This is a genomic window from Micromonospora sp. DT15, assembly GCF_049841475.1.
GTDB lineage: Bacteria > Actinomycetota > Actinomycetes > Mycobacteriales > Micromonosporaceae > Micromonospora.
The window spans coordinates 304,890-348,823 of the sequence record NZ_JBNCKJ010000009.1; the positions used below are offsets into that span (position 1 = coordinate 304,890).

42 protein-coding genes, 2 tRNA genes and 1 pseudogene are annotated in these 43,934 nt (G+C 70.9%); 32 read left to right on the forward strand and 13 right to left on the reverse strand.

Annotated elements, in window-relative coordinates; translation table 11 throughout:
* Positions 1–328 precede the first annotated feature (328 nt).
* Positions 329–865: an HNH endonuclease gene (locus ACLQ3F_RS21565; protein ID WP_030333470.1), complete on the forward strand. Its 537-nt coding sequence runs from the start codon at positions 329–331 to the stop codon at positions 863–865.
* 15 nt (positions 866–880) lie between these two features.
* Here the strand turns inward: ACLQ3F_RS21565 and ACLQ3F_RS21570 are convergent, their stop codons facing one another.
* On the reverse strand, positions 881–2,461 hold the full coding sequence (locus tag ACLQ3F_RS21570) for a DUF6194 family protein (protein WP_425851013.1): 1,581 nt from the start codon (positions 2,459–2,461) through the stop codon (positions 881–883).
* A 54-nt stretch (positions 2,462–2,515) separates the two neighbouring features.
* On the opposite strand from ACLQ3F_RS21570, the gene ACLQ3F_RS21575 reads away from it, so the two are divergent.
* Positions 2,516–3,289: a MerR family transcriptional regulator gene (locus tag ACLQ3F_RS21575; protein ID WP_425851014.1), complete on the forward strand. Its 774-nt coding sequence runs from the start codon at positions 2,516–2,518 to the stop codon at positions 3,287–3,289.
* On the opposite strand, the gene ACLQ3F_RS21580 is transcribed toward ACLQ3F_RS21575, so the two are convergent.
* The 3 genes from ACLQ3F_RS21580 to ACLQ3F_RS21590 all read right to left on the reverse strand — a co-directional run bounded on the left by ACLQ3F_RS21580 (position 3,232) and on the right by ACLQ3F_RS21590 (position 5,298).
* On the reverse strand, positions 3,232–4,008 hold the full coding sequence (locus tag ACLQ3F_RS21580; RefSeq protein ID WP_425851065.1) for a class F sortase: 777 nt from the start codon (positions 4,006–4,008) through the stop codon (positions 3,232–3,234). The two genes, ACLQ3F_RS21575 and ACLQ3F_RS21580, sit on opposite strands and share 58 nt — an antisense overlap.
* A 75-nt stretch (positions 4,009–4,083) precedes the next feature.
* Complete coding sequence (locus ACLQ3F_RS21585) at positions 4,084–4,608, reverse strand: hypothetical protein (RefSeq protein WP_355008907.1); 525 nt, start codon at positions 4,606–4,608, stop codon at positions 4,084–4,086.
* Between the two features lie 234 nt (positions 4,609–4,842).
* On the reverse strand, positions 4,843–5,298 hold the full coding sequence (locus ACLQ3F_RS21590; protein WP_357205412.1) for an Lrp/AsnC family transcriptional regulator: 456 nt from the start codon (positions 5,296–5,298) through the stop codon (positions 4,843–4,845).
* 148 nt (positions 5,299–5,446) lie between these two features.
* On the opposite strand from ACLQ3F_RS21590, the gene ACLQ3F_RS21595 reads away from it, so the two are divergent.
* The 14 genes and pseudogenes from ACLQ3F_RS21595 (at position 5,447) to ACLQ3F_RS21660 (ending at position 18,446) form a co-directional block, all read left to right on the forward strand.
* Positions 5,447–6,349, forward strand: a complete 903-nt coding sequence (locus ACLQ3F_RS21595) for a tryptophan 2,3-dioxygenase (protein ID WP_357205438.1) — start codon at positions 5,447–5,449, stop codon at positions 6,347–6,349.
* Positions 6,350–6,366: 17 nt separating this feature from the next.
* Positions 6,367–7,659: pseudogene (gene kynU / locus ACLQ3F_RS21600) on the forward strand (kynureninase); the annotation flags it as partial.
* A 74-nt stretch (positions 7,660–7,733) separates the two neighbouring features.
* The gene (locus ACLQ3F_RS21605) at positions 7,734–9,071 is read left to right on the forward strand and encodes an FAD-dependent oxidoreductase (protein WP_425851016.1); all 1,338 of its coding nucleotides are present in this window, start codon (positions 7,734–7,736) and stop codon (positions 9,069–9,071) included.
* 23 nt (positions 9,072–9,094) lie between these two features.
* A complete protein-coding gene (locus ACLQ3F_RS21610; protein ID WP_425851067.1) occupies positions 9,095–10,576 on the forward strand; it encodes a 2-hydroxymuconic semialdehyde dehydrogenase in 1,482 nt (493 codons plus the stop codon).
* Positions 10,577–10,596: 20 nt separating this feature from the next.
* Positions 10,597–11,394 carry a 2-keto-4-pentenoate hydratase gene (locus ACLQ3F_RS21615; protein ID WP_357205418.1) on the forward strand — a complete coding sequence of 266 codons (798 nt, stop codon included), beginning with the start codon at positions 10,597–10,599 and terminating at the stop codon, positions 11,392–11,394.
* Positions 11,391–12,326 (forward strand): acetaldehyde dehydrogenase (acetylating), encoded by a 936-nt coding sequence (locus ACLQ3F_RS21620; RefSeq protein WP_355008903.1) that lies wholly within the window; start codon positions 11,391–11,393, stop codon positions 12,324–12,326. Before ACLQ3F_RS21615 ends, ACLQ3F_RS21620 begins: the two co-directional genes overlap by 4 nt.
* The gene (gene dmpG, locus ACLQ3F_RS21625; protein ID WP_425851019.1) at positions 12,323–13,387 is read left to right on the forward strand and encodes a 4-hydroxy-2-oxovalerate aldolase; all 1,065 of its coding nucleotides are present in this window, start codon (positions 12,323–12,325) and stop codon (positions 13,385–13,387) included. Before ACLQ3F_RS21620 ends, dmpG begins: the two co-directional genes overlap by 4 nt.
* Positions 13,384–14,157 (forward strand): 2-keto-4-pentenoate hydratase, encoded by a 774-nt coding sequence (locus ACLQ3F_RS21630; protein WP_350858818.1) that lies wholly within the window; start codon positions 13,384–13,386, stop codon positions 14,155–14,157. The genes dmpG and ACLQ3F_RS21630 overlap by 4 nt, the downstream gene beginning before the upstream one ends.
* A complete protein-coding gene (locus tag ACLQ3F_RS21635; RefSeq protein WP_238669047.1) occupies positions 14,154–14,576 on the forward strand; it encodes a RidA family protein in 423 nt (140 codons plus the stop codon). The genes ACLQ3F_RS21630 and ACLQ3F_RS21635 overlap by 4 nt, the downstream gene beginning before the upstream one ends.
* Entirely contained in the window at positions 14,573–15,097 is a 525-nt protein-coding gene (locus tag ACLQ3F_RS21640; protein WP_357205430.1) for a 3-hydroxyanthranilate 3,4-dioxygenase, read from the forward strand. Before ACLQ3F_RS21635 ends, ACLQ3F_RS21640 begins: the two co-directional genes overlap by 4 nt.
* Positions 15,097–16,098: an amidohydrolase family protein gene (locus ACLQ3F_RS21645; protein WP_396789791.1), complete on the forward strand. Its 1,002-nt coding sequence runs from the start codon at positions 15,097–15,099 to the stop codon at positions 16,096–16,098. Before ACLQ3F_RS21640 ends, ACLQ3F_RS21645 begins: the two co-directional genes overlap by 1 nt.
* A gap of 118 nt (positions 16,099–16,216) precedes the next feature.
* Entirely contained in the window at positions 16,217–17,680 is a 1,464-nt protein-coding gene (locus ACLQ3F_RS21650) for an amidase (protein ID WP_425851022.1), read from the forward strand.
* A 75-nt stretch (positions 17,681–17,755) separates the two neighbouring features.
* Positions 17,756–18,052 (forward strand): aa3-type cytochrome oxidase subunit CtaJ, encoded by a 297-nt coding sequence (locus tag ACLQ3F_RS21655; RefSeq protein ID WP_196930456.1) that lies wholly within the window; start codon positions 17,756–17,758, stop codon positions 18,050–18,052.
* Complete coding sequence (locus tag ACLQ3F_RS21660) at positions 18,039–18,446, forward strand: DUF5130 family protein (RefSeq protein ID WP_355010142.1); 408 nt, start codon at positions 18,039–18,041, stop codon at positions 18,444–18,446. The genes ACLQ3F_RS21655 and ACLQ3F_RS21660 overlap by 14 nt, the downstream gene beginning before the upstream one ends.
* Positions 18,447–18,501: 55 nt before the next feature.
* Here the strand turns inward: ACLQ3F_RS21660 and ACLQ3F_RS21665 are convergent, their stop codons facing one another.
* Entirely contained in the window at positions 18,502–19,065 is a 564-nt protein-coding gene (locus ACLQ3F_RS21665) for a Uma2 family endonuclease (RefSeq protein WP_425851023.1), read from the reverse strand.
* Between the two features lie 83 nt (positions 19,066–19,148).
* The gene (gene pepN, locus ACLQ3F_RS21670) at positions 19,149–21,698 is read right to left on the reverse strand and encodes an aminopeptidase N (protein ID WP_425851025.1); all 2,550 of its coding nucleotides are present in this window, start codon (positions 21,696–21,698) and stop codon (positions 19,149–19,151) included.
* Between the two features lie 221 nt (positions 21,699–21,919).
* On the opposite strand from pepN, the gene ACLQ3F_RS21675 reads away from it, so the two are divergent.
* From ACLQ3F_RS21675 to ACLQ3F_RS21690, 4 genes are all read left to right on the forward strand, one after another.
* Positions 21,920–22,546 carry a DsbA family protein gene (locus ACLQ3F_RS21675; RefSeq protein ID WP_091405414.1) on the forward strand — a complete coding sequence of 209 codons (627 nt, stop codon included), beginning with the start codon at positions 21,920–21,922 and terminating at the stop codon, positions 22,544–22,546.
* Positions 22,547–22,727: 181 nt separating this feature from the next.
* Complete coding sequence (locus ACLQ3F_RS21680) at positions 22,728–23,243, forward strand: hypothetical protein (RefSeq protein WP_425851026.1); 516 nt, start codon at positions 22,728–22,730, stop codon at positions 23,241–23,243.
* 89 nt (positions 23,244–23,332) lie between these two features.
* Entirely contained in the window at positions 23,333–24,532 is a 1,200-nt protein-coding gene (locus ACLQ3F_RS21685; protein ID WP_425851028.1) for a DUF1015 family protein, read from the forward strand.
* Between the two features lie 87 nt (positions 24,533–24,619).
* Positions 24,620–25,087 (forward strand): ribose-5-phosphate isomerase, encoded by a 468-nt coding sequence (locus ACLQ3F_RS21690; RefSeq protein WP_357207204.1) that lies wholly within the window; start codon positions 24,620–24,622, stop codon positions 25,085–25,087.
* A gap of 11 nt (positions 25,088–25,098) precedes the next feature.
* On the opposite strand, the gene ACLQ3F_RS21695 is transcribed toward ACLQ3F_RS21690, so the two are convergent.
* On the reverse strand, positions 25,099–25,440 hold the full coding sequence (locus ACLQ3F_RS21695) for a hypothetical protein (protein ID WP_091405403.1): 342 nt from the start codon (positions 25,438–25,440) through the stop codon (positions 25,099–25,101).
* A 139-nt stretch (positions 25,441–25,579) separates the two neighbouring features.
* Here ACLQ3F_RS21695 and ACLQ3F_RS21700 point away from each other — a divergent pair, with 139 nt between their 5' ends.
* Positions 25,580–26,125, forward strand: coding sequence for a hypothetical protein (locus ACLQ3F_RS21700; RefSeq protein WP_357207208.1), 546 nt, complete (start codon positions 25,580–25,582; stop codon positions 26,123–26,125).
* A gap of 171 nt (positions 26,126–26,296) precedes the next feature.
* Here ACLQ3F_RS21700 and ACLQ3F_RS21705 read toward each other — a convergent pair whose 3' ends face one another.
* On the reverse strand, positions 26,297–27,061 hold the full coding sequence (locus ACLQ3F_RS21705; protein WP_425851029.1) for a class I SAM-dependent methyltransferase: 765 nt from the start codon (positions 27,059–27,061) through the stop codon (positions 26,297–26,299).
* A 70-nt stretch (positions 27,062–27,131) separates the two neighbouring features.
* Here ACLQ3F_RS21705 and ACLQ3F_RS21710 point away from each other — a divergent pair, with 70 nt between their 5' ends.
* The 3 genes from ACLQ3F_RS21710 (at position 27,132) to fxsT (ending at position 31,798) form a co-directional block, all read left to right on the forward strand.
* Positions 27,132–27,563 (forward strand): CU044_2847 family protein, encoded by a 432-nt coding sequence (locus tag ACLQ3F_RS21710; RefSeq protein ID WP_355010132.1) that lies wholly within the window; start codon positions 27,132–27,134, stop codon positions 27,561–27,563.
* A 63-nt stretch (positions 27,564–27,626) separates the two neighbouring features.
* A complete protein-coding gene (locus tag ACLQ3F_RS21715) occupies positions 27,627–28,601 on the forward strand; it encodes a trypsin-like peptidase domain-containing protein (protein WP_425851030.1) in 975 nt (324 codons plus the stop codon).
* Positions 28,598–31,798 (forward strand): FxSxx-COOH system tetratricopeptide repeat protein, encoded by a 3,201-nt coding sequence (gene fxsT, locus ACLQ3F_RS21720; RefSeq protein ID WP_425851031.1) that lies wholly within the window; start codon positions 28,598–28,600, stop codon positions 31,796–31,798. Before ACLQ3F_RS21715 ends, fxsT begins: the two co-directional genes overlap by 4 nt.
* 25 nt (positions 31,799–31,823) lie before the next feature.
* On the opposite strand, the gene ACLQ3F_RS21725 is transcribed toward fxsT, so the two are convergent.
* The 3 genes from ACLQ3F_RS21725 to ACLQ3F_RS21735 form a co-directional block, all read right to left on the reverse strand.
* Positions 31,824–32,924, reverse strand: coding sequence for an aKG-HExxH-type peptide beta-hydroxylase (locus ACLQ3F_RS21725; protein ID WP_425851033.1), 1,101 nt, complete (start codon positions 32,922–32,924; stop codon positions 31,824–31,826).
* Between the two features lie 86 nt (positions 32,925–33,010).
* Complete coding sequence (locus ACLQ3F_RS21730; RefSeq protein ID WP_357206533.1) at positions 33,011–33,205, reverse strand: hypothetical protein; 195 nt, start codon at positions 33,203–33,205, stop codon at positions 33,011–33,013.
* Positions 33,206–33,349: 144 nt separating this feature from the next.
* Positions 33,350–35,500, reverse strand: a complete 2,151-nt coding sequence (locus ACLQ3F_RS21735; RefSeq protein WP_425851034.1) for a M14 family zinc carboxypeptidase — start codon at positions 35,498–35,500, stop codon at positions 33,350–33,352.
* A 286-nt stretch (positions 35,501–35,786) separates the two neighbouring features.
* On the opposite strand from ACLQ3F_RS21735, the gene ACLQ3F_RS21740 reads away from it, so the two are divergent.
* Positions 35,787–36,296, forward strand: coding sequence for a SigE family RNA polymerase sigma factor (locus ACLQ3F_RS21740; RefSeq protein ID WP_425851035.1), 510 nt, complete (start codon positions 35,787–35,789; stop codon positions 36,294–36,296).
* Positions 36,293–37,123, forward strand: coding sequence for a hypothetical protein (locus ACLQ3F_RS21745; RefSeq protein WP_425851036.1), 831 nt, complete (start codon positions 36,293–36,295; stop codon positions 37,121–37,123). The genes ACLQ3F_RS21740 and ACLQ3F_RS21745 overlap by 4 nt, the downstream gene beginning before the upstream one ends.
* A gap of 69 nt (positions 37,124–37,192) precedes the next feature.
* Here the strand turns inward: ACLQ3F_RS21745 and ACLQ3F_RS21750 are convergent.
* Positions 37,193–37,266, reverse strand: a tRNA-Gly gene (locus ACLQ3F_RS21750).
* A 317-nt stretch (positions 37,267–37,583) separates the two neighbouring features.
* Between ACLQ3F_RS21750 and ACLQ3F_RS21755 the strand changes: the two genes are divergently transcribed.
* The 6 genes from ACLQ3F_RS21755 to ACLQ3F_RS21780 all read left to right on the forward strand — a co-directional run bounded on the left by ACLQ3F_RS21755 (position 37,584) and on the right by ACLQ3F_RS21780 (position 43,149).
* Positions 37,584–37,657, forward strand: a tRNA-Pro gene (locus tag ACLQ3F_RS21755).
* Positions 37,658–37,795: 138 nt separating this feature from the next.
* Positions 37,796–39,142, forward strand: coding sequence for a trigger factor (gene tig, locus ACLQ3F_RS21760; protein WP_357206525.1), 1,347 nt, complete (start codon positions 37,796–37,798; stop codon positions 39,140–39,142).
* 249 nt (positions 39,143–39,391) lie between these two features.
* Positions 39,392–40,033 (forward strand): ATP-dependent Clp protease proteolytic subunit, encoded by a 642-nt coding sequence (locus tag ACLQ3F_RS21765; protein ID WP_007464111.1) that lies wholly within the window; start codon positions 39,392–39,394, stop codon positions 40,031–40,033.
* Positions 40,034–40,043: 10 nt separating this feature from the next.
* Positions 40,044–40,706, forward strand: coding sequence for an ATP-dependent Clp protease proteolytic subunit (locus tag ACLQ3F_RS21770; RefSeq protein ID WP_030333536.1), 663 nt, complete (start codon positions 40,044–40,046; stop codon positions 40,704–40,706).
* Between the two features lie 210 nt (positions 40,707–40,916).
* On the forward strand, positions 40,917–42,212 hold the full coding sequence (clpX, locus tag ACLQ3F_RS21775; protein ID WP_355010117.1) for an ATP-dependent Clp protease ATP-binding subunit ClpX: 1,296 nt from the start codon (positions 40,917–40,919) through the stop codon (positions 42,210–42,212).
* A gap of 139 nt (positions 42,213–42,351) precedes the next feature.
* Positions 42,352–43,149, forward strand: a complete 798-nt coding sequence (locus ACLQ3F_RS21780) for a carbon-nitrogen hydrolase family protein (RefSeq protein ID WP_425851037.1) — start codon at positions 42,352–42,354, stop codon at positions 43,147–43,149.
* Between the two features lie 60 nt (positions 43,150–43,209).
* Here the strand turns inward: ACLQ3F_RS21780 and ACLQ3F_RS21785 are convergent, their stop codons facing one another.
* Complete coding sequence (locus ACLQ3F_RS21785) at positions 43,210–43,434, reverse strand: hypothetical protein (protein ID WP_355010144.1); 225 nt, start codon at positions 43,432–43,434, stop codon at positions 43,210–43,212.
* Between the last annotated feature and the right edge of the window lie 500 nt (positions 43,435–43,934).

A 43,934-nucleotide genomic window follows, 5' to 3' on the forward strand; every position in this document is an offset into this window, starting at 1 on the left:
GTTGGTGCGGTGACACCCCGCCGCGGCGCACCGACGAAACCGGTTTGAGGTGCCAGTCGTGTGGAGCGGTTCTGGACGGTGCGGCCGAGTTCGACGACGCGTACGCGGTCGCAACCCGGCCGAAGCGGTGGGTTCGGCATCTATCGCGTCCCGGCGTGGGTGATCCGCTTACCAGAACGGAGATTAGTACGTGCAATCCGGGGTCCGATCAGGGACTATTGGCGCAACGGACGTCGGTGATCGGCCCGGCGTCGACCGTGTGGGCCCTTGTGCCCGGCCCCGGTCGACGGCGGTCCCCAGCAGCCGCTGAACCGGGAGGGTGAGCGCGATGCCTGACATACGACCCACGGTGGGCTCCGGCGCGTTGGTCCTCAACGCCACCTACGAGCCGCTGTGTGTCGTGTCGGTGCGTCGCGCCGCGATCCTCGTCCTCTCCGCCAAGGCGGTCTGCGTCGCCGACGGTGACGGCATCCTGCACAGCGCCCGGGACGCGCTCCCGGTGCCGTCAGTGGTCCGGCTGACGCGCTTCGTCCGGGTGCCGTACCGAACGCATGTCGGGCTGTCCCGTCGGGCGATCTTCGCCCGGGACGGGTGGCGGTGCGCCTACTGCCGGGGCCCGGCGGAGACCATCGACCACGTCTTTCCGCGCAGCCGGGGTGGCCGGCACGCCTGGGAGAACGTGGTCGCCGCGTGTGCCCGGTGCAACCACACGAAGGGCGACAAGACCCCGGCCGAGATGGGCTGGCGGTTACACGCGTTGCCGGCCGCCCCGAAGGGCACCGCCTGGCGGGTGCTGGGCCATCGCGCCCCCGACCCGCGCTGGGCCGACTGGCTGGACCTGCGGGAGCCCGAGGCAGCCGCCTGACTCCGGTCGGTCGCGCTACCCGGCGGTCCGCCGGGCCGCCCGCTCGTGGCGACGCACGGCACGGTCGTGCGCGATCTTCAGCAGCCGATCCACCTCGGGCAGCAGGTGCGGACCGGGCATGACGATGCTGGCGAAGCCGTACTGGGCGTAGCCCGGGTGCGGTACGAGAGTGTCCAGTCGGGCGAAGTCGAACTCGTGCCGGTGCTCCTCGAACGCCTTTGGCGGGAAGCCGAACAGGCGCTCGAACTCGGCCCGGCCCAGGTCCAGGTTGAGGCGGAAGACGCCGGGGCGGTCAAGCTGTGCGGCCTCGTCGAAGCCGGGCACGTCATGTTCGACGATGGTGGCGAACGGCTGGCGGCGGTCCGGGCCGACGAAGAAGAACCGGTCGCCCCAGGCCGCCTCGGGGGACCCGTTCTCGTCACTCGCCACGAGCTGCTCGACGTCGGGCAGTGCGGCGATCCGATCGGCGAGCACGGCCGTGTCGACACCGGTCGGGACGTGCAGGACCGCGTCGGCGTGGTCGATGGCGGCCCGGTCCAGCGGGAAGTAGCGGTAGTCGTGCGTGCGCTGCTCGGCCGCTTCGATGTCGGACGTCGGCAGGTACCGGGGAAGGCTGCTCTCCTGCTGGAGTCGGCCCTCGTAGGTGTCGGCGGCTGGCGGCCCGATGCCGAGTGCCGGGCTCGCGCCGAGGCTGCCGGCGATCACGGCGTACCGGTCGCCCAGCAACGACGCGATGATCGCGCCAGCGCCGGCCCATGACATCTGCTTGCCGGCCAGCGTCATGGTGCTCGGGTGGCGCTGGAGGTGCGTGTTGTGCGCGAAGACCAGTGTGGGCCCACGGTGCGCCTCGACCGATCGGATCGCGAGCAGGTTCTCGGCCATCAGCGCATCCCGAACTCCGGCCAGGCGGGCGAAGCGTTCCTCCTGGGCCAGTGGTGCGGCGGCCGCGGCGTGGTAACGCAGCAACGCGACAGCGGCCGTGGCGTGCGCGAACGCCGTCTGCCAGCCCGCCGACCTCGACGGCGCCCGCAGGTACAGCTCGGTCAGCAGGTCGTCGGAGAGCACCCGCAGTCGCTGGGCGTCGGTCGAGCGCCCGACCGATCGGCCCGGTTCCCAGATCGCGGCCGTGTCACTCCACCGTCCCTCGTCCCCGATCAGGTCGTCGATCTCGGTGGCCCGGTCCAGGTCGAGGAACTGGCAGACCTGGGTGAGGTGGCGGCGCGGGCTCGGGGCGCTCTCCAACTCGACCGGAGCGTCGAAGCCGTGGAATGTCAGGCGTTCGGCGACGGGCCGCCCGGCGTTCCACTCCCGCATCCGCAGCAGGAGGTCACGGTTGGCCGGGGCCGCCCCGAACCCGTGGCTGAACCCGTCGGCGAGCGCCCGGTCGAGTGTCACAGCCGCGACGCCCTGCACGAACTCGCCGGCGATCAGCCCGGCCGTCCGGTCACTCTCCACGGCGATCGAGCGGTAGCCGTGCTCGGCCAGCGACAGAAAGGCCTCATTGCGGAGCTGGAGGAAGGCGGACTCACCGTGCGTCGGCTCGCCGAGCGCGAGCAGGTCCGGGGTAACCGCCAGCAGGTCGAGAAAAGGTGGCATTCCATGAACCGTATCGTTGAATCAGCGGTTGAGACTTACGAGCGGCGGAGCGCGGTGACAGCCACAAAACCTTCAAACCCGGGGGTACGCCGACCGGTCGACCTCGCGCGTGCACACGGTCTGTCCGCGCAGGCCGTGCGCAACTACGAACGAGACGGCGTCCTGCCCCCGGCCCAGCGCACGCCGAACGGCTACCGTCGCTTCACCGAACTGCACGTCACGGCGCTGCGTGCCTACCTTGCGTTGATCCCGGGCCACGGCTACGCGGCCAGCGGCGACATCATGCGGGCCGTCAACCGGGGCGAGATCGACACGGCGCTGCGAACCATCGACCAGGGGCATGCGCTGCTCCAGCGCGATCGGGAAACCCTGGACGCGGTCGAGGCGGCGGTGTTGACGCTCACCGGAACGAGACCCCTACCGCAGAGCCAGAAAGCCGTGCCGATCAGCGTGGTGGCTCACCGGCTCGGTCTGCGGGCGGCCACGCTGCGCAAATGGGAGCGGGCCGGGGTGCTGCGACCGGTACGTGATCCGGTGACCCACTACCGGCTCTACCTCCCCGACGACGTCCGGGACGCCGAACTGGCCCACCTGTTGCGCCGCGGTGGCTACCGGCTCGACCACATCGCGGGCGTGCTGCGTCGAGTACGCGATGCCGGCGGCGCGGAACCGCTCGCCGCCTCGCTGCGTCAGTGGCGGCAACGGCTCACCGAGCGAGGCCGGGCCATGCTCACCGGGGCCGCCCGGCTCGCCGAATACGTCGACGCCGGTCAACCGCCTGAACGCTCCTTGACCAGCGAGGCGAAGACCACCACGTTGTCCGCGTAGCCGGTCTCGCCGCCGACCCACTGGCCGCCGCAGGTGATCAGTCGGAGGCTCGGGCGGCTGAAGTCGCCGTAGACCTCGTCCACCGGCAGTCGGCCCTTGTCGAACTTCTCCACCGAGTTGACCTCGAAGACCGCCACGCGCTGGTCGGTGCGGGTGACCTCGATCTCGTCACCGGAGCGCAGCTCGCGGAGTTTGTGGAAGACCGCCGGCCCGCTGGTGGTGTCGACGTGCCCGACGATCACGGCTGGACCGTACTGGCCCGGGGTGGGCCCCTGGTCGTACCAGCCGGCCTCCTGGGCGCGGGCCGCGTCCGGCACGGCGATCGTGCCGTCCGGGGCGATACCCACGTCGTGTACGGGCGCCCGTACGTCGATCTTGTCGATGACGAGGCTGGTCGGGTCGGCGGCCGGCAGCACCGGGAACTTCTTCGGCGGCGGTCGCAGCCCGGCGCTGAGCCGATCCGGCAGCAGGCTCATCCCGGTCACCTGCTCGACGCCGAGCATCGCCACGATCAGCACCATCAGCGTGGCGATGGCCAGCACCGGCAACCCGGGGCTCGTGACGAACCGGTGGCGGGCCGACGACGGCCCGGCCGGACGTCGCGGCGGCAGCGGACGGGCGGCCGGATCGGTGGTGGTGACGCTCGCCGAAACGGCCTGCCCGGCGACCCGTCGCAGCCGTCCGGAGACGCGGGCCACCAGCCGGCCGGACGCGCGCAGCGCCGGCCCGGCCCGGAGGCGGGCGCGGCGGTCCGGCCGCGCACGCGCGGATCTGCGGGTCATGGGTGATCCGGCTCAGGAGCCGGCTCCCGGGCGACGTCGGCCGCCGGCCATCCCGAGCACGATCGCGGTGGCCACCAACGCCACGCCACCGAACACCAGCAGCGAGCCGGTGCCGCGCCCGCCGGCCATCCCACCGCCACCGGTCGCCGGGCCCTTGCTGGGTGAGGCCATGTTCAGCACGGTCAGCGTGGTCGACGACGTCTGTCCGTTCTCACATCGCAGGTCGACCGGGTACTGATCGGCCGGTTTGTCGCGCGGAACAGTGGCCTGCGCGGTGAGGAAGCCCTTGTCGGGTCTCAGCGTCACAGACCCGAACGCGTCGGAGTGCACGCTGGACTGCCTGTTGTTGTTGTCGTTGTCGCAGCTCGCCTTGATGCTGACCCGGCTGCCGGCCTGGACGCTGTTGGGTGTCACCTCGACGAAGACGTTCTCGCCGGCTCGCGCCGGTGCGACCGACAACAGGACGAACGCCCCGACCAGTCCCACCAGTGTCAGTGCGGACGAGAGCGCGCGGTTGATCGTGCGGACTGCCTGCATGATTTCCCCCCAACCGGCGACTACCGCCGGAACCCTCCCCTGGGCACGCGCGCTGCTTTCCCCGCACCCCGAAGCCAAACCCGCCCGGCCCTCGCGCTCACCCGACCGCCCCAACCCGCGATCTTGCACTTTCTGTACCGACGAATGCCCGCACAAAGGACATAAGGGCAGCAGAAACTGCAAGATCGCCGCAGTGGAGGGGGCGGGGAGGGGCGCGGGGAGGGAGGGGTTGCGTCAGCGGGGCGGGGGCGGGAGGGGGAGGGGTGTGACGGGGTGCCAGTTCAGGGGGGAGGAGAGGACCATCGTGCTCGACGGTTGGCCGTACGGGGCGAGGCGGTCGATGACCCCCTCGAACGCGCCGATCGAACCGGCCGCCACCTTCAGCACGCTGCACGCGTCCCCGGTGATCCGGTGGATCTCCAGGATCTCCGGCCAGTCGGCCACCGCCGGGTCGTGCAGGATGCACCGCGCGCCGTAGCAGGACATCCGTATCAGCGCGACCACGGTGCGGCCGGCGCGACTCAGGTCGACGTGGGCGTGGTAGCCGGTGATGATCCCGGCCTCCTCCAGCCGACGAACCCGCTCCGCGACTGACGGTGGCGACAGGTGCACCCGCCGGGACAACTCGCTGAAGGAGAGCCGCGCGTCGGCCTGCAACTCGCGCAGCAGCGCCCAGTCCATGTCGTCCACGCTCAGACCTTACTTTCGTGAACCGACTTCGCCTAGTTGCCTTTGGTTTGCCAGGAGAAGCCGGCAGAAGCCGTTGATTCGGCATTCCGCAGGCCGATCCGACCGCGAGATCATGACGTCGGCTAGTCCGGGGGAGGGAGAAGAGATGGTGGATCAGACGGAGCGGCGGGCGCCGAACCGCCGTGCCACGGTGCGACCGGTGACCCCTGGGCAGCGTGTCGCGCAGGCGGAGCGCACCGGTGGCGAACCGACGCTGGAGTTCGCCGACATGGTGCCGTACGACGCGTACGTGCAGGCCAGCGCTCTGCACAAGATGCAGCACCCGCTCAGCAGCGACCCGGGCGAGATGTCCTTCCTGATGGTCAGCCAGATCATGGAGCTGTACTTCGGGCTGACCTGCCACGAGCTGCGCGAGACCCAGCGGCTGATCCACGCCGACCAGATCTGGGAGGCGTTGGCCCCGCTGGGCCGAGCCAAACTGCACCTGGAAGGGCTCAACGCCGCCTGGCAGGGCCTGCGCTGGATGAGCCCGGCCGACTTCAACCGGTTCCGCAACCTGCTCGGTGAGGCCTCCGGCTTCCAGTCGGCGATGTACCGGCAGTTGGAGTTCCTGCTCGGGCTCCGCGACCCGACGCTGATCCGCCCGTTCCGCCGGCAGGCCGAGGTGCATGCCGAGCTGAGCGCCGCGCTGACCACCCCGAGCCTCTGGGACGACGTGCTCGCGTTGCTGGCCCGGCGCGGCTTCGACCTCCCCGCCGACCTGCTCGACCGGGACGTGGCCGTCGAACACGACCCGCACCCGTTGGTGGAGGCGGCCTGGGTGCGAATCTACGACGACGCCAGCCCCGACAATCACCTGCGGCTGCTCGGCGAGGCGCTGAGCGCTGTCGCCGAGGAATTCGGCGACTGGCGCTGGAACCACGTCAAGGCGGTGCAGCGGACGATGGGCGCCAAGGTCGGCAGCGGCGGCTCCGCCGGCCTGGCGTGGTTGCAGCGCAGCATGGCCCGGGTGGTCTTCCCGGAGCTATGGTCGGCCCGCACCGCGATGTGACCGGAGAGCGAGAAGCAATGACGACCCCAGAAGCTGAGCGGCTGGGCTTCGCCGCTGGCGAAGCGCAAGCGCATCGCCGTGACGAGGCCGACCCCGGTCACCGGCATTTGTTCCACGTGCCACCGGCCGACGGCGGCGACCACCCCGAGTCGGCGTACCTGGCCGGCAACTCGCTCGGTCTGCAACCTCGGGCCACCCGCGACGAACTCCTGGCCGACCTGGACGCGTGGGGGCGGCTCGGCGTGGAGGGGCACCTGGAGGCGGAGCGCCCCTGGCTGCCGTACCACGAGCTGTTGACCGGGCCGGCCGCGCGACTGGTCGGCGCCCGGCCCGCGGAGGCCGTAGTGATGAACTCGCTCACCGTCAACCTGCACCTGCTGATGGTGAGTTTCTACCGACCGGCCGGCGCGCGCACCCGCATCGTCATCGAGGACGCCGCTTTCCCCTCGGACAGCTACGCGGTGCGCAGCCAGGCCCGGTTCCACGGCCTGGACCCGGACGACACAGTGGTCCGGTTGCGTCCGCGCGAGGGTGAGGACGCCCTGCGCACCGAGGACGTGACCGACTACCTGGCCGCCGAGGGCGACCGGGTGGCGCTGCTGCTGCTCGGCGGGGTCAACTACCTCACCGGTGAGCTGCTGGACATCCCGGCGATCACGGCTGCCGGCCGGGCCGCCGGTGCGGTTGTCGGTTGGGACCTGGCCCACGCGGTCGGCAACGTGCCGCTGGACCTGCACGACTGGGACGTCGACTTCGCCGCGTGGTGCTCCTACAAGTACCTGAACTCCGGCCCGGGTGCCCTCGCTGGCGTCTTCGTGCACGAGCGCCACCTCGGCGACGAGAACCTCCAGCGGTTCGAGGGGTGGTGGAGCACAGCGGCGGCCACCCGGTTCGAGATGACGCCGGTGTCCCGACCACCGGCCACTGTGGAGGCCTGGCAGATCTCCAACCCGCCGATCTTCGCGATGGGCCCGGTGCGTACCTCGCTGGAGCTGTTCGACGCGGTGGGAATGACCGCGCTGCGCGCGCGCAGCCAGCGCCTCACCGGCTGGCTGGAGTCACTGCTCGACGAGGTGACCGTCGGCCGGCCGCTGCGGGTGGTCACCCCGCGTGACCCGGCCCGCCGAGGCTGCCAGCTCTCCGTGCGCATCGGGTCGGGCAGCGCCGCCGAGCTGACCAAACGCCTACGGTACGAACACGGGGTCATCGCCGACGCCCGCGAACCCGACGTCGTGCGGTTCGCCCCGGTGCCGCTGTACTCCACGTACCTCGACTGCTGGCGGGCCGCCGCGGCGCTCGCCGCGACGGTGGGGGCGACCTCTGTGAGCGCGAGGAGTGAGCCGGGGTTGCGAGCCCCGCAGTCGCGAACGAAAGGCGGCTCAGCATGACCGCGCGGCGTGACGAGATCGCGATCATCGGTGCCGGGCTGGCCGGCTGTCTGGCTGCCTGCTTCCTGGCCCGGCGTGGCTACCCGGTGGCCCTCTACGAGCGCCGATCCGACCCGCGCGCCGGCACCGCCGAACGCGGTCGCTCGATCAACCTGGCGCTCTCCGAGCGCGGCCTGGACGCGTTGCGCCGGATCGGGCTGGCCGAGCAGGTGATGACCGACGCGCTGCCGATGCGCGGCCGGATGATCCACCCGGTCGAGGGCGAGCAGCAGTTCCAGTCGTACAGCGCCGCCGGCGACCGGGCGATCAACTCGATCAGCCGGGGCGCGTTGAACAACGCCCTGCTCGACGAGGCCGCCGCGCTGCCGGGCGTGCGGGTCGTCTTCGACCACCGGCTGGTCGGGCTCGACCCGACCGACGGCGCCCTGAGCTTCGAGACCCCGCAGGGCCCGGTCGCGGCGAAGGCATCGGTCGTGCTGGGCGCCGACGGCGCCGGATCCGCGGTGCGTGGGCAACTGCTGGCGTACGGGCTGCTGGACGAGAGTGTGGACTTCCTCGACTACGGCTACAAGGAGCTGACGATCCCGCCGTTGGGCGGGGACTTCGCCCTGGAGGAGGACGCGCTGCACATCTGGCCGCGCGGCACCTCGATGATGATCGCGCTGCCGAACCCGGACCGCTCCTTCACCTGCACGCTGTTCTGGCCCAACGACGGTGCCGGCAGCTTCGCCTCGCTGACCAGCCCGGCGGAGATCGAACGGCACTTCACCGAGCACTACCCGGACGTGGTCCCGCTTGCCCCGAACCTGGTCGACGACTACCAGCACAACCCGGTGGGCGTGCTCGGCACCGTGCGCTGCACCCCGTGGCAGGTCAGCGGAAAGGTCGGCCTGCTCGGCGACGCGGCGCACGCCATAGTGCCGTTCTACGGCCAGGGCGCCAACTGCGCCTTCGAGGACGTGGTGGAGCTGGACCGCTGCCTGGACGAGTGCGCCGACGACTGGTTGGCGGCGCTGCCGCTGTTCCAGCGGCGCCGGCAGGAGAACGCCGAGGCCATCGCGACGATGGCGCTGACCAACTTCGTGGAGATGCGGGACAAGGTCGCCTCCCCGGTCTTCCAGACCAGACGGCGGGTCGAGCACGCACTGGAACGGGTCCTGCCCGGCCGGTACGTTTCCCAGTACGAGCTGGTGTCGTTCTCCACCACCCCGTATGCGGAGGTGCGCCGCCGGGTGCGCCAACAGCACCTGGTGCTCGGGGCGGTCGTCGGCGGGGCCGCGCTGCTGCTTGTCGGCGCGATCGGCGCGGCACTGGGCCGAGGGAGGCGCGCATGACCGGCAACTGGGATCCGCGGCTGATGGCCGGCCACGCGCCGAGTGGTCCGCAGCGGTTGCGCAACTTCGTCGCCGGTGAGTTCGTCGACGGCGGGAACCCGTTCGCCAAGGCCAGCCCGGTCACCGGGGAGCAGGTCTTCGAGGTGGACGAGGCATCGCGGTCGACGGTGGACGATGCGGTGGCCGCCGCTCGGGCGGCGCTGCGGGGGCCGTGGGGCCGCATGGGGGAGCGCGAGCGCGCCGAGGTGCTGCGCCGTGTCGCCGACGAGTTGGAGCGCCGCTTCGACGACCTGGTCACCGCCGAGGTCGCCGACACCGGCAAATCCATCGCCCAGGCCCGCACCCTGGACATCCCGCGCGGCGCGGCGAACTTCCGCGCGTTCGCGGAGATCGTGGCGACCGCCCCCACCGAGTCATTCACCACCGTCACCCCGACCGGCGGTCGGGCACTCAACTACGCGCTGCGTAAGCCGGTCGGTGTGGTCGCGGTCATCGTGCCGTGGAACCTGCCGTTGCTGCTGCTCACCTGGAAGGTTGCTCCGGCGCTGGCCTGCGGCAACGCCGTCGTGGTCAAGCCCAGCGAGGAGACTCCCGCCTCGGCGACGGTGCTTGCCGAGGTGATGGCCGCCGCTGGCGTACCGGCCGGTGTGTTCAACCTGGTGCACGGCTTCGGGCCGGACTCGGCGGGCGAGTTCCTCACCCGCCACCCGGGCGTCGACGCGATCACCTTCACTGGCGAGTCGGCCACCGGCGGCGCGATCATGCGGGCCGCCGCCGATGGGGTGAAGGCGGTGAGCTTCGAACTCGGCGGCAAGAACGCCGGCCTGGTCTTCGCCGACGCCGACCTGGATGCCGCGGTGGCCGGCTCGGTGCGGTCCAGCTTCACCAACGGCGGTCAGGTGTGTCTCTGCACCGAGCGCATCTACGTGCAGCGGCCAGTCTTCGAGGAGTTCACCGCCCGGCTGGCGAAGCGGGCGGGCGAGCTGGCGTACGGCTGGCCGACCGATGAGGCGACCGCCACCATGCCGCTGATCTCCCGCCAGCACCGGGCGAAGGTGCTCGGGGCGTACGAGCTGGCCCGGTCCGAGGGCGCCGAGGTGCTCACCGGCGGCGGTACGCCCACCTTCGGCGACACCCGCGACGGCGGGTCGTACGTGCAGCCGACGGTGCTCACCGGGCTCGGCCCGGACGCCCGCACCAACCGCGAGGAGATCTTCGGCCCGGTGGTGCACGTCGCGCCGTTCGACACCGAGGACGAGGCGTACGCCCTCGCCAACGGCACCGAGTACGGCCTGGCGGCGACCGTGTGGACCCGGGACGTGGGCGTCGCGCACCGGGCCGGCGCCCGGCTCGACGCCGGCATCGTCTGGGTCAACACCTGGTTCCTGCGGGACCTGCGTACCCCGTTCGGCGGGGTGAAGGCGTCCGGGATCGGTCGCGAGGGCGGCGTGCACTCGCTGAACTTCTACTCCGAACTCACGAACGTCTGCGTGGACCTGTCGTGAGCCGTAGCGAGGGAGCGGGCATGGAAGCTGACATCGAGGCCGCCAACCGGGAGCTGGCCGACGCCCGCAGCACCGGCAAGCCGTGCGCGCCGCTTCGGGGCCGGCTGCTGCCCGAGGGCGACGTCGAGGCCGCGTACCGGGTGCAGCAACTCCAGGCGCGGGCCTGGCAGGGCCGCGGCGAACGCCGGGTCGGCGCGAAGATCGGGCTGACCTCCCGGGCGGTGCAGGAGACCTTCGGGGTCTTCCAACCGGACTTCGGCATGCTGACCGACGCCATGGCGGTCGGCGACGGGGTCGAGGTGCCCATCGACCGACTGCTCCAGCCTCGGGTCGAGGCGGAGATCGCGTTCGTGCTCGACAAGGATCTCCCGAACCCGCAGCTCACCACCGTCGACCTGATCCGCGCTGTCGACCACGTGCTGCCGGCGATCGAGATCGTCGACTCCCGGATCGCCGCCTGGGACATCTCCATCGTGGACACCGTCGCCGACAACGCCTCCAGCGGGCTCTTCGTGCTCGGCACCACGCCGCGCCGGCTCGCCGACGTGGACCTGCGACTGTGCGGGATGGTGCTGGAGCACGCCGGCGAGCCGGTGTCGGTGGGTGCGGGCGCCGCCTGCCTGGGCAACCCACTGCACGCCCTGCTGTGGCTGGCTGGCACCCTCGCCCGCGCCGGTGACCCGCTGCGTGCCGGTGACGTGGTGCTCTCCGGGGCGCTCGGCCCGATGGTGCCGGTCACTCCGGGCGCCGCGTACGAGGCCCGGATCTCCGGGCTGGGTTCGGTGCGCACCTGCTTCAGCAAGGAGACCTCCGCGTGACCACCGGTATAGCTGTGCTTGGTTCCGGGAACATCGGCACCGACCTGATGATCAAGGTGTTGCGGCTGAGCGACAGCCTGCGCATGGTGGCGATGGCCGGTATCGACCCTGCCTCCGACGGCCTGGCGCGTGCTCGCCGGCTCGGCGTCGCCACCACCGCCGACGGCGTGGACGGGCTCGTCGCGCTGCCCGAGTTCGCCGACGTCGAGTTGGTGTTCGACGCCACCTCGGCCGGCGCGCACCGACGCCACGACGAGGTGCTGCGCGCCCTCGGCCGGACTGTGGTCGACCTGACCCCGGCCGCGATCGGCCCGTACGTGGTGCCGCCCGTCAACCTCGACGAGCACCTGCACCAGCCCAACGTCAACATGGTGACCTGTGGCGGACAGGCGACAGTGCCGATCGTCGCCGCGGTACGCCGGGTCACCCCGGTGGCGTACGGGGAGATCGTCGCCTCGATCGCGTCGAAGTCCGCCGGGCCGGGAACCCGCGCCAACATCGACGAGTTCACCGAGACCACGGCCCGCGCCATCGAGGTGGTGGGCGGTGCCGAGCGGGGCAAGGCGATCATCGTGCTGAACCCGGCGGACCCGCCGCTGCTGATGCGGGACACCGTCTACTGCCTCTGCCCGGACGCCGACGCGGACACCGACGCGATCGCCGCCTCGGTGGCGGACATGGTGGCGACCGTGCAGGAGTACGTCCCCGGTTACCGGCTCAAGCAGGACGTGCAGTTCGACCGGGTCGAGGCGTACCTGCCGACGCTCGGGCGGCGGCTCACCGCTCTTCAGGTGTCGGTCTTCCTGGAGGTCTCCGGCGCCGGGCACTACCTGCCCGCGTACGCCGGGAACCTGGACATCATGACCTCCGCCGCGCTGCGCACCGCGGAGCGGCTGGTCGCCCTGCGTTCCTCGGAGGTGGCCGCGCCATGACCGACCTTTACATCCAGGACGTGACGCTGCGCGACGGCATGCACGCCATCGCCCACCAGTACACAGTCGACCAGGTACGCACCATCGCCGCCGCGCTGGACGCCGCCGGGGTGGCCGCCATCGAGGTGGCGCACGGTGACGGGCTCGCCGGTTCCAGCGTCAACTACGGCCACGGCGCGGCCAGCGACGCCGAGTGGATCTCCGCCGCCGCTGAGGTGCTGACCACGGCGAAGCTGACCACGCTGCTGCTGCCCGGGATCGGCACCATCGCCGACCTGAAGGCGGCGAAGGCGCTCGGGGTGACCAGCGTGCGCATCGCCACCCACTGCACGGAGGCGGACATCTCCGCCCAGCACATCTCGTGGGCCCGGGAGAACGGGATGGACGTCGCCGGGTTCCTGATGATGTCGCACATGAACGATCCGGCCGGGTTGGCCGGGCAGGCCAAGCTGATGGAGTCGTACGGGGCGCACTGCGTCTACGTCACCGACTCCGGCGGTCGGCTGCTGATGTCCGACGTGGCGCAGCGGGTCGACGCGTACCGGCAGGTCCTCGCCCCGGAGACGCAGATCGGCATCCACGCGCACCACAACCTGTCACTCGGGGTCGCCAACAGCGTGCTCGCCGTCGAGCACGGTCGGATCACCGGGTCCGCGCCGGTCGGCCCCGACGCGGTGCACGGTCGGACCGTCCGCGTCGACGCCTCCCTCGCCGGCATGGGCGCGGGCGCCGGCAACGCGCCGCTGGAGGTCTTCGTCGCGGTCGCCGAGCTGCACGGCTGGAAGCACGGCTGTGACGTGTTCGCGCTGATGGACGCCGCCGACGACATCGTCCGCCCGTTGCAGGACCGGCCGGTCCAGGTGGACCGGGAGACGCTCTCCCTGGGGTACGCGGGTGTCTACTCCAGCTTCCTGCGGCACGCCGAGCGCGCCTCCGCGAAGTACGGCGTGGACGTCCGGTCGATCCTGGTCGAGCTGGGCCGCCGCCGGATGGTCGGCGGCCAGGAGGACATGATCGTGGACGTGGCCCTCGACCTGGCCGACAAGGAGGAGCATTCATGATCGGCGTGGACATCGTCGGGATCGCCGAGAAGCTGGGCGCGGCGGCCGACACGGCCACCGCCATCCCGCAACTCGCCGCCGAGACCGGCCTCGACGTGGACACCGCGTACGCCGTGCAGGCCGCGCTGCTGCAACGCCGGCTGAACGCCGGTGAGCGGTTGGTCGGGTTGAAGATGGGGCTGACCAGCAGGGCGAAGATGGCCCAGGTCGGCGTGGACGAGGTGATCTGGGGGCGGCTCACCAACGCGATGCGGGTGCCCGACGGCGGCGCCGTGGACCCGGCCGCGTACATCCATCCCCGGGTCGAGCCGGAGGTGGCGTTCCTGCTGGACCGGCTGCCCGAGCCGGGCGAGCCGGTCGGCGACTTCGCCACGGCGGTCCGCGCGGTCGCCCCGGCCATCGAATTGATCGACTCCCGGTACGCGGACTTCCGTTTCTCGTTGCCCGACGTGGTCGCGGACAACACCTCGGCCGCCGCCTTCGTGATCGGGCCGTGGTCGCCGGTGCCGGCGGGGCTGGACAACCTGGGCGTGCTGCTGGAGGTCGACGGGCGGGTGGCGCAGGTCGGTTCGACGGCGGCGATCCTCGGTGATCCGCGCCGGGCGCTCGACGAGGGCATCCGGTTGGCGGGCCGGCACGGGGTGCGGCTGGAGTCCGGCTGGGTGTTCCTGGCCGGTGCCGCCACCGCCGCTGTTCCGTTGCGTCCCGGCGCCCACGTCCGCGCCGTCGTCGAGAAGCTCGGCACTGCCTCGCTGCGGGCGTCGTCGTGACCGCCCGGGTGGTGGCCGGGAAGGCCGTCCCGCGGGGGGCTTTTCCGCACGTCAAGGTCGCCGGTGGCTTTGTCTTCGTCTCCGGTACGTCGTCGCGGCGCGCGGACAACACCTTCGCCGGCGTCGAGGTGGACGGGTTCGGCACCACCAACCTCGACATCCGGGTGCAGACGCGCGCCGTCATCGAGAACGTGCGGGATCTGCTGCGTTCGGTCGGCGCGGACCTCACCGACCTGGTGCAGGTGACGGCGTACCTGGTCAACATGAACGACTTCGGTGGTTACAACGAGGTGTGGGCCGAGTTCTTCGACGCCTCCGGACCGACCCGTACGACGGTGGCGGTACACCAGTTGCCGCACCCGCACCTGCTGATCGAAATCCAGGCCGTGGCCCTTCTTCCCTCGGGAGGTCAGTCGTGAGTGAGATCGCCGAGCCGTTCAGCTTTCCGGGCTGGATCGCCGACAACCAGCACCTGTTGAAGCCCCCGGTGGGCAACAAGGAGATGTTCCCCGGTGGGGACGACTTCATCGTGATGGTGGTGGGTGGGCCCAACCAGCGCACCGATTTCCACGTGGACCCGTACGAGGAGTTCTTCTACCAGGTCAAGGGCAACATGCACATCAACCTGGTCACCCCGGAAGGGCCGCGCACCGTGCACGTGCGCGAGGGGCAGATGTGGATGTTGCCGCGAAACACCCCGCACTCGCCGCAGCGGCCGGAGGCCGGCTCGATCGGCATGGTCGTCGAGCGGGTCCGTGAGGAGGGCACCCTGGAGACGTTCCAGTGGTACTGCCCGGAGTGCGGCGACAAGGTGCACGAGGTCGAGTTGCAGGTCCGCGACATCGCCGCCGATCTTCCGCCGGTGTTCCAGGCGTTCTACGCCGACGAGTCGGCGCGCACCTGTGCCAACTGCGGCACCCTGCACCCGGGCAAGGGCTGATGCCCGCAGGCGTGGTCGACGTGCACACGCACGTCGTACCGAAGGGTTGGCCGGACCTGGGCGCGGCGTGCGGCGGGTCCGACTGGCCGTGGTTGCGGGTCGACTCCGAGCGCGCCGCCATGATCATGGTGGGGGAGACGGAGTTCCGCCCGGTCGGCGCGGAGTGCTGGGACGCGTCGCGCCGACTGGCCGACATGGACGCCGACGGCGTGGCCGTGCAGGTGGTCTCGCCCACCCCGGTCTTCTTCAGCTACGACCGTCCGGCCGACCAGGCGGTGAAGGTCGCCCGGATCTTCAACGACCTGACCCTGGAGGTCACCGCGGCCGGGGGTGACCGACTGGTGCCGTTCTGCCAGGTGCCGCTCCAGGACCCGGACGCCGCCTGTGCCGAGCTGGACCGCAGCCTCGCCGCCGGGCACGTGGGCGTGGAGATCGGCAACCACGTCGGCGACCGGGACCTGGACGACGCCGGTGTGGTCACCTTCCTCCAGCACTGCGCCGAGGTGGGAGCACCCGTCTTCGTCCACCCGTGGGACATGCCGGGCGGGCCACGACTGGACCGCTGGATGGCCCGCTGGCTCACCGGGATGCCCGCCGAGACGCACCTGTCGGTGCTGGCGATGATCCTCGGCGGTGTCTTCGACCGGGTGCCCGAGACGCTACGGATCTGTTTCGCGCACGGCGGCGGCAGTTTCCCGTTCTGGCTCGGCCGCGCCGACAACGCCTGGCACCGCCGTGGCGACCTGGTCCGGGGCGCGTCCGCCGGCCCGCCCAGCAGCTACCTCGACCGGTTCAGCGTCGACTCGGTGGTCTTCGCGCCGCCCGCCCTGCGGCTGCTGGTCGACACCCTGGGAGAGGATCGGGTGCTGGTCGGCAGCGACTACCCGTACCCGCTGGGTGAGCGGCCGGCCGGCGCGGTGGTTCACGCGGCCGACTTCCTCAGCGAGGACCAACGCGACAAGCTCCTGTCCACCAACGCCCTGCGCTTCCTGCACGGCTGAGCGCGGCTCACGTCGCCGGCTCGACTCGTCGAGCGTGCGGTGGGCATCCGGTTGGTCCGTTTCCGGTCTCCGGCGCGTGTCGGCTGCGCGAAGGGCCGACTGCCGGCAGGATGGCGTAATGGCCGAGCCGCACGACCTGACCGCGTTGGAACAGGCCGCCGCGATCACCCGCGGCGAGCTGTCCAGCGTCGACCTGGTCGAGCATTCCCTGCGCCGGGTCGCGGCGCTCGGCGACACCGTGGGCGCGTTCGTCACCGTCACACCGGACCTCGCCCGGCAGGCCGCGCGCGCCGCCGACGCGGTGCCCCACGAGGAGCGCGGCCCACTGCACGGCGTGCCGACCGCGATCAAGGACCTGACGCTCACCGCCGGGGTTCGCACCACCTTCGGTTCGGCCGCCTTCGTCGACTTCGTCCCGCCGGTCGACGCCGACGTGGTCCGCTTCATCAAGGCCGCCGGTCTGGTCAGCCTGGGCAAGACGACCACCTCAGAGCTGGGCTGTTCGCTCTACTCCGAGGGCCGGGTCGCGCCGCCGGCCCGCAACCCGTGGCAGTTGGCGTACACGGCGGGCGGTTCCAGCGGCGGCTCGGCGGCGGCGCTCGCGGCCGGGCTGGTCCCGGTCGCCCAGGGATCCGACGGCGGTGGGTCGCTGCGCATCCCGGCGTCGCTCTGCGGCCTGGTCGGCTACAAGCCCAGTCGGGGCCTCGTCTCCGGGGGGCCGATCGGCTCCGGCGCGTTCGGCCTGCCCACCGCCGGCCCGCTCGGGCGGACGGTCACCGACGTCGCCGCACTGCTCGACGTCATGGCCGTTCCCGTCCCCGGCGAGCCGTACCTGCCGCCGGCCGCGCCGCCCGGCGGCTACCTGGCCGTCGCGCGCCGGGCCGAGCCCGGCCCGCTGCGGATCGGCCGGTTCACCACGCCGATGCTCGCCGAAGAACCTGTGCATCCCGACTGCGTGGCCGCCGTGGACCGGGCCGCCGCGCTGCTCACGGCGGCCGGCCACGAGGTGGTCGAGGTGCCGCCGCCGCTCGGGCCGGCGGTGTGGCCGCTGTTCGAGACCCTCTGGTACGTGTTGGCGCTCGCCCCGGTGCCACCGCAGCGGGAGGCGGAGCTGCTGCCGTTGACCCGGCTGCTCCGGGCCCGGGGCGCGGAAATCTCCGCCGGCACCCTGACCGCCACCCTCGGGGAGTTGCAGGCGCAGGTGCGCCTCGGTGCCCGCCGCACCGCCGGTTGTGACCTGCTCCTGTGTCCCACCCTGGCCACCCCGCAGGCACCCGTCGGCTGGTTCACCGCCGACGCGGACCCGGCCGCCGACTTCGACCGGCAACGCCGGTTCTCGCCCTACTGCGCCATCTTCAACGTCACCGGCGATCCCTCCGTATCCCTGCCACTGGGTACCACGACCGACGGACTGCCCGTCGGGGTGCTGCTCACCGGCCGGTACGGCGACGACGCGCGGCTCATTGCTACCGCTGCGCAACTGGAGAACTGTAGTGACGGATGGGATCGGCACCCCGCAATCTGGCGGGCCGTCGACTCCGCTAACGTGAATGGTGACGGAGTCGGGCGGTCGGCAGAGTGATCGTCCATCCGACCCGGTTTTTCACTGTCGTCCTTCTTCCGCCTGGGGGCGTTGGGATTGTCTGTTACCGAGACGTTGCTGGTCTTCGTCGGCATCCCGTTGGCTGCGGTGCTGGTCATCGCCGGCCTGTCGTACGCCGGTAGCCACGGTGGTGCCACCGGCGGTGGCGGTGGTGCCAAGCGCTACCGCCCGGGCCGGCCCTTCGACTTCACTCCGGTCTGGTTCCTGGGCCGTCCGGAGCAGCTGGCCGACTCGGCCGGCACCGCGCTGACGGCGGGGGCGCAGGCGCCCGCGCTGACCAGCCACAAGCTTGAGCAGGCCAGCGTCGAGGCGCCGGCCGGTGGAACCGGAGGCGCAAGTGACCGTTGGTGAAAAGCAGGCCGGGTCGGAAAATCCGCCCGAGGTGCTCGACGGGCCGTTCTCGACCCGCCAGCTGCTGCGCATCGACGAGGCGTTGCGCCTGGCCGACAGGGGCACCGGTTTGGTCTTCTCGGTCTTCGTCGGTGGTCTCGACGAGCCGATCCGTGAGCACGCCCAGCGGCTGCACCGTCAGCTCGCCGAGCCCGACAAGTCGGTGCTGATCGCCGTGTCGCCCAACCAGCGCCAGCTGGAGATCATCACCGGGCGGTACGCCCGCAAGCGCATCCCCGACACGTACGCCAAGCTGGCCGCGCTCTCCATGGTCGGCGCGTTCAGCGGCGGTGACCTGGCCGGGGGCATCATCAACGGCCTCGACCAGCTCGCCAGCCACGCCGGCAAGGGCTGACCGACACGAACGACGAAGCCCCGGTCTGCTGGCAGCGGGCCGGGGCTTCGTCGTGTCAGCGAGGCCAGGCGGACGGGTCCAGCTTCATCGACCACGGCTCGTCCACGTTTACCGGGTTGTCCGGGCCGAGGGTGCCTAACAGTTCGTAGTGTTCGCCCTCGCCAAGCCGGTACCGGTAGATCACCGGGCCGAAGTTGCCCCGTTCGACCCGCCAGTAGTGCGGGATGCCCGCCTCGGCGTAGAGAGCGGGCTTGGTGAAGCGATCGTGGCGACGGCTTCCCGTCGACTCGACCTCGAGGACGAGCGCGATGTCCACCGGATCGGCCCACATCCGCCCGCGCGGCGCGCCTGGGCGCAACGCGGTCAGATCGGGGATGAGGTTGCCGCCGGGGACATGTACCCCGATCTCCCGGATTACCCGCCACCCGGCGGGAGCTGACTGGCGCAGCGCCATCCGGATTTCGTCCGCCAGCTCGTGGTGCTCGGGACCGGCCGGTGGTGTCACGTGCAGGCTCCCGTCGATGATCTCGTAGCGGTTTCCGTCCTCAGGCAGGTCGGACAGGTCCTGCTCGCGCCAGCCCCGCTCCGGGGGCTGCCATTGGTAGGTCGGCTGCGCCATCACGTTCACCTCCTCTCGCCACCATAATGGCCCGGGCCGGCGCGGGTTCGCACCCACGCCGGCCCGGGCCGGGTACTCGTCGGTCAGCTCTGCGCGGCGTCCTTCGCGCGGGCCTTCAGCGCCCGCACCACACCGTCGCGGCCCTCGGCCACCAGCCGACGCAGCGGGGAGGGGTGCCCGTCACCGGCCAGCCACGCGTCGGTGGCCGCGACCGTGTCGTCCTCCACCAGATAGGTCGGGTACGCCAGCTGGGCGAACTCCTGCGCCGGCTCGCTGTCCCGGGTGGCCCACACCTGCCCGACCGCCGCGAAGTACCGCTCCCGGTACGGGGTAACCAGCTCCACCTGCGCCGGGTGGGCGAACCCCTGCAACAGCGCCCGGTGCCGCCAGTTGGGCAGCGCATCCGGGCCGGTGAGCAGGGCCCACACGGCGGCCTTGTTCTCGGCCGTCGGCATCAACGCGTGCGCGTACGCGGCTTCCCGCTCGCCGCTGGCCGTGCGGTCGCTGCTCAGCTCCGCCTCGATCTCGGCGGTCCCGGCGGCACCGTTGGCCACCAGCGCGGCGAGGACCGACCAGCGCAGCTCGGTGTCGACGGTCAGCCCGGCCGGCATGCCGGTGCCGTCCAGCCAACCGCGCAGCGTGGCCAGGTCTTCCTCGGAGCGGACCGCCGAGGTGAACGCACGGGCCCAGGCCAACTGGAACCCGCTGCCGGGCTCGGCGGCAGCGAGTGCGTCGCGGGCGGTACGGGCCAGGTCGGCCCAGCCGGTCGGCGCCCAGGCCGGGTCGGCGTACAGGGTGAGCGCGGTGGTCGCCTGCCGCAGGGTGGCGGTGACCAGGTTGATGTCGGTCTCCGCGGGCAGCCCGCTCAGCGTCAGCGCCACGTAGTCGCGGGCGGACAGCTCGGCGTCGCGGATCATGTCCCACGCGGCGGTCCAGCAGAGCGCGCGGGCCAGCGACGAGTCGAAGCCACCGATGTGCTGCACCACTGTCGCCATCGAGCGCTCGTCGAGGCGCAGCTTGGTGTAGCTGAGGTCGTCGTCGTTGAGCAGCAACACGTCGGCGGCCCGGACGCCACGCAGCGCGGCGAGATCCGTGTGCTCGCCGCTCACGTCCACCTCGTACCGCTCCCGACGGACCAACCGCCCGTCGGCCAGGTCGTACAGGCCCACACCGATCCGGTGGGTCCGCAGCGTCGGGTACGCCGCCGGGGCCTCCTGCCGCACCAGCACCTGCTCGTACGTGCCGTCGGCCCCGATGGTCACCTCCGGACGCAGCGTGTTGACCTGCGCGGTCTCCAACCACTGCGCGGCGAACTTGCGCAGCTCCCGCCCGGATGCGGTCTCCAGCTCGGTGAGCAGGTCGTCGAAGGTGGCGTTGCCCCAGGCGTGCTTGCCGAAGTAGGCCCGCAGCCCGGCCACGAACGGCTCCTCACCCACGTACGCGACGAGCTGCTTGAGCACGCTCGCGCCCTTGGCGTAGGTGATGCCGTCGAAGTTGACCTCGACGGCCTCCATGTCCGGCATCTCGGTGTAGACCGGGTGGGTGGAGGAGAGCTGGTCCTGCCGATAGCCCCAGTTCTTCCGAATGGACAGGAAGGTCGTCCACGCCTCGCTGAACCGGGTCGCGTTCGTGTTGCACCAGTGGCTGGCCCACTCGGCGAACGACTCGTTCAGCCACAGGTCGTTCCACCAGCGCATGGTGACCAGGTCACCGAACCACATGTGGGCCAGCTCGTGCAGGATCGTGTTGGCCCGCTGCTCGTACTCGAAGTCGGTGACCTGCGAGCGGAACAGGTAGTGCGACTCGGCGTGCGTCACGCAGCCGAAGTTCTCCATCGCGCCGGCGTTGAAGTCGGGCACCCAGAGCTGGTCGTACTTCGGCAGCGGGTAGCGCACGTCGAACTTCTCGTGGAAGAAGTCGAAGCCCTGCTTGGTGATCAGGAACAGGTCGTCGGAGTCCAGGTACTGGGCCATCGACGCCCGGCAGAACACCCCCAGGTCGATGCCGTCGTGCGTGTCGCGCACCTCGTGGTACGGCCCGGCGCACATCGCGGTGATGTAGGTGCTCATCCGGGGCGACTCGGTGAAGTGCAGCGTCTTGAGCGCCTCACCGGCCGGCTCCTCCCGCTGCACCGGCATGTTGGAGACCGCCCGCCAGTGCGCCGGCACTGTGACGTGCCAGGTGTAGACGCTCTTCAGGTCGGGCTGGTCGAAGCAGGCGTACACCCGCTGGGCGTCGGCTGTCTCGAACTGGCTGTAGAGGTACGTCTCGCCGTCCACCGGGTCCACCGTCCGGTGCAGACCCTGACCGCTGTTCGAGTAACCGAAGTCGGCGTCGACCACCAGGACGTTGTCGCTGTCCAACCCGGACAGGGTCAGGCCCTTCTCGGCGGACCAGTCGGACAGGTCGACGGGCGTGCCGTTCAGCGTCGCGGACCGCACCGACTCGGCGGCCAGCTCGATGAAGGTGCTCGCGCCCGGTTCGGAGCAGCGGAACCGGACCTCGGTCGTCGACCGGAACGTGCGGCCGTCGGCCGCCAGCACGGCACTGGACAGGTCCAGACTGATGTCATACCCCGTCACGTTGAGCAGGCGTGCCCGCTCGGTCGCCTCGACCTGCGTCAGGTTGCGCACTCCCGGCACTGTTCGTCTCCATCCCACATGTCGCCGTACGCCCGGCGGCGCCCGTTCGCCTACCGCTCGTGACGGCTGGCCCGATTCGAGTCTTCCATGTACGGGCAGCCCGCGGTGGCCGAGGTCACGCTCTCATTCGGGTGCCGGTCGATGTGCTGCGGGGTGAAGATTCTCCTGAGACGCCGACCTGTCGGCGCCACCCGTCGCGAAGGGATCTCACAGTGACCGAACGTGTCACCGCCGACATGTGGTTCGACCCGGCCTGCCCGTGGGCCTGGATCACCTCTCGCTGGCTGCTCGAGGTCGAGCAGATCCGGGATGTGGACATCCGCTTCCACGTGATGAGCCTGGCCGTGCTCAACGACGGCCGGGACGAGCTGCCCGAGGAGTACAAGGAGTTCCTGAAGACCGCGTGGGGCCCGGTGCGGGTCTGCATCGCCGCCGAGCAGCTGCACGGCAACGACGTGCTGCGCCCGCTCTACACCGCGCTCGGCACGCGGATCCACCTGCAGAAGCAGGAGCGGGGTCCGGAGCTGTACGTGGCCGCGCTCACCGAGGCCGGCCTCGACCCGGCACTGGCCGCGGCCGCCGACAGCACCGACTACGACGAGGCACTGCGGGCCAGCCACGAGGCGGGCATGCGCCCGGTCGGGCAGGACGTGGGCACTCCGGTCGTGCACGCGCCCGGCCCGGACGGCACCCCGGTCGCGTTCTTCGGCCCGGTGATCACCCCGGCTCCGAAGGGGGAGGCCGCCGGTCGGCTGTGGGACGGCGTGCTGCTGGTCGCCGGCACCCCGGGCTTCTACGAGCTCAAGCGCACCCGCGAGCAGAGCCCGATCTTCGACTGAGCGACGACCACCGCGCCCCCGTCCGTGCTTCGTCAGTCGCGCGGACGGGGGCGTTTCTCGTCCGCCGCCGAGGTCGGCGGTGGGTCGTGGCGTCACCGGGAGGCGGGCGGCGTCGTTTCCCTCGGTGTCCGCCGCAGCGACCCGAAGGGCCGCACGCCGCAGTTCGTGGAGGCAAATCCCGATGGCCAAGCACCGCGCGTCCGGTGACGATCAGCTGACCCGGCAGGGGGTGATCGAGACTCCCGGCGCGGACTACTGGTCCGTTGACGACTCCCGCTGGCCGTCGGTCCGCCCGGACCTGCCCGCCCACCTGGTGGATCTCCTCGCGCCGCCCATCGTGGTGGGCGTGGCGCGGGTCCCGGTGACCTCCCGGCTCACCCCGCCCAGTGCGGTCGACCCACTGCCGTCGTCAGTCGACGCGGTGCCGACCAGTGCGCCGGCGCTGGTGCCGTCGGGGGCGGCACCGGCCGAACCGGCTCCTCCTCCGCCGGCACCGGCTCCTCCGCGCCCGGTGCCGACGCCGCCGCTGAACCCTCGGCCCGTTCCGACGCCTCCTCCCGACCGTCCCGTGCCGGGGCCGCCCGCGTCGCCCCGCCGCGCCCTGAACAGCGGGCCGATCGGGACCGGTCGGCGTGGCAACGGTGGGCCGGTGAGCGCGGGTAGGCACCGCCGGGGCACCTCCGATCGCGCCGGCTGACCAGCCGTGCCCTTCCGGGCGCTTTCATCTGGTGGACGCACCGCGGGTCCCCGTCGGCGGCGACACCGTCGCCGGTAGCGTCAGTGGGCATGACGGTCGTGCATCCGATCACCCGGGCCTGGGTCACCACTGGCGGCACCGGCGCGCAAAACTACGACGAGTTCGCCGACGATGCGGAGATCACCGCGATCATCGGGTCGAACCCGCACAGCGCTCTCGGCATCGAAATGCCGCATCGCGCCCCGCAGAGCCTGGGCAAGTCGTTCCTCGACGCGCTGCCCGACGCGGTGGCCCGCCTCGGCGAGGCCAAGGCCGACGGCAGTTACACCCCCGCCGAGCAGGTGGTGGTGCTCTACCGGATCAGCGCGCCCGGCGAGGAGCCGGCGTACGGGCTGTTCGCGATGGTGGACACCGACCAGATCTCCACCCGGGCAGACGAGCCGGGCCTGGTCATCCGCAACGAGGACGTCTTCATCGCCAAGGTGCGCGAGCGGGTGGCGCTGGCCGACGCGCTGGGGCACCTGCTCTCACCCGTACTCCTGCTCCAGACCGGTCGTGGCGACGAACTGCACGCCGCGCTCGCGGCGGCGACCGACACGGCCGGCGCGCCCGCCGCGACGGACACCGACCAGGCGGGGCGCACGCACGCCATCTGGCTGCTCGGCCCCGGCCCGGAGCAGGCAACGCTCACGGCTCTCGCCGGTGGCGGGGACCTGGTCGTCGCGGACGGCAACCACCGCAGCCTGGCCGCCCAGACCGGTGGGCTGCCGCGCTTCCTGGCCGTGGTCACCACCCCCGCGTCGGTGGCCATCCAGCCGTACAACCGGCTGGTCAGCGAGCTGACCACCACCCCGGCCGAGCTGCTCGACCGGCTGCGGGCCGCGGGCGCCGAGGTCGAGCCGATCGACGGCCCGGTCGAGGTCCCGGCGGCCGGCGGCACCGTGCACCTCCGCCTCGACGGCCAGGGGTACGCGGTGCGCCTGCCCGCCACCGCCTCCGCCCGCCTGGAAAACCTGGACCACGCTCTGGTCGAGCGGCTGGTGCTGCGTGACGCGCTCGGTCTCGACCCGGGCGACAAGCGAATCACCTACGTCGGGGGCGACTACCCGGCGAGCTGGCTCACCGGTGAGGTCGACGCCGGCCGGGCCGAGTTGGCCATCCTGATCGCGCCGGTGACAGTGGCGGATTTCGTCGCTGTCAACCTGGCCAGGGAGAAGATGCCCCGCAAGAGCACCTGGTTCACCCCGAAGGCGCGCGGCGGCCTGGTCGTCGCCGAGCTGCCGCGTTGAGCGTCATCCCCACGACCGTGTGACGAACCCGGCTCGGGGACGCCGCCCGTGTGACGTCCCCGAGCGCGGCCTGACAGACTGCCCGGTATGCGCGTCTACCTGGGATCCGATCACGCCGGTTTCGAGTTGAAGGTGCACCTGGCCAGCCACCTGGCCATGCAGGGCTACGACGTGGTCGACGTCGGCCCGCACAGCTACGACCCGGACGACGACTACCCCACGTTCTGCCTGCACACGGGCGACCGGGTGGTGGCCGACGAGACGGGCCTCGGAGTGGTCATCGGTGGCTCCGGCAACGGTGAGCAGATCGCCGCGAACAAGGTCGCCGGCGTCCGCGCCGCGCTGGCCTGGAGCGTCGAGACAGCTCAGCTGGCCCGCCAGCACAACGACGCCAACGTGGTCGCCATCGGTGCCCGCCAGCACACGCTGGACGAGGCGACCGCCATCGTCGAGGCGTTCCTGAACACGCCGTTCTCCGGCAACGAGCGGCACGCTCGTCGGATCACCCAGGTGGCCGAGTACGAGCGGACCCGGAAGCTGCCCGACCTGCCCTGACCGTGCGGCGCTCAGCGCGGCGAGCGGGGCAGCTCCTCGCGGGGCACCCAGTTTCGCCGGACGACCACCACCCGGGCTTCCGCCTCGGCCAGGTCGTCGTCGGTGGGGCGGGCCGCGTCCCGGGCCCGTAGCGCGGCGCTGAGTCCCACCTGGGACGAGCCGGAACCGACCAACCCGCGCAGCCCCCGCTCACCGTCGCGCTCGTCGCCGCCCGTGCTCCTGCGTCGCGGCGGCGGCTCGTCACCGTCGTGCACGCCCGGCGTGCTGACCGTCGGGCCGTCCGCACCCGGTCTGGCCGTTTCGGTGTCGGCGTGGTGGCGCAGCCGTCGCCGTCGTCGGTCGGGGTCACCCATCAGCCGACCGTACCCTGGCCCGGTTGGATCCTGCACCGTCGCGAGGCCGCGCGCCCCGGCCGGGGTCGGCGACCGATTTGCCGGCTGGCTACCCTCGAATCAAGGCGGTGCTGTTGCCGTCGGTCAGGGGGAGGACGAGATGGCAGACCAGACGCAGCCGTGGGCGGAGCGGACCGTGGAGGTGCCACCGCAGGCCGGCGTCGGGGTGCCGCCGCAGCGTGACGGGTTCCGCCGGGGGGTCGCTCCGGTGGGCGAGCGACGCACCCCGCGCACGGAGCCGTTCCCGGTGGTCGAGCAGGAGCCGACCGGCACCGGTTGGCCCGGTGGATCGGTGCCCCGCCGCTCGCTCAGCTCGCGGATGGCGCAGCTGCGGCGCGGCGGTGAGTGGAGCGCTGCGGCAGGCCTCTTCGCGTTCGTGTGTTGGGGGATCTGGGCGCTGTCCGGCCAGGGTGACCTGAGCGGCCCGCTGTTGGTGCTGGTGCTCAGCCTGCTGGTGGCGGCCGGCCTGTTCGCCCTGTTCCGGCTGGTCGGCCGGGTGGTGCTGGAGCGGCAGCTGGGCCGGGTCCGGCGCAGCGCCAGAGGTGCGCACCTGGCGACGGCGGTGTTCCTCGTCGGCCTCGGGGTGGCGTGGCTCCAGCAGACCGAGTGGGTCGTCTCGGCCTGGAACTGGATTTCCTCGAACTGACCGGGCGTGCACGGGCGGGCCGGTTTAGGACCGCCCACCCGTGCACCCGGTCGTCTCCCCACCAGGCAAGGTCGCTGCTTACCCGGCCGGCCGCGGTTCATCCGTGGCCGGCCGGTCCGACCGGTACTCCTTCGTGGGCTTGCGTGATCCCGATGTCGTGGAGCCGTTCGCTCAGTGCCGGGGTTTGTGCGCCCGGACCAGGATGCGTTGGGCGTGGGCCACGAACGGCCCGTGGCGACGGATGTGGTCGTGCAGATCGGCGAGCCGGGCCCGGTAGCGGTCCACGGTGAAGTCCGGCACCGTCCAGATGACTTTGCGGAGGAAGTGCACCACCGCTGCCACGTCGTTGAAGGTGGTCGGCAGCGCCTCGTGCCGCAGCTCGTCGATGACCAGGCCGGCGGCTCGCGCGTCGGCGGCGGCGCGGGCCGGGCTGCGTTCGTCACTGATCTCGCGGGGACCGGTGAGGAACTGGGCCAGCTCCCGGTTGGACCCGGGGCCGATCTGCTGGGCCAGGTACCGCCCGCCGGGAGTGAGCACCCGTGCGATCTCGTCCCAGAGCACGACATTGGGATGCCGGCTCACCACCAGGTCGAACGTCTCGTCGGGAAACGGGAGCGGAGCGTCCTCGGCAACGTCGACCACCCGCACGCCGCGCGGTTCGAGCGCGCGTCGGGCAAGCCGGAGGTTGGGCGGCCAGTGTTCGGTGGCCACTGTCAACGGGGGGAATGCCGGCACCTCGGAGAGCACCTCGCCGCCGCCGGTCTGGATGTCCAGCGCGGCGCGGGCAACCCTCATCTGGGCTGTCATGAGTTTCAGATATCCCCAGGACGGCCGCTGTTCTGTCGCGCGGCCGTCGAACCAGGAGAAGTCCCAACCGTCCACGGACGCGTCGACGCCTTCTCGGAGCAGATCCTGGAAGGTCGCCGTGTCCTGCATTGCGTCAGGCTGACAGGCGGCAGTGGTGATGGCAAGCGGATGTGTCCCGTGTCGGCGCAGGGTGCATGCAATGACTCCTGTCAGTGATCTGACACCAATTCCGAACGATCTTTCGGTGAGAATTTGTCACGTGGCGGATCTCCTTCGTTTCGAAACTGATCAGGGCGTTCTCCTCGTCGAGGAACACGCTGGCACCGATCTGGAACGGGTTGGTCTGCTCGACCGGATCCGCCCCGCCCGGGAGACGCTGGAAACGGCACTGGCCCACATCAAACCCGCGCTCGACGCGGCGCTGGGCGTGGTCCGCGGGGTGGCGGTGCGCCCCGATCAGGTGGAGGTCGAGATCGGCGTCACCCTCACCGCCGAGGCTGGTGCCGTCGTCGCTCGCACCAGCGCACAGGGCCACCTCAAGGTCAAGCTGATCTGGACCTCGCCCGTCCCCGCACTGCCGTCGCCGGATGAGGACGGGGCTGACGCGCAGGAGAACGCCGCGCATGACTGAGCGCAACGTCGGCCTCCGCCCTCCGGCCGCCCCGGCCGAGTGGTTGGCGTTGGCGGAGCACGGATGACCGGCACCCGGTCGCTCGCCGGCCGGGTGCGGATACTCGGTGGCCACTCCTCGTCGGTCGTCGGCGCGGGCATCCAGTTGACCACTGACCTGGTGCTGACCTGCTGGCATGTCGTCGATGACGGCACCGGGACCGGCCCGCCCGAGGTGCTCGTCGACACACCGAGCCACCCCGGCACCCGGGTCGCCGCCGAGGTGACCTGGTCCCGGGGCGTCGGCCCGGCCGGCGACGGCGACCTGGCGGTCCTGCGTTGCACCACACCGCTGCCGTCCGCCCCCGCCACCCTGGCCGATCGTGGCGACGACGAGTTCGACGTGCGGATCGTGGGCTTTCCGGCCAACACCCCGGCGTCCGTCATGGTGCTGGCGCGGGCCGTCGGTCCGGTCGACGTCGGCACCGGATGGCGTCAACTCGACCGACTTTCCCCTGCCACGGCCGGAATCGACAGGGGGTTCAGCGGTTCCGGGGTGTACGCGTCGGATGGCGCCGTGGTCGGCATGGTGCTGGCCCGCGCGAGCGTCGGCCAGCAGCTGGTCGGCTGGATGTCGCCCGTCGGGCAGTGGCGCGCCCTGCTGCCGCCCGGCCTGTTGCCGCCTGCCCTGTTACCGCCCGGCCCGCTGGCGGCCGACGCCCGGGCGACGCCCCGACCGGCGCCCGCGCCGCTCTCATTCGCGCAGAAGATGGCGCTGGCTCGACTGCTGGAGGAAATCCCAATACTCCGGCACCCCGACAGCCGTCAATTGGTCATTCAGTCGCTGCCGCCGCACATCGGTCGGATGGTGAGACCATTCGGGCCGTTGGGTCTCGACATGTTCGGCCTGATTCGGACGGGCTTAGAATACGAGGACGGGATCGCGGCTCTCTATCGCGTTCTGCTGTTGACGGAAGGGCCGGCGAGTACGCCACTGCGGGCCTTCCGTGACCTTGCCGAGAGCCTCGGTCTGCTGACGGGTACGGAGGACAATCGGTGACGACGCCCCGGATGCCGAGCGCCCAGGTGCAGGCCATCTGCGACGCACTGCTCTCGATGAGTTCGATCAATGACGGGAACACCCGTTCGCTCTACCTCGACGAGGTCGAGGGGGAGCTGCGCAAGCGACTGTCGGTGCCCCGGCACTCCGAGGTCCGGTACGACGTCTACCGCATCGTGCGCGCCTGCGCCCAGGAACCCCGGGGCGTGTCGATGCTGTTGCAGGTCATCGCCAACTTCCATCCGGGTGCCAGCGCGGTCACCTCCGCCCAGCAGATCTACCTCTCCTGGCTCCTCGCGCAGTTGCTCGCGGACGTCCCGCCCGAGGTGCTGACCGACGCCGTCACGGCAGTCGCGGATCATCCGCTGTCAGCGGAGGACCTGCCCGACCTGGTGGAGGCCGTCGGCTGGCAACCGGTGGGTGACTGGCAGGTCCCGGCCGTCGTGGCGCTGGCGGGCCTGGTCCTCGCCGGCATCGAGTCGGACAGCAAGCCGCTCGAGCAGTGGTTGCGGGAGGCGGCAGCGGTCCTTCGGCTCACCACCGCCGACCTCGACGATCTGCGCGTGGCTGCGAAGACGCACTGGACGTCGCTACGATCCCCGCACCAGGCGGCACCGGCCGAGGCCGGTGGAGAGGAACCTGAATCCGACATGCGCAGGACGATCATCATCGAGGAGACGACGCCCCAGCGATCCCGAACTCTCATCCGGGGCGGCGTCCCACCGCGCAACCTGTACTTCACCGGCCGGGAGAAGCAGCTCGTCGCTCTCGACGAGCTGCTGTCGTCACAGCACCGGGCCTCGGTGCTGCCGGAAGCGGCGCTGCGCGGTGTCGGTGGGGTCGGCAAGACCCAGCTCGCTGTCGAGTTCGCCTACCGGTACGCGGACCGTTACCAGCTCATCTGGTGGATGGCCGCGGAGGATCTCACTGCGCTGCGTACCTCGATCGCGGCCCTCGGCGAGCGGCTCGGCCTGGCCGCGAGCGCCAGCCTGGAGCAGACCGTGCGGACGGTCCTCGACTCGCTGTCGACGAGTTCGCTCAGTTGGCTGCTGGTCTACGACAACGCCGACGACCCGCACGAACTGGCCCCGCTCATGCCCTCGTCGAACCTCGTCGGCGAACGCGGCCACGTCCTCGTCACGTCACGGAACATGGCCTGGTCGGCGAGCGCCCTGACCCTGGACGTCGACGTGTTCACCCGAGCCGAGAGCGTGGAACTGCTGCTCAAGCGGCGTCCCGCGACCAGCCCCGACGACGCCCGCCGGCTCGCCGCCGAGCTCGGCGACCTGCCACTCGCCCTGGAACAAGCCGTCAGTTGGTTGCTCACCATGCTGTCGTCGGTCGACGAATACCTCGTCGACCTCAAGGAACACGCTCGGGAGTTGCTGGGCGAGGGGCAACCCCGGCAGTACCGGGGCACCGTGCTGACCGTGGTGTCGATGGCGCTCGCCGCGGTACGCGAGCAGAACCCGGCCGCCGCCCAGCTGATCCAGCTGCTCGCCTTCCTCAGCCCCGACCCGGTTCCGATGCGCCTGCTCTGGGAGGGGCGCCGCGCCGGGCTGGACGAACCGCTGCGCACCAGCCTCCAGGAGCGCAACGACATAGCCCGGGCCATCCGGCAACTGGCGTCGCTCGGGCTCGCCAAGGCGGACAATGCCAGCCGGCACGTACAGGTGCACCGACTGGTGCAGGCGGTCATCCGGGAAGGGCTCGCCGAGCAGGGCGACGACAGCCCGCTGACGAACGCCCGCCGGCTGCTCGCCGCCGCCAACCCGGGCTTCCCCGACGACCGCAGCACCTGGCCCCGCCATGCCGACATCGCGCCGCACGTCCGTGTCGCCGGTCTGATCCACGGTGACATCGACGCCCGCCGGACGGCGATGGACCAGCTGCGCTACATCTACAACCTGGGTGACTTCGAAGGCTGTCGGGACTTCGCGGAGGAGATCCTGGCCGCCTGGGACCAGCCCGGTCCGGACGGCCAGCGCAGCGGCGATCCGCTGACCCTGCTGGCGATGCGACGGTACGCGGACGCCCTGCGGCTGCTCGCCGACCCGCGCGCGGCCACGTTCGGCCTCGAAGCGCTGGAACGGATGCGGACGAGCCTCGGTGAGGAACACGAGTACACACTGGGCGCGGCGAACAGCGTCGGCGCGGACCTGCGGCGCCTCGGCGACTTCGCGGCCGCGGCCGACCTGGACGGCCGCAACCTCGACGTGCACCGCCGGGTGCTCGGCGACGGGCATCCGAGCACGCTGCGGGTGATGAACTCGATGGCGATCAACCTTCGCCTGAGCGGTGACTTCGAAGGGGCGTACGAACTCAACCTCGAAGTGGCGCGGCACGCCGGTGCGGCCGCGGAGGACGGCACCTATTCACTGGTGCTGGCGCAGGAGGCCCAGGCCCGCGACCTCTACCTCCTGGGCCGGTACTCCGACGCCCTGGAACTGCTGGACAGCTCCCTGCCGGTGCAGCGGTCGCTGCTGGGCGCGGAGCACCTCACCGTGCTGCGCGCCACCTGCATCCACATCGCCTGCCTGCGCAAGACCGGGCGGCTCGACGCCGCCGTGGCCGAGGGCGCGGCCAACTACCGGCTGGTGACCCGCCGATTCGGGACCGATCACGTGCTGGCCGCGGAGGCGGGCATGACCTGCGCCAACGCCATGCGCGCGGCGGGCGACGCGACCCAGGCGTACGCCCTGGCCGCCCAGGGGCACGCCACCTTCCGAGCCGTCTTCGGGGAGCGGCATCCGGTCACGCTCTGCGCTGCTGTCAATCTCGGGGTGATCCTGCGGGCTCGCAACTTCGACCGGGAGGCGCGGGAGTTGGGTGCGGCCACCTTGCAGGCGATGGGCGAATCGTTGCCGCCCACCCATCCGTACCTGCTGAGCGCGCGCTCCGCGCAGGCGATCAACCTGGTCCGGTCACACCGGCTGGAGCAGGCGCAGGTGCTCTCCGAGGCGATCCTCGAGGATTCACGTCGCCTGCGTGGGCCGGGGCATCCGTACACGCTCTACTGCGCGGTCAACGCGGCGGTCGACCTGGTCGAGGTGGGCGAGGAGGCTCGGGGCCGCGAGCTGCTCGACGAGGCTGCCGCGGCGCTGGAGGCGTTGTTCGGGCCGGACCACCCGGAGGTGGACGCCGCGCGCGGTCAACGGCGCATCGAGTGCGACATCGAGACCGTCGGGCTGACCTGACGCCTCACCCACCGGTGGCGGCCGTTCATCCGGTGGGCATCGTCGGTCGGCGGGTGCGCTCGGCTTCTGCCACCTCCCACCGCCCGGCGGCGTCGGCGGACGCCGGGACCGGCACGGCGGCCAGTCGGTCGATCCGTTCGGCCAGGCGATCTGCCCAGAGCCGCCCGGCCGAGGTGAGACTTCCGGCCCGGGCGAGCTCGACCAGGGCGCGCTCCAACTGTGCGCGTACCACAGCGAACCGCGCGGTGGCCTGGGCCGTCAGCTCCGGATGGGCGCGCAGCGCGGCCCACACCTCGGCGACGGCGGTGAACGCGTAGGTGCCGTGCAGCAGCCCGCCGATCGGACGTGGGTCAGGACGCCAGGGCGCGAAGTACCGCTCCGGGTCGGCGGGTTCGTGCAGCCGGACCAGGCCGAGGACAGCGTTGAGTTTGCTGTGTTGCAGCTCGTGCACCATCGTCACGGCCAGATCCACCGGGTCGAGGTTGGCGTCGGCGGCCAACGCCCCGAAGGCGTCGGCGTGCGTGACACTGTGCCCACGCTCGGTGCCGTCGGCCAACGGTACGAAGGTGCTGATCCCGGCGGCCACCTCGGCGGCGTGCGTCGGGGCGTACCCGACGAGCAGGTGCCAGGCGTGCCCGACGGACCGCTCCAGCTCCTCGGCCTGCGGCGCGGAGAGCCGGGCGGCGACCGGCAGCCCGAAGCAGTCGCGGTAGGGGTCCAGGTCGTCGACGCGGAGGTCGAGGGTGACCGACTGGTCGGTGAAGCGCCACCAGCGGGTGGGCGTCCACCGGCGCCCGTTCAGGTCGGCCGGCGTCACCGTCGTGCTGCCACCGTGTCGACGCAGCACCCCGAGGCCCGGCACCGGCACCAGGCCCGCACGCGGCGTGACCTGCACCGCCGCGTCCGACAGTCCGCTGAGGGCGGCCGCCGCGAGCGCCGCGAACGGAAGGTAGTCGGGTCGGCCGGTGGCGCCGTGCCGGACCCGATCGATCGTCCAGACGGCCAGCCACGGGTGGTCGAGCAGCACGTTCGCGGCGGTGGGGTCGAGGCGGTGGGCGTGGCCGAGCAGGTGCGCCGACGCCGCCAAGGCGTCGTCGGTGTCGGCGAGGCTCTTGAGGACGAGCATCGTTCGGTTGCGTTGCGCGCGCCGCAGAGCGCGGACGGCAGCCGGGCCAGCCCCACCGTCGGCCAGGCGGGTGAACTCCGAGCGGGTCAGCTGGAGTCGGCGCCGGGGTCGAGGAAGCTGTTCCAGCCGGTCAGCGTCGTCTGCCGGGGACTCTTCAGTGTCGCGACCAGTTCCTCGATCCATCGGGCCAGTTCCGGATCCTCGTCGCGTAGCAGGTGGCTCAGACCCTGCGTCAACACGTCGACCACAACGAGGTGATCAGGTGCGGGTTGCTCAGTCATCGATGTCCCGGGTCGGCGCAGGCGTGCTGACATGAAAACACGACAACGTCTGTGATCACCATCGGCTTACCGTCCGTCACCGCGGGTCGCGTCATGGGCCGTACCGCCGCCGGCAGCTGCCGGCGGCGGTACGGGACCCGCGGGTCAGCCGGCGGCGGCTTCGGCGGCGGCGTAGTCGCGGGCCACCCGGACCATCTCCACCAGCCCGTGGGCGTACTCCTGGGATTCGCCGTGCGCCTCGTCGAACGGCGGCTGGAAGCCGACGCCCTCCCACTGGTTGGTCGCCGGGTTCCACAGGTCGTTGCCGACCTCGAAGTCCCAGGCGAAGATGCCCAGCTCGTAGTAGAGCTGGTCGGCCGAGTTGCCGGCTGCGGAGTAGAGCACGTCGGCGACCGGTCCGGTCTGTGACGGCCAGGTGACGGTGCCGCGCTCCTGGGCGATGGCGCCGACGATCCGCCGGGCGCTGTTGAGGAACAGCGTCGACTCGTCGATCGACGGTCGAGGCAGGGTGACCCTGCCGTCGGCCCGGTACGCCCCCGGCGGCCACATGAAGTACCCGCCGTAGGAGTGCACGTTCATCGCGAACTTGATGTTCGGGTGGTCCTGGGCGAGCGCGATGACGTTGCCGCTCTCCGCCTCGGACAGCTCCGCCGTGCCGGCGTAGTTGCCGGAGAGGCAGTTCGCGCTGGCGCCCACGTAGCCGTCGAAGTACGACCCGACTGTGTAGTTGCGGTTGACGTCGACGCCCCACGAGGTGCGGTTCTTCGGGTCGCGGGCCGCCCCGGTGCAGTGGTTGACCAGGTTCTTGCGCTGGAAGTTGTAGTCGTTGAACGAGTAGTTCGCGCCGTCCGGGTTGACCACCGGAATGACGAAGATGTCGACCTGCTCCAGCAGCTCACGGGTGGCCGGGTCGGTCCGGGCGTTGGCCAGCATCCGCTCGGCGAACTCCAGCGTCACCAGCGGGGTGGCCCACTCCCGGGCGTGTTCCTGGGAGTACGCGAGCACCCCGACCCGGGAGCCGTCCCGATGTACGCCGAGGCGCAGCGCCTGCACCGTCCACGGCCGTGCCGGCACCTCGGTGCCCTGGAGGCCGTCGTCGAGTCGGGTGGGGCCGGCGACGGGCATCGGCAGCCCGGCCGAGCCGTCCTCGACGGTGGCCCGGAACCGGTCCGGCTGACGGGCGTTGATCGCCGCCGCGACCTCGTCGGTGGTGCTCACCGTCTTGCCCGCGGTGTCGGTGGCCAGTGACACGGTGAGGACGCGGTCGCGGTAGCCGACGGTCAGCGGTCGGTTCGCCCGGCCCGGGTCGACGGTCCGCACCTGTACGCCGTTCATGTTCTGGTCGCCGAAGCGGACCGACTCGACGACCAGGGCGGCCACCGCCGGGTCGCCCAGGTAGCCGGCCGCGTTGCGTCGGTATCCCTGGGTCTTGTTCGGCAGGTCGATCACGTCCACCAGGTCCCGGTACTGGCGGGCCAGCCGCTTGATCCGCGCCTGGATGTCCACCGGCGTCAGGTACGCGTCGATGAAGTCCTTCTGGTAACCGGCCGGCAGCGGCGGCGGGGACGCGTTCGGCCAGAGCGTCGGGGTGATCGCCCTGCTGACCCCGCCGAGGCTGGAGGTGGCGCTCAGCTGAACCGGCCGGCTCGGCACCGGCTGGGGGAGCGCGTAGTGGTACTGGTACTCGCCGGAGTCCTCGAACCGGTACAGCGGGAACGAGCCGGTGGCACCGTCCGCCGTACGCCAACTGACAGTGATCTCCACGTCCGGGTCGTCGGTGGCGGTGGTGGCCACCTGGGCCTGAAGGAAGGTCTGTCCGGTCGTGGTCCACCAGTACGCCTGCTGCACCTGGAGGGTGTCCACGGCAGTGGCGCTGGCGGTGGACCGCTGACCCGCGGCCGGAGCGCGCAGCCCGGCGGCGGTGCGGGCCTGAGCCGCGCGGACGCTGTCGGTGTAGTGCCGGTTGCCGTCCCCGGCGCGCTGCACGACCTGCACGGCCGTCGCGCCCTGCGCGGTCAGCTCGCCGAGCTGCGTGCCGCTGAGCACCAGGTCGGCGATGATCCGGCCGTCCCGCGTCCGGGGCCGGTTGGCCAGGTCCGCGCCGGTGGCGACGAGCCGGTCCAGCTGGGCCTGATCGCGGAGCTGAACCCGGACCACTGCGGTTTCGGTGGCGCTCAGGGAGATCGGGGCGGCCGGGGCGGCGGGTGCGGCCGCGCCGGAAGCCGGATGGGACAACACTGCGCTGAACAGGATCACTGTGGTGGCGGCAGCTGTCCACCGTCGTCGGACGATCATGTGCCCTCCTGTGACGGACGTCGATGTGTCTGGTCCTTACATCAGTGCACAGATCGACACCTGTCAAGGTGCGGTGCCTCGCCCCTGCGGCGAGGGTGACCGGACCTCAGCGCGTTCGGCCTCGGGTGAGGTGTCCCGCTCGTTCTCGCACGTCGTGATCGTTGCCCACGCTTGTAGCCCTCGGGCGTCGTTCGGCGTTGATTCCGGTGACATCTGCGCGAGTTCCGGAGCAACCCTCTGAGCCAGACCCCGCGTGACTAACTCGAAACGGGGATCGGAGGCCTGAATGAGCGATCGCGACGAGGCGTTCGCCGAGTACTTCACGGCAAGGTCCGGTGCCATGCGCGGCACCGCGTACCTGCTGTGCGGCGACTGGCACCGTGCCGAAGACCTGGTCCAGACGACGTTCGTCAAGCTCTACCGGGTCTGGAACCGGATCTCCCGGCACGAGGTGCTCGACAGCTACGTGCGCCGGATCCTAATCCGGACCTTCCTCGACGAGCGCCGCCGCGGCTGGTGGCGGCGTGAACGGGTGGGTGGCGAGGACGCCGAGCAGGTGGCCCCGTCCGACTCGCCGGAGAGCCGACTGGTGCTGCTGCAGGCGCTGGCCCGGGTGGCACCGCGTCAGCGGGCCGTGCTGGTTCTCCGGTACTGGGAGGACCTGTCGATCGAGGACGTCGCGGCGTTGCTGGAGTGTTCTCCAGGGACGGTGAAGAGCCAGGCGGCACGCGGGCTCGACACCTTGCGCGGCCTCCTGACCCCCACCTACAGCGGGATCGAGATGGGGGAGCGATGAACGAGCAGGAGTTGCGCGAGGGGCTGCGCAGTGAGATGGCGGAGACAACCCCGCCACCACCATTGAGTACGACAGCCGCGCTCGGCGCGGCACGGCGGACGCACTTCCGCCGACGGGCGCTGTTGGCGTCCCTCGGTTCGGCGGCTGTCGTGCTGGCCGTCACCGGCTTCGCGGCCGTCGCCACCCCGGACGGCCACGTCTACCAGCCGGCGGGCCAGGGCCCACTGGCTTCTCCGGACACCAAGGAACCGTGGCCGACCGGGCCCGACGGGCAACCGCAGGAGGACCGGACCGCGCGGGCCGGGTCCAAGTACGACCAGGGGGTTCACCTGCTCACCGAGGCTGTCTCGGTCATACCCTCCGGCTACAGCACGCCGGAGGACCCGCCGAACCAGTCCGCCGAGGAGCGGACGCTGCGGACCCACCAGGCGCAGTTCGAGGACAAGGTGGACGGCGTCGACGTGTGGAGCTATTCGTCCTCGGTGGCAGTGGCCCAGGGTGAGGGCACCGGGCGCGTGATCGTCGAGGTGCACGCTGCCGGCAACCCGCTGCCGACCGAGCCGTGCGACCTGGCCCAGAAGTTCTGGAGCATGCGGGGCGAGTGCCAGGGCGAGACCGTCGGCGCCGTGCGGGTCGGCGTGGTGGTCCGACCGACCGACGACGATCGGCTCGACCAGTGGTCGGCGTACCGGCACCCGGACGGCGTGGTGGTCTTCGTGGCGCAGGCCGCGCGGCTGGACGAGAGCCGGCCGGGGTTGACGAAGCTGCCGTTCTCCGTGCCGCAGTTGGCTGCCCTCGCGGCAGACGAACGGTTCCACCTGAAGTGACACGGCGACTCGGCCTCGCCGAGTGGGCCCAGGTGCCGCCACCGTGCGGGCCACCTGGGCCTTCGTGCGTGGAGCGGGCGACGAGAATCGAACTCGCGTAGTCAGTTTGGAAGACTGAAGCTCTACCATTGAGCTACGCCCGCGTGCATCCCGCCGAAACGGGACGCGCCCCTAGCGTACCCAATGCTGGTGCCCGACGCGTAACCGCGTCACCGCCCCGCGGCGTCGCGTCGTCCGCGACCCGGCGGCACCGCGACCCGGCGACACCGCGACCCGAGATCCGCGCAACATCCGGGATGTAGTGGCCTCGCCGCGCGCGGAGACCACCACATCCGTGAAGTTGTGCGGATCTTGGCGGTACGGGGGTGGGGGCTAATGGTAGTTTTCGGGTGATGTGTCCGGGTGGGGGATGCCCCGGCACCGACTGAGGCGTGGCGACGGCATAGACTGCACGTCGCCACGGGGTGTGGCGCAGCTTGGTAGCGCACTCGCTTTGGGAGCGAGGGGCCGTGGGTTCAAATCCCGCCACCCCGACTGTCGTCCGCGGCCGGGCCGCCCCGGGTGCCGCCCAGTGCGGCTCCCGGGCGATGCCGGAGCGTCAGGCCGGCTCGCCTACACTCGATGGGCTGAATCACGCCCAGACTCAACTGAGATCCGTCAAGGAGTACGCCTGTGAAGAGCACCGTCGAGACTCTGAGCCCGACGCGCGTGCGGCTCGCCATCGAGGTGCCGTTCGTCGAGCTCGAGCCGAGCCTCAAGAAGGCGTACCGGGAGATCGGTTCGCAGGTCCAGGTTCCGGGCTTCCGCCGGGGCAAGGTGCCGACCGCGGTGATCGACCAGCGGGTGGGCCGGGGCACCGTCCTCAACGAGGCGGTCCAGGAGGCCATCCCGGAGAACATCCTCGCCGCGGTGCGCGAGCACGACCTGAAGACGCTGGGGCGCCCGGAGGTCGAGATCACCGAGTTCAACGACGGTGACTCGCTCAACTTCACGGCCGAGGTCGACGTCCGCCCGGAGATCACCATCCCGGACGCGAGCACCATCGAGGTGACCGTCGACGAGCTGCAGATCGACGAGAGCGAGATCGACGAGCAGGTGAAGAACCTGCGGGAGCGTTTCGCGACCCTCAAGACCGTCGAGCGGGCCGCCGCCGAGGGCGACTACGTCCAGATCGACCTGAACGCCACCGTCGACGGCGAGGACGTGCCGGGCGGCCAGGCGAGCAACATCTCCCACGAGGTGGGCAGCAAGCAGCTCCTGCCGGGCCTGGACGAGGCCGTGGTCGGCCTCGCCGCCGGTGACGACACCACCTTCACCACCCAGCTGGTCGGCGGCGACTTCGCCGGTCGGGACGCCGACGTGGCGGTGACCGTGCGCACGGTCAAGGAGAAGGAGCTGCCGGAGCTGAACGACGAGTTCGCCCAGATGGCGAGCGAGTTCGACACGATCGAGGAGCTGCGCGGCGACCTGCGCAACCGGGTCACCCAGGGCAAGCAGGTCGAGCAGATCTACGCCGCTCGGGACAAGGCCCTGGCCCAGCTCGTCGAGGCCGCCGACATCCCGGCACCGGAGGGTGTCGTCCGCGAGGAGGTCGACAGCCGCAAGCAGGCGATGGTCGACCAGCTGGAGCGGATCGGCGCCTCGATGGAGGAGTACCTCGCGGCCGAGGACAAGACCGAGGAGCAGATCGACGCCGAGCTGACCGAGGCGGCGACCGAGGGCGTCAAGGTCCAGCTCCTGCTGGACACGCTGGCCGACGCGGAGGACGTGCAGGTCTCCGACGACGAGTTCGGGCACGAGATCGTGCACCGGGCGCAGCGCGCCGGGATGGCCCCGCAGCAGTACTACGACCAGCTGGTGCGCTCCGGCGCGGCCGCCGCGGTCTTCGGCGACGTGCGGCGGGGCAAGGCGCTCGCGGCCGTCATGGAGAAGATCACGATCAAGGACTCGGCCGGCAACGGGATCACCCTCGACGCGCTGCGCGCCGCCAACGAGGCGGAGCACAACCACGACCACTGATCGTCGGGTGCGGCCGCCGTCCACCGCTCAGCGGCGGACGGCGGCCGTTTCCCTCCCGGGTCCGCCCGGGCAGCAGGCACTGCCGGGTCCGCCCGGGCATGCAAGGCACTGCCGGGTACGCCCGGAAGCCCGCGCCGCGGGTACGCCCGACACAGCTGCGCTGAGAGCGAACACTGCCCCGACCGGGACTCTGCCGCCCCGCACAGCGGTTAGTGTCGGGAAAGACGGTACGGAGAGCGAAGGGCTGCCATGACCGACATGCACATCCCCAAGAAGTCGCTCCGGGCGATTGACGCGCGCGGTGGCGACTCCATTGGCAACCTCGACGACTCGGTCTACAACCGGTTGCTCAAGGAACGCATCATCTTCCTGGGCAGTGAGGTGACCGACCAGGTCGCCAACCGCATCTGCGCGCAGCTGCTGCTGCTCGCCGCGGAGGACCCGGACCGCGACATCAACCTGTGGATCAACTCGCCGGGTGGCTCGGTCTACTCCGGCATGGCGATCTACGACACCATGCAGTTCATCGACAACGACGTGTCGACCGTGGCGATGGGCATGGCTGCCTCGATGGGTCAGCTGCTGCTCTGCGCGGGCACCAAGGGCAAGCGGTACGCCCTGCCCCACGCACGGATCATGATGCACCAGCCGTCCGGTGGTCTGGGCGGCACGGCGTCCGACATCGCCATCCAGGCGGAGCAGATGCTCTACACGAAGCGGATGTTCCAGGAGCGGGTCGCGCACCACACCGGCCAGAGCCAGTCGCAGATCGAGGCCGACTCGGACCGGGACCGTTGGTTCACCGCCCAGGAGGCCATGGACTACGGCTTCATCGACAAGGTGATCATCGGGGCCGCACAGGTTCCGGATGGCGCCGGGACCCTGAGCTGAGGAGCTGACGATGACCGATCTGAGCCTGCCGCCCCAGTTCGCGGCCGTGCACAACCGCTACGTGCTGCCGTCGTTCGTCGAGCGCACGTCGTACGGGGTCAAGGAGTCGAACCCGTACAACAAGCTCTTCGAGGACCGGATCATCTTCCTCGGCGTCCAGGTGGACGACGCGTCGGCCAACGACGTGATGGCCCAGCTGCTGACGCTCGAGGGCACCGACCCGGACCGCGACATCATCATGTACATCAACTCGCCGGGCGGTTCGTTCACCGCCATGACGGCGATCTACGACACCATGCAGTACGTCCGTCCGGACATCTCGACGGTCTGCCTCGGGCAGGCGGCGAGCGCGGCGGCGGTGCTGCTCTCGGCGGGCACTCCGGGTAAGCGGATGGCCCTGCCGAACTCGCGGATCATCATCCACCAGCCGGCCACCGAGGGCGGCTACGGGCAGGGCTCGGACATCGAGATCCAGGCCCGGGAGATCCTGCGGATGCGTACGCAGCTGGAGGACATGCTGTCCCGCCACTGCAACCGCCCGATCGAGCAGGTTCGCAAGGACATCGACCGTGACAAGATCATGACGGCCGAGGAGTCCAAGGAGTACGGGCTGGTCGACACGATTCTGACCAGCCGCAAGAAGGGTTTGCTGGCGGCCAACGCCGCCCGCTGAGCCGTACCGGGTCAGAGGTTGGCCGGGGCCTTCGTTCCCGGCCGACCTCTGACACACCCGTTTTGGGGGTCGGAGAATGCCCCGCCAGCGGGTAACGTCGGGTCCGTACCGCTTCGCCGGCTGGGCTGGCGGCGCGAACCAAGCCGGGCGGCGTGCAACGTCCGCAGGTCAGGGCCGGGTCTCCGGCCGATGAGTGCAGGGAGAACGTAGGTGGCACGGATCGGTGACGGCGGCGACCTACTGAAATGCTCCTTCTGCGGCAAGTCGCAGAAGCAGGTCAAGAAGCTCATCGCGGGCCCTGGGGTCTACATCTGCGACGAGTGCATCGATCTCTGCAACGAGATCATCGAAGAGGAGCTGGCCGAGTCCGGCGAGGTGAAGTGGGAAGAGCTTCCCAAGCCGATGGAGATCTGCCAGTTCCTCGACACCTACGTCGTGGGTCAGGATCAGGCCAAGAAGGCGCTCGCCGTAGCGGTCTACAACCACTACAAGCGGATCCAGGCCGAGGCGGCTGGCGCGCCGGGCTCCGGCAGTGACGCCGTCGAGCTGGCCAAGTCCAACATCCTGCTGCTCGGCCCGACGGGGTGCGGCAAGACGCACCTGGCGCAGACCCTCGCCCGGATGTTGAACGTCCCGTTCGCCATCGCCGACGCCACCGCGCTGACCGAGGCGGGCTACGTGGGCGAGGACGTGGAGAACATCCTCCTCAAGCTGATCCAGGCCGCCGACTACGACATCAAGCGCGCCGAGACCGGCATCATCTACATCGACGAGGTCGACAAGATCGCCCGCAAGTCGGAGAATCCCTCGATCACCCGGGACGTCTCCGGTGAGGGCGTGCAGCAGGCGCTGCTCAAGATGCTCGAGGGCACGGTGGCCAACGTGCCGCCGCAGGGTGGCCGTAAGCACCCACACCAGGAGTTCATCCAGATCGACACCACCAACGTGCTGTTCATCTGTGGTGGGGCGTTCGCCGGCCTCGACCAGATCATCGAGTCCCGCACCGGGCAGGGCGGCACCGGTTTCGGCGCCCGGCTCCGGTCGGTCTCCGAGCGGTCGACCGACGACATCTTCAGCCAGGTCATGCCGGAAGACATGCTCAAGTTCGGGTTGATCCCCGAGTTCGTCGGCCGGCTACCGGTCATCACCAACGTTCGCAGCCTGGACCGCAGCGCCCTCGTTCGGATCCTCACCGAGCCGCGCAACGCCCTGGTCCGGCAATACCAGCGTCTGTTCGAGCTGGACGGTGTCGAGCTCGAGTTCGACGAGCCGGCGCTGGAAGCCATCGCCGATCAGGCGATGCTCCGGGGCACCGGTGCACGTGGTCTACGGGCCATCATCGAGGAGGTTCTGCTCTCCGCGATGTACGAGGTGCCGAGCAACCCCGACGCCGCCCGCGTGCTGATCACCCGCGAGGTTGTCCTGGAGAACGTCAACCCGACCATCGTGCCGCGTGAGTTCACCGGGCGCCGGGCTCGGCGCGACCGCGAAGACAAGTCCGCCTGATCCTTTCCGCATCCCGCCGGCCGTTCGATCCTGAGCGGCCGGCGGGATCGTGTTCGGCGCCGTTCGCCAGTGACCACCGCCCGTGCCGGTCAGGCCGTGGCGCTGTCCGTGAACGGGTCTCCAGCCGTACCCTGGGCTCATGCGTGTCGCCGTCTGCCAGCTGAACGCGCGGGACGACCGTAAGGCAAATCTGGCGGCCGCTGAGGCCCTGCTGGAGCGCGCCGCCGCCGGCGGCGCGGATCTCGCCGTCCTTCCGGAGTACGTCGACTACCTGGGTCCGGCCGCTGGGCTGCCCGACCCGGAGCCGGTCGACGGGGAGGTCGGCAGCTTCTTCGCCGGGGTCGCCAGTCGGCTCGGGATCTGGGTGGTGGCCGGTTCGTTCCATGAGGCGGGTCCGGACCCGGACCACACGTGGAACACCTCGCTGGTCTTCGACCGTTCCGGCAGTCTGGCCGCGAGCTATCGCAAGATCCACCTGTACGACGTGGAGATCCCCGGTCGGGTCTCCTACCGGGAGTCGGCGAGTGTCGCGCCCGGGGCCCAACCCGTGGTGGTTGACGTCGAGGGGCTACGGGTCGGCCTGTCGATCTGCTACGACCTGCGCTTCCCGGAGCTCTACCGGCTGCTCGCGTCCGATGGCGGCGCGCAGCTGCTCGTGGTTCCGGCAGCGTTCATGATGCACACCGGCCGGGACCACTGGGAGGTCCTGCTGCGGGCCAGGGCGATCGAGAACCAGTGTTTCGTGGCGGCGGCCGCTCAGACCGGCGACCACGAGCCAGGTCGCACCTGCTTCGGGCGCAGCATGGTGGTCGACCCGTGGGGAACGGTCATCGGCCAGGTGCCGGACGGCCCGGGGGTCTCCGTCGTCGACCTGGACCTGGAGCGGCTCGACACGATCCGCGCCGAGCTGCCCAGCCTGGCCAACCGCCGGCTCTGAGGCTCAGCCTGGCCAACTGTGGCTCTGAGGTGTGCGGCGGGCCAACCGCGGCTCGGAACCTCAACCCTCCAGCAGGACGCCGATCACCGCGAACCCGGCGATGACGGCGGCGGTGACCAGCAGCGCCGTGGTCATCCGGGACCTGCCCCGTCGGGCCAGCCGTCCCACCGAGAGCACAAGCACGACCAGCACGACCGCGCCGATCACCACCTGCCAGAACGGCCCGATGAGGCCGAGCAGCGCCTGCTCGGCGAACACCCTGGTGCCGTGCCCGGACTCATCCATGATTGACACTCTGGCACGTCGAGGCGGCCCGCGTCCTCGGCTGTGTCGGGGAGTCGAGGTTGCTGGCAGCTCGGCGGCGCCGGGAACCGGCGGGTGCTCTTCGTCCGAACCAGTGATGAACCCTGATTTGCCTTCTCCGGGCCGTCCGCGTAACTTTCTCTCTGCACGGGGGAGGCCGGACAAACCGGCCGAGAACGGGCGCCAGGCTCGTGGCGGGAACGCCGAGCGGGACTGAGGATCGGGCGGTGCGGAACACTCCGGAAACGGGGTTGCGAACGCGAAGCCGACCGGGTAGAGTTTCGAAGCCGGCAGGAGCCGGGCGGAGAGCCGCGAAGCGGCGATCGGCCGGTCTGCGGCTTCCCACGACAGAAACGAACGTTGGTAACGACGTGCGTCATCGTGGACTCGAGCAAGCAAGACTATCCGCGTTATCGGGTTGAAGCATGACGAACCGCGAAATATCGGTTTGACAGGGCGGAAACGAGCGGGTAACGTAGTAA

Coding starts and splice junctions, on each gene's coding strand:
- ACLQ3F_RS21735 (WP_425851034.1), bottom strand. CDS start 35,500: ATGATCGTCCGACGACGGTGGACAGCTGCCGCCACCACAGTGATCCTG.
- ACLQ3F_RS21585 (WP_355008907.1), bottom strand. CDS start 4,608: ATGCAGGCAGTCCGCACGATCAACCGCGCGCTCTCGTCCGCACTGACA.
- ACLQ3F_RS21715 (WP_425851030.1), top strand. CDS start 27,627: ATGACCGGCACCCGGTCGCTCGCCGGCCGGGTGCGGATACTCGGTGGC.
- ACLQ3F_RS21765 (WP_007464111.1), top strand. CDS start 39,392: ATGACCGACATGCACATCCCCAAGAAGTCGCTCCGGGCGATTGACGCG.
- dmpG (WP_425851019.1), top strand. CDS start 12,323: ATGACCGACCTTTACATCCAGGACGTGACGCTGCGCGACGGCATGCAC.
- ACLQ3F_RS21740 (WP_425851035.1), top strand. CDS start 35,787: ATGAGCGATCGCGACGAGGCGTTCGCCGAGTACTTCACGGCAAGGTCC.
- ACLQ3F_RS21745 (WP_425851036.1), top strand. CDS start 36,293: ATGAACGAGCAGGAGTTGCGCGAGGGGCTGCGCAGTGAGATGGCGGAG.
- ACLQ3F_RS21685 (WP_425851028.1), top strand. CDS start 23,333: ATGACGGTCGTGCATCCGATCACCCGGGCCTGGGTCACCACTGGCGGC.
- ACLQ3F_RS21610 (WP_425851067.1), top strand. CDS start 9,095: ATGGCCGGCCACGCGCCGAGTGGTCCGCAGCGGTTGCGCAACTTCGTC.
- ACLQ3F_RS21770 (WP_030333536.1), top strand. CDS start 40,044: ATGACCGATCTGAGCCTGCCGCCCCAGTTCGCGGCCGTGCACAACCGC.
- ACLQ3F_RS21565 (WP_030333470.1), top strand. CDS start 329: ATGCCTGACATACGACCCACGGTGGGCTCCGGCGCGTTGGTCCTCAAC.
- ACLQ3F_RS21780 (WP_425851037.1), top strand. CDS start 42,352: ATGCGTGTCGCCGTCTGCCAGCTGAACGCGCGGGACGACCGTAAGGCA.
- ACLQ3F_RS21705 (WP_425851029.1), bottom strand. CDS start 27,061: ATGCAGGACACGGCGACCTTCCAGGATCTGCTCCGAGAAGGCGTCGAC.
- ACLQ3F_RS21645 (WP_396789791.1), top strand. CDS start 15,097: ATGCCCGCAGGCGTGGTCGACGTGCACACGCACGTCGTACCGAAGGGT.
- ACLQ3F_RS21615 (WP_357205418.1), top strand. CDS start 10,597: ATGGAAGCTGACATCGAGGCCGCCAACCGGGAGCTGGCCGACGCCCGC.
- ACLQ3F_RS21665 (WP_425851023.1), bottom strand. CDS start 19,065: ATGGCGCAGCCGACCTACCAATGGCAGCCCCCGGAGCGGGGCTGGCGC.
- ACLQ3F_RS21650 (WP_425851022.1), top strand. CDS start 16,217: ATGGCCGAGCCGCACGACCTGACCGCGTTGGAACAGGCCGCCGCGATC.
- ACLQ3F_RS21785 (WP_355010144.1), bottom strand. CDS start 43,434: ATGGATGAGTCCGGGCACGGCACCAGGGTGTTCGCCGAGCAGGCGCTG.
- ACLQ3F_RS21690 (WP_357207204.1), top strand. CDS start 24,620: ATGCGCGTCTACCTGGGATCCGATCACGCCGGTTTCGAGTTGAAGGTG.
- ACLQ3F_RS21570 (WP_425851013.1), bottom strand. CDS start 2,461: ATGCCACCTTTTCTCGACCTGCTGGCGGTTACCCCGGACCTGCTCGCG.
- ACLQ3F_RS21680 (WP_425851026.1), top strand. CDS start 22,728: ATGGCCAAGCACCGCGCGTCCGGTGACGATCAGCTGACCCGGCAGGGG.
- ACLQ3F_RS21695 (WP_091405403.1), bottom strand. CDS start 25,440: ATGGGTGACCCCGACCGACGACGGCGACGGCTGCGCCACCACGCCGAC.
- ACLQ3F_RS21730 (WP_357206533.1), bottom strand. CDS start 33,205: ATGACTGAGCAACCCGCACCTGATCACCTCGTTGTGGTCGACGTGTTG.
- ACLQ3F_RS21630 (WP_350858818.1), top strand. CDS start 13,384: ATGATCGGCGTGGACATCGTCGGGATCGCCGAGAAGCTGGGCGCGGCG.
- ACLQ3F_RS21605 (WP_425851016.1), top strand. CDS start 7,734: ATGACCGCGCGGCGTGACGAGATCGCGATCATCGGTGCCGGGCTGGCC.
- ACLQ3F_RS21700 (WP_357207208.1), top strand. CDS start 25,580: ATGGCAGACCAGACGCAGCCGTGGGCGGAGCGGACCGTGGAGGTGCCA.
- ACLQ3F_RS21710 (WP_355010132.1), top strand. CDS start 27,132: ATGACTCCTGTCAGTGATCTGACACCAATTCCGAACGATCTTTCGGTG.
- ACLQ3F_RS21725 (WP_425851033.1), bottom strand. CDS start 32,924: ATGCTCGTCCTCAAGAGCCTCGCCGACACCGACGACGCCTTGGCGGCG.